This is a genomic window from Streptomyces sp. NPDC006326 (assembly GCF_040612915.1).
In the GTDB taxonomy this organism is placed as follows: Bacteria; Actinomycetota; Actinomycetes; order Streptomycetales; family Streptomycetaceae; genus Streptomyces.
Genome location: NZ_JBEXRC010000051.1, coordinates 1 through 50,503 on the forward strand (window position 1 = coordinate 1; position 50,503 = coordinate 50,503).

Genomic DNA, 50,503 nt, shown 5'->3' on the forward strand with positions numbered 1-50,503 from the left:
CCCCCACTCTTTCCCTCCCCGACGCTCTTCCGATCTGCCGGGCCGGTGCGGACGGCGCCGCCCGCGGAGCGCGGGCGGGTGGAGGCGGCCTGGTTCGCCGCCGACGACCTGGTGCCCTTCCTCGCGATGCTCGCGGCGTTCCTGGGGCGGGGCGCGGACAAGGGCAAGCGCGCCCTGCGCGGTGTCCCGGCGCACGGCCGGCGCACGGCGCGGATGGTGGTCCGCGCCCCGCGCCAGCGTGCCCGCGATCACGCCCCTCCGGGGCCCCCGGCGGCGGCGGAACCGGCAGAGCCGGACGAGTTGGTGAGCCGGTGACCGCGGGCGGGACCAGGGCACGGGCCGGCTGACGGCGTCCGGGCCGGCGGTGTCCCGGGCGCCGGCCCGACCCGGGGCGGCACCCGAGGCAACGTGCATGTGACGACCCGGCGACCGGGCCGAGGGGGATCCAGGAGACGGAAGGGACAGCGGTGACGCGGATGGACGATCTCGTCGTGGTCGGCGCCGGGCCGTACGGCCTCTCGATCGCCGCGCACGCGGCGGCGGCCGGGCTCGGTGTACGGGTGCTCGGGCGGCCCATGGCCTCGTGGCGGGACCACATGCCCGAGGGCATGTACCTGAAGTCGGAGCCCTGGTCCTCCAACCTGTCCGCACCGGACGGCCGGCACACCCTCGCCGAGTACTGCGCCACCCGCGGGCTGGCCGCCGAACACGGCCGTCCGCTGCCGATCGGCGCCTTCAGCGCGTACGGCATGTGGTTCGCCCGCCATGCCGTGCCCGAGGTGGAGGAGGTGACCGTCACCGAGGTCACCCCGCAGGGCGACGGCTTCCGGATCCTCACCGCCGAAGGGCCGCCGCTGCTCACCCGCACGGTGGCGCTCGCGGTCGGGGTGATGCCCTTCGTCCACCACCCGCGGGCCCTGCGCGACCTGCCTCCCGGGCACGCCTCGCACAGCAGCGGTCACCGCGACCTCGCCCGTTTCGCGGGCCGCGAGGTCGCGGTGATCGGCGCCGGGCAGGCGGCCCTGGAGACCGCCGCCCTGCTGGCCGAGAACGGGGCCCGGCCCTGCCTGGTGGCCCGGCGCTCCCGGCTGAACTGGAACACCGCGCCCCAGCCGCTGCACCGTCCGGCCCTGCGGGCCCTGCGCGATCCGCACAGCGGGCTCGGCACCGGCTGGCGCAGCTGGGCCTGGTCGGAGCTGCCCTGGGCGGTGCGGAGGCTGCCGGCCCCGACCCGGGAGCGGATCGCGGCCACCGCGCTGGGGCCCGCGGGGGCCTGGTGGCTGCGGGACCGCTTCGAGCGGAAGGTGCCCGTGCTGCTGGGGCACCGGCTGCACCGGGCGGTGGCGGTGGGCGAGCGGACCCGGCTCGGGCTGACGACCACGGCCGGGGAGTCCGTCGTACTGGACGTCGCGCACGTCATCGCGGCCACCGGGTTCACTCCGGACCTGGCACGCCTGGAGCTGCTCGACGCGGGGCTGCGGGCCGCCCTGGAGACGGTGGGCGACAGCGGCAGCCCGGAGCTGAGCTCCGGCTTCGAGTCGTCGTGGCCCGGGCTGTTCTTCGCGGGGCTGCTCACGGCTCCCTCATTCGGCCCTTCCATGCGATTCGTGCACGGTGCGGGGTTCACGGCGGGGAGACTGGTGAAAGGAGTCCGACAACGCCTCGGCGACCGGGGCCGGCGGCGGGGCTCCACCGGGACCGCCCGGTTCGACCGGGCTGCCTCCGGAGTCCGTCCGGGGGTGCCCCCGGGGCATCCGAAGACGTCTCTGCGGTGAGAGGGGTCCGCGATGAGTGCGGAGCAGCGAGCACAGGGCCGTGGCTGGGTACGCATCCCGGCCAGCCGCACGGAACAGCCCGGCCCCCCGGTCTGGGGAGCCGGCGCGCGGGGCGGCCCGTACGGCGGCCCGTCCGGGTACGCGGCGCCGGACCAGTCGACGATCTACCTCTCCCTCGTCAAGCGCTGGCGGGAGGCCGGGCGCACCCTCCCGGGGCATCCTGACGAGGAGTGGGAGCGGCTGATCTCCCAGCCGTGCTGGCCCGGCCGTTAGGTGGTGTGACTCGTGGCAGCGGCGGAGCACGACAGACCGGGCCAGGACCCCCGGGAACCGGGCCGGGACCCGCAGGAACCGGTGACCGCGGCCGGGGAGCGGCTCGCCCTGAACCGCATGGGCAGCTTCGAGTGGGACCTGGACGCAGGGACGCTGATGGTGGACGAGGCCGGTCTCGTGGTCTTCGATCTGGAGCCTGAGGAGTTCGACTGCACTCCCGAGGGCCTGGGGCTGCGGATCCCGGTCGAGGACGGCGCCCGGCTGGAGGATTCGGTGCAGGCCGCGCTGGAGAGCGGCGAGGAGACGTACGGCTCGTACTTCACGGTGCAGCGGCGTGACGGCGTCGGCCAGTGGACCCACACGCAGGGCCGGATCCTGCGCGATCCCGACGGGCGGGCGCGGCGGATCGTCGGGATCGTCCGGGACGCGACGGCCGAACTGGCCCACGCCATGGTGCTGCGGAAGCTGGAGGCGGCGCGGGCGGCGCAGGCCACGATCGTGCAGCGGACCACGGAGGCCCTGTCGCGGGCGGTGACGGTGGACGACGTGACGGCCACCCTGACCGGGGCGGGGGCCCTGGAGCGGCTCGGCGCGGACGGGCTGGCGCTGGGGCTGGTAGAGAACGGTGCCATCAAGATCATCGCGCTGAGCGGGGAGTCGCTGGAGATCCTCAGCGAGCGGAAGTTCACCCGGCTGGACGGCTCCCTGCCGCTGTCGCAGGCGGTGCTGACCCGCAAGGCGCGGTTCGTCACCTCGCTGACCGAGCTGGCGGGCGAGTTCCCGCTGCTGTCCGACTACCTGAACCGGATCCGTTTCGACGCGGCCGCCTACCTGCCGCTGATCGCGCAGGCCAAGGCCATCGGCGGGCTCGTGCTGTTCTACCGGCGGCGCAGCGAGTTCAGCCCTGAGGAGCGCAACCTGTGCCTCGGCCTGGCCGGCATCGTGGCGCAGTCGCTCCAGCGGGCCCTGCTGTTCGACCAGGAGCGCGAGTTCGCCACCGGGCTGCAGGCATCGATGCTGCCACGGCGGATCCCGGAGATCACCGGCGGGGAGATCGCGGTGCGCTACCACTCCGCGTGGAGCGGGCGGGAGGTCGGCGGGGACTGGTACGACGTGATCGCACTGCCCCGCGACCGGGTCGGTCTCGTCGTCGGCGACGTCCAGGGCCACGACACGCACGCGGCGGCGATCATGGGGCAGCTGCGGATCGCGCTGCGGGCGTACGCCGGCGAGGGCCATCCCCCCTCCACCGTGCTGGCGCGGGCTTCGCGCTTCCTCGCCGAACTGGACACCGAACGCTTCGCGACCTGCATGTACGCGCAGGTGGACCTGGAGACCGGAGGCGTACGGGCGGTCCGCGCGGGCCATCTCGGGCCGCTGATCCGCCACACCGACGGGCGCACGGGCTGGCCCAACGTGCGCGGCGGGCTTCCGCTCGGGCTGGCTTCGGTCTTCGAGCAGGAGGAGTTCCCCGAGACCCGGCTCGACCTGGTGCCCGGGGAGACGCTCGTGCTGTGCACGGACGGCCTGGTGGAGGAGCCGGGGACCGCCATCACCCAGGGCATGGAGGCCCTCTCCCACGCGGTGAGGACCGGCCCCCAGGACGCCGGCGCCCTCGCCGACCACCTCTCGGACCGGCTGTGGGAGCGCTGGGGCTCCGGCGACGACGTGGCCCTGCTGGTGCTGCGCCGGGCCCCGGACCCGGGCACCCACCGCGCCCCGCGGATCCACCAGTACATCCACCAGGCCGACCCGGAGGGCCTCTCGGAGGCCCGCTACGCGCTGCGGCAGGCCCTGCGCGACTGGGGCATGCCGGAGCTCGCCGACGACGTGGAGCTCGCGGCCGGTGAGCTGCTGGTCAACGCCCTGCTGCACACGGACGGCGGGGCGGTGCTGACCATGGAGGTGCTGCCGGAGCCGGTGCGCCGGATCCGGCTGTGGGTCAAGGACCGGTCCAGCGTGTGGCCGCGCCGGCGGACCCCGGGGGAGTCGGCGACCACGGGCCGGGGGCTGCTGCTGGTGGACGCGCTGGCCACGCACTGGGGGGTGGAGTCCCGGGGCGACGGCAAGGCGGTGTGGTGCGAGTTCAGTGCGGCGGGCAGCGTACGGGGCTTCGGGTGAGCGTCCCGTCACGCCGAGTTGTGGGGCGGGGGGACCGGGGCGATGATGCGGTCCATGGAACGGACCACTGAGGGTAGGTCGGGCAGGCGGCCGGGCAAGGGCGCCGTTGCGGCCGTCGCGGCGGTGCTCCTGCTGGTGGCCGGGGTGCCGACGGCCGTGGAATGGACGACGGGGCGCCCGCACCGGGACCCGGGCTGCGAGCGGGTCGCGTTCATGTCGATGACCGGAGCGGCGCCCGCCTGCCGGTAGCGGCGGCTACCGGCACGGCCGGGTCCGCGAGCCCTGAGGTCAGCCGGTGATCTGGATGTCCTGCTGGTCCTCGGCGAGCGTGTGGAGCGACTTCGGCATCAGCCCGGAGAGCTTGACCTCCTGCAGCCTGACCTCGGCCCGGGCCGGGCCCGGGTGGATGTCCGGGGTGTAGCGGAGGGAGGCGCGGCTCTCCCACTCGTGCTCGGCGCCGTCGCACACGGCCCCGCCGGCGCCGGTCGTCAGGCGGGTGTGGTCCTGGATGACGGAGGCCGCGATCTGAATCCCTCCGACGGGTGATGCGTCGGTGCAGCGGTAGGTCCCGGAAAGGGTGATCGTGCCGTCCTCGCCGATCTGGGCGTACGGCTGTACGGAAATGGCCGAATCGAAAGAGGTGGCGGTGGCCGGGGCGGTGAACGCCGCGGCGGCGGCCAGTGCGGAAAGCGCTGCCAGGGCCATTCGGCGGCCGGGCATACCCATCGTTCCTCCAGGTGAATACAGGTGGCGGGAATCCGTCGGAACGAATTGTGCTGGCAGTTGGGCGGCAACTCGCTCCGGACACCCGTGTCGGTGTGTGCAATTGCCCGCTCGGGCGCGTGAAACTGACCGGAATACAGTCCCGAAGGTCCCCGAAGGGATCCCGCATGCGCCAGTCCGCTTCCGTCCTCGCCGCCGCCCTGCTGCTGTCCCTGCTCTCCGGTGCCACGGCGTGCTCCCGCGCGCCCGAGGGCGCCGCGCTCGCCCCCGCCGCGGCGCCCGCCGTCCCGGTGGACGACGGGGTGCCGGGAGCCGAGGAGGATCCCGCGATGGGCGCGGGCGCTGCTCAGGGCGCCGTCAAGGACGCCCACGTGGGCGAGCCCGTACGGGTGGACGGCAAGCAGGTGGGCAAGCACCTTCAGGCCGTGCTCGGTGCGTACGTGGACCCGGCGGTCAGCGTGGAGGCCAACTACGCCCCGCCCGCCGGGAAGCGCTGGGTGGCCGCCTCGATGTCGTTCGTCAACGTCGGCGGGGCCTCGTACGGGGCGCTCGGCCGCATGTGGGCGTACGACAGCGCGGGGCAGCGCCACCCGGTGGTTCCGACCGGCGAACTGACCACCGGAAAACCCCTCGTCTTCGATTCCCTCGCGGTCGGGGAGCAGGCCGAGGGATGGGTGGTGTTCGAAATCCCGGAAAACGCGCGCATCGTACGGCTCCAGTACCAGGACGCGAACACGCAGCCGAATTCCGGAGGAGGGTTCTGGGCGGTCTGACCGGGCCTTTACCGAGGCCGGCCGGGGCGCGTAGCCCGCGCGGGTGAAAGGCCGTGAAGGGCTCGGGGGAGAGAGCACTAGGGTGCGCGCATGACTTCAACTCAAGCCGAAATCGACCGGTCCCAGCTCGGCACCCTTTCGGTGCTCGCCTGGATCGGCGACCCCTCCGACGGACACGACATCCCGTACCTCCTCGCCTACAGCCTCGGCGACGGCCCGCAGGGCCGGGAGGCCGGCGAGGCGGCCGCCCGGGGACTCCTGGAGGAGATCGGCCTGCCCATCGGTGACGTGGTCATGGACGGCACCCGCAACCCGTCGGCCTTCCCGGTGCAGATCGTGCTGGCGAACAACCAGATCGGGCTGACCATGCCCGGACTGAACGCCACCTGCACCGCGCCCGACGAGTGGGTCGCGGCGGCGAACGAGAGCGGGCAGGCCTACTTCCTGTTCGCCACCCGCGCCTGGCCCGAGGCGGTCCCGGGCCGGCCGGTCGACGCGAAGACCCTGCAGGCGTTCGCCGGTGACGAGGCGGTGCTCACGGGCAGCGCCCACTGCGTGCTCTCGGTGCGACGCCTGCAGCAGTAGCCTCCACCCCCCGGCCGCCGGGCCCCCGGCCCGCCCGGCGGCCGGTTCCCCCGCTACGGGCGTTCGAAGGCGAAGCGCAGCGAGCGGACCCGGTTGTCGAAGTTCGACCCCGCCAGGTCCGGCAGTCCCACGGCCCGCAGCCCGACGGGGCGGGTCAGCAGCTCCCGGAACAGGGCCTTCATCTCCACCCGGGCCAGGTGCGCACCCAGGCAGAAGTGCGGGCCCCCACCGCCGAAGCCCAGGTGCGGATTGGGCGAGCGGGTGATGTCGAAGGCGTCGGGGTCGGCGAACACCGCCTCGTCGCGGTTGGCGGAGGCGTAGTACAGCACCACCTTGTCGCCGGGCTGGAAGGGGTGTCCGCCCAGGGTGTGTTCGGCGGCCACCGTGCGGCGGAACTGGATGATCGGCGTGGAGTGCCGGATCATCTCGTCGACCGCGCCGTCGGCGTACTTCTCGAAGTCCGAGAGCAGCAGGTCCCGCTGGTCGGGGTGGTCGGTCAGCAGGGTCAGCCCGTGCGTGATCGCGTTACGCGTGGTTTCCACGCCCGCGACCATCAGCAGCGAGAAGAAGGCCCCGAGTTGCCGGGCGCCCAGGGCCTGGCCGTCCACATTCGCGCAGACCAGCGCCGAGATCAGGTCGTGGGTCGGGTTCTTGCGCCGCTCCCGGCCGATGCCCGCGACCATCCGCTGCATCCGGGCGAGCGCCCGCAGTCCGCGTCCGGGCATCCGCAGCCGCGAGGCCAGGCCCCGTTCGACGCCGATGTTCTCGGAGGCGTGGTTGACGCGGTCGGCGATCTCGGCCCGGTGGCGCTCCGGGATGCCCATCATGTTGCAGATGACCTCCAGGGGCAGCCGGGAGGCGACGGCCGAGACGAACTCGTCGGGCTGTTCGGCCAGTACGTCGTCCACGATCCGGGCGGCCACCGCGTGGATGTCCGCCTCGGCCGCGGCGAGCAGCCGGGGCGTGAAGGCCCGCTGGACGATCTTGCGCAGCTGGGCGTGGTCGGCGCCGTCCAGATTGACCATGGAATCACCGAACAGCGCCCGCACCCACCGCGCCGGCTCGGGCGTGGTCACCCCGGGCGCGCTGGCGAACACCTTGGGCAGTCGGCTCGCCTCCTGTACGTCCGCGTGCCGCACGAGGGCCCAGTGCCCGCGGCCCTTCGCCTCCGGCACGTGGACCGGGGAGTCCAGGGCGCGCAGCCGGGCGAAGGCCGCGAGGCGCGCGGCCGGGGCCTGCTGCCAGAAGGCCGGGTCGGCGAGCTGCGCGCCCGCCTCAGTGTTCTCGTACCGCTGTGCCGGGACCGTCATCGTTTCTTCTTCCGTTCGCCGGGCCGCAGCCCTCCGTCCTCACGCACCAGAACGCTCGCGGTGGGCCAAGGTCACGCCCACCGCGACGGTGGCGGCTGCCGCCAGCCCGGCCCACAGGACCGCCTGCGCACCGGTCCAGGCGCAGGCGAGCAGGACCAGGGCCGAGACGGGCAGGGTCAGTTGCGCGGTGCGGCCGCGCTTGAAGTGGCGGGAGTGCAGCAGCCAGACGAAGGCGAAGAAGAGCGCCGCGGGAACGGTGACCGCGAGGTTCGCGGCCAGCGCGGAGATGTGCGCCTTGCCGACGGCGTGCTCGACCGCCACCTCGATCCCGGCTCCGATGGCCGCGGCCGACGCGAAGATCACGATGTGTCCGTACCCCCAGGGAATGGCCTCGCGGTTGCTCCGCAGCCGGTCGTGGACGGGGGCCGCGAAGTAGATCCACCAGGCCGCGAAGACCAGCAGCAGGCCGCCTGCGGCGATCGGCAGGAGCCGGCCCGGCGCCTGGTGCTCGTCGATCGCCGACTGGACCGCGACCGTGCTGGCGGCGATCGTCTCACCGAGCACGATGATGGTGAACAGGCCGTACCGCTCGGCGATGTGGTGCGGGTGCCACTGGGTCTGGCTGCTGCGCTCGGCAAAGACCGGCACCGACAACTCCGCCGCCACCAGCACCAGGAACAGCCACCTGCGGCTCGTCTCGGGGGCCGCCAGCATCGCCGTCCAGCCCGCCTGGCACACCACCAGCCCGAACGCGTACACGAGCGCGCAGCGCCGGGCCGGGCCGCGCTCCCCGGCGGCGGCGCGCAGCCACTGCACGGTCAGCGCGAGGCGCATCACCAGATAGCCGACGACGGCGACGGTCCAGTCGTTGTCGTTGAAGGCCCTGGGGATACCGGCGGAGTAGACGAGCACGCCGGAGATCTGCACGAGCGTCGCGATCCGGTACGGCACGTCGTCGACGTCGTAGGCGGAGGCGAACCAGGTGAAGTTCATCCAGGCCCACCACACGCCGAAGAAGACGAAGAGGTAGCCGGTGATTCCGGCGCCCGTGTGCCCCTCGGCGAGGGCGTGGACCAGCTGTCGGCCCGCCTGGGCCACGGCGACGACGAAGCACAGGTCGAAGAACAGCTCCAGCGGGGTCGAGGTGCGGTGGGCCTCCTCCCGGCTGCGGGAGGTCATCGGTACGTACGTCATACCGCCCAGGACAGCAGCCGTACGCGGGCGGAGGAGGCCTTCGGGGAGCCGGGCCGGACGCTTGCCCGGGAGGTTCACCCACTAGACGGACACAACAGGTCAGAGAGGTGCATACCGCCTAGCGTGGGGACGTGTCCGAGCCCTCAGAAGTCCTCGCCGCCCGCCGTCTCCGCCCGGCCGGTGCCGAACCACGGCTGAACCGGCCCGTACGGGAGCGCTCCTCGAAGGCCACCGCCCGTCTGGTCGTCGTGCCGGGACCGGGGCTCCTCGACCCGAAGGGCCGATGACCATGGCCGGCCCCGCCCCCACCCCGGTCCCCACCGCGACCGCCACCCCGCAGCGGCTGCGCCCGCACCCCGCGGAGTCCTACGGGCCCGGAACCTCCATCGGTGACTGGCGGCCCGAGGACCCGGTCTTCTGGCAGGCCACCGGCCGCAGGGTCGCCCGGCGCAACCTGTGGGTCTCCGTCCCCGCGCTGATGCTCGGCTTCGTGGTCTGGCAGGTCTGGTCGGTCACCGCGGTCCGGCTGAACGACATCGGCTTCGGCTTCTCGAAGTCCCAGCTGTTCTGGCTGACCGCGATCCCCGGGATCACGGGCGGCACCTTCCGGATCCTCTACACCTTCATCGGACCCATCGTGGGCCAGCGCAAGTTCACCGCGCTCAGCACGATCGTGCTGGTGGTCCCGATGCTGTGGCTCGGCTTCGCCCTCCAGGACACGGGGACCCCGTACTGGGAACTGGCCCTCATCGCGGCCGTGTGCGGCGTCGGCGGGGCGAACTTCGCCTCCTCGATGGCGAACATCGGCTTCTTCTTCCCCCAGCGGGAGAAGGGCACGGCCGGCGGCCTCAACGGCGGGCTCGGCAATCTGGGCGTGAGCGTCGTCCAGTTGGCCGCCCCGCTGGTGGTGACGGCGGCCGTACTGGGTCCACCGGCGGGCGGCCCGCAGCGCGACGCGCAGCAGGACGCCGACATCTGGCTCCAGAACGGCGCCTTCCTCTGGGTGCTGCCCCTGGTGGCCATGGCGCTGCTCGCGTGGTTCCTGATGAACGACCTCACGGTGGCCGCGGCCCCCTTCAGCGAGCAGAAGGTCATCTTCCGGCGCAAGCACACCTGGCTGATGACCTGGCTCTACGTCGGCACCTTCGGGTCCTTCATCGGGTTTGCCGCCGGGCTGCCCCTGCTGATCAAGAACGACTTCGAGGCGCAGGGCCACCAGGCGACCACCTATGCCTGGATCGGCCCTTTCACCGGGGCGCTGATGCGCTGGGCGGGCGGCCGGCTCGCCGACCGGTTCGGCGGCGCGCGCGTCACGATGCTGTCCTTCACCGGGATGGCGGCGGCCCTGGTCGTGGTGATCCTCGCCCTGCCGTCCGGCGGCGACCGGGGCAGCTTCTGGGCCTTCCTCGGGGGCTTTCTCGCGGCCTTCGCCTTCTCCGGGCTGGGCAACGGGTCGACCTTCCGCCAGATCCCGGTGATCTTCCGGGCCCGGCACATGCAGCAGGCCGAGGGCCTCGGCGCCGAGGCACGGGCCGCGGCCCTCAAGCAGTCGGAGATGGAGGCGGGCGCCGTCACCGGCTTCTCCTCCGCCATCGCCGCCTACGGCTTCTTCTTCATCCCCGCGATGTTCGCCGCCATGGCGGTCACGCACGCGCTGTGGATGTTCATCGGCTTCTACGCCACCTGCTTGGCCCTGTGCTGGTGGTTCTACGCCCGCAAGGGCGCCGAAGCCCCCAGCTGAGCGGGGGCCGGGGCGGGGGCGGCCGTACCCTGGAGGCATGAGCACCGCCCCCGACGCCGGCCCGCAGTCCCCGAAGCCCGACGCCTCCCGGCCGCCGTCCGCGCCCGCTGCCAGGCCGAAGCCGAGGATCGACTTCGACGACCCGCTGGACCAGCAGTCCGCGGACGACACCGACCGCGGCTGGGGCGAGCGGCCGGCCGCCGGCGGAAGCGCCGCCGACCTGGCCCGCTTCCTCGACGAGAAGCCGCCCCACCACCTCTGACCCCGAGCGGCTAGAACCGGCTGCCGGGGACGCCCGCGCCACCGGCCTGGCCACGCTGGGCGACCAGCTCGTCGCGGATCTCCTTGAGCACCTCCAGCTCGGTGATCTCGATGGTCTCCTGCACGCCCTCCCGGGCGCGGCGGCGCTGCTCCACCCTGGCGAGGTACTTCGCCATGGGCAGCACCATCAGGAAGTAGACGACGGCTGCCGTGATCAGGAAGGTCAGGGTGGCATTGAGCACCGAGCCCCAGAGGATGTTCACACCCGTCGGCTCGCCCTTCGCGTCGACGCCGCAAGGGGCCTTCAGACAAGAGGAGTAGACGTCCAGGCTCTTGGTGCCGACGGCGCCGACCACCGGGCTGATGATCCCCTTCACCACGGAGTTCACGATGTTCGTGAACGCGGCGCCGATGACCACGGCGACCGCCAGGTCCACCACATTGCCGCGCATCAGGAAGGCCTTGAAGCCCGCCAGGACGCTCTCCTTCTTCTTCTCGCTCACCACTGAGCCTCTCTTCGTCACTGCCACACACGGAGCCAACGGTTCCGAAAACTACGGCAGTACGGGCCCCGTGTGTCCAGTCGGCCCTGAATTCACGGTGACGTGACGGTACGGCAGTCCGATTCAGCACAACGTCACCGCCAGCCGTGCCACGGCGCCCGCTCCCACGAGAGCCCGCGCCGTCTCCCGGGGCACGGACAGGACCACCAGCGCCCCGCCGTCCCCCTCGGCCTTCTCCGGATCCGGCACCTCGGCCACCCGCGCCCCCGCGGCCACCACCCTGGGCGGCCCGGCGCGCTCCGCCGCCACCACGTCCACCCGGTCCCCGGGCCGCAGCAGCCGCACGGTCGCCGCGTCCGCGATGCGCACCGGCGCCGACACCGTCCGCACCGCCTCCGGCGGCGGTTTCACCTCGGGCGGCGCTCCGCCCCGCGAGGCCTGTGCCTGCGCCGCGCCGACCGCCGCCAGGGCGACGGCCACGGCGGCGAGTCCGGCCGACGCGGCCCGCCTCCGGCGCCGCACGGCCCGGCGCAGCCGGTCCCCGCCCCCGCCAACGCGGAGCGGGGGAAAGGAGGGGACCGGTCGCGCCGGAGGGCACGAAGGGAGCGGAGCGGGGCGGACCTGCGAGGTCCTGGACATGACGACCACCACCAGACGACGTGAGCTGCGCTGCCCGGACCCGACGCCCGGACACCCCTCACGATCCGCCCACCCGCAGAATCCCGCTCCGCCCTGTGGACAATCCCCAGCCTGTGGACAACCCCGTCACCCGCAGGGGGTCAGCGGTCGGCCGGGACCGTGCACGCCTGCGCGAAGCCCTGGCTGGTCAGGCCGAAGGCCCTGTTGGCGCGCGAGCGCATGTTCTCCAGGGCCACCATCGCGGTCAGCTCGACGAACGCCGCCTCGCCCAGCCGCCCGATGAGCTCCGCCGCCAGTTCGTCGGTGACCGCCGGCTCGGTCTCCGTCATCGCCTCGGCGTACTCCATGACCAGCAGCTCCACCTCGGTGAAGACCTCGCGGGCCTCCCGCCACTGCGGCACCCGCTCGATCTTGTGGGCGGCCAGGCCCAGCTCCCGGCCCTCCCAGTAGCCGAAGTCCAGGCACCAGGAACAGTTGATCCGGGCCGCCGCCGCCATCACCGCGAGGTGCTTCAGCCCGGCGTCGAGCGCGTTCCACTTCGCCGCCCGCTGCTCCAGGCGGACGTATGCGAACAGCACGCGAGCGTTGTGCCCGTACGCCTGCCCGGGGTCGAGCACCTTGCCGTACTTGCGGCGCGAGTACCAGGCACCGAGGCGCATGAGGGGCGTACGGGGCGGAGTGAGGGAGATGCGCGGCATGGCGGTCGCCTCCTGTGCGATGCGGCCCCGCGGTTCGGGGCCTCCACCCGCTGAGACAGGACAGCGCCGGGAAATGTGACAGCAGCCGCTTACGGCAGTTCGATGCCGAGGTCCCAGCCGTCGTGGGCGTGCGTGCACAGGCAGGCGCGGGACTCCGTCGGCGGGAGGGCCGCCACCGCGTCGAAGAGGACCTCGCGCAGCCGGCCGACGTTCTCGCCGAAGACCTTCAGGACCTCCGTGTGGGACACGCCCTCGCCCGTCTCCGCGCCCGCGTCCAGGTCGGTCACCAGCGCCATCGAGGTGTAGCAGAGTCCCAGCTCGCGGGCGAGGACTGCCTCCGGGTGGCCCGTCATGCCCACGACCGCCCAGCCCGCCGCCGCGTGCCACTGCGACTCGGCGCGGGTGGAGAACCGGGGCCCCTCGACCACGACCATCGTGCCGCCGTCCACCGCCTCCCACTGCCGCCCGCGCGCCGCGGCCAGGGCCACCGAGCGGCCCACCGGGCAGTACGGGTCGGCGAAGGTGGTGTGCACGACGTTCGGCACCGAGCCGTCGGGCAGCGGCTCCCCGTCGAAGAAGGTCTGCACCCGGGACTTCGTACGGTCGACCAGCTGGTCGGGAACGAGCAGCGTGCCCGGGCCGTACTCGGCGCGCAGGCCGCCCACCGCGCACGGGCCGAGCACCTGGCGCACGCCCAACGAGCGCAGCGCCCACAGGTTGGCCCGGTAGTTGATCTTGTGGGGCGGCACCTTGTGGCTGCGGCCGTGGCGCGGCAGGAAGGCCACCGGCCGCCCGGCCAGCTCGCCGAGGAAGAGGGAGTCGCTCGGGGGCCCGTAGGGGGTCTCCACCTGTATCTCGGAGACGTCCTCCAGGAAGGAGTAGAAGCCCGAACCGCCGATGACACCGATCTCTGCGTTAGCCATGAGCTCACCCTAACCGGGCATGCGCAAGGCCCTGCCGCCCGAAAGGGAGGCAGGGCCTTGCGCGGAAGTGACGAGGTCAGGCAGCCGAGGTCGAGCTGGAGCTCGTGCTGCTGCTCGCGGTCGACGCGGCGGGCGCGGGGGCCGACGGCGTCGAGGCCGAAGCGGACGACGCGGGCTTCGAGGCAGGGGTGCTGCTCGACGAGGCGCCGCGGCTGTCGTTCCGGTAGAAACCGGAACCCTTGAAGACGATGCCGACGGCGGAGAACACCTTCTTCAGGCGTCCGTTGCAGCTCGGGCACTCGGTCAGTGCGTCATCGGTGAACTTCTGCACGGCCTCAAGGCCCTCACCGCACTCGGTGCACTGGTACTGGTAGGTCGGCACGAATTTCCTCCTGGCACTCTGACTCGATGAGTGCTAACGACGATCCATGGTGACGTATTCCGGCGGATCAGTCCACCGTCACCGGCACGCGGTGACCCAGACCACGCTGGTTCACCCGTGCCGACGAGTCCGCCGGGGCCGGCTGGGCGGCCTTCGCGGACGAGTTGATGATCCGGCTCGGGGCCTTCGGGGCCAGCTTCGCCCGCAGCGCCAGCAGGGTGACCAGCGCCAGCGCGGTGCCCGCCATGGGCACGAGGAAGCCGTACGAGGACCCGTGGGCGTCCGTCAGGCGCCCGGCCAGCGTCACGGCCGTGGCCTGGCCGAAGGCGACCGCGCCGGTCAGCCAGGTGAAGGCCTCGGTCCTGGCGTTCGCCGGGATCAGCGACTCGATCATGGTGTAGCCGGTGATCAGCGCCGGGGCGATGCACAGGCCGACGAGCAGGCCGAGCGCGCCCAGCAGGACCACGGAGTGCGCGGTCCACAGGACCGAGGCGGCCACGGTCAGGCCGGCGTAGCCCAGCAGCAGCCGGCGCCGCGGGCCGATCTTCCAGGCGATGGCACCGCAGGCGATGCCCGCGATCATGTTGCCGGCCGCGAAGACGCCGTAGAGCAGGCCGTTCGCGCCCGGGTTGCCGATCTCGTTGGAGAAGGCGGCCAGCGACACCTGCATGCCGCCGAAGACGGCGCCGATGCCGAGGAAGGCCACGATCAGGACGCGCAGACCCGCGAAGGACAGCGCGGAGGCGTGCTTCTCCTCGCCCGCGGCGCGGGCGTGCGCCTTCGGCTGGGTGGCGCGCTGGGCGGCGAAGACCAGGCCGCCGGCCAGCGTCAGCGCGGCCTCGGTGACCAGGCCCGCGGCCGGGTGGATGCCGGTGCACAGCGCGGTCGCGAGGACCGGGCCGACGACGAAGGTGAACTCGTCGGTGACGGACTCGAACGCGGCGGCCGTCGGCAGCAGCGGCGAGCCCTCCAGGCGGGCGGCCCAGCGGGCCCGCACCATCGGGCCGACCTGCGGCACCGAGGCACCGGCCGGGACGGCGGCCAGCGCCAGGGCCCACACGGGGGCGCCGAGCAGGGCGAGCGCCACCAGGGTGCTGACGGCGGCGGAGTGCATCAGGACGACCGGCGTGAGCACGGCGCTCTGGCCGAAGCGGTCGGTGAGGTTGCCCATCACCGGGGCGCTCAGGGCCATGGAGATGCCGGTGACGGCGGCGACGATGCCGGCGCTGCCGTAGGAGCCGGTGGTGTGCTGGACGAGCAGCAGGATGCTGATCGTCAGCATGCCGAAGGGGAGGCGGGCGGCGAAGCCCGGGAGAACGAAGCTCAGGGCGCGGGGCGTGCGCAGGAGCTGCCCGTAACCCGGTCGGGCGGACGTGTCGGTCGTGACCGCGGATGTCACGGCCTGGCCTTTCCGCTGCCTGGTAGAGCGTCCCCGTCTGCGGACGGTGTGCCGCCTCGTGAGCGACCGCACCCGTACATGTGGGAGCCCCGAGAGCTGTCCTCTTGCGCAGAACCGAGTGATACCTGGGCGCCCACTGCGGGGGGTGCCACGGCCGCTTTGCGGTCGCGCCAGCTCTGCGTCAGGCAGAGTTGGTTCGATGTGGTGTGCCTTTATCGTACAGGGAGGCCGGTCCTTACGCCCTGTGATTCCGGCGACAAGGTATGTCTTCACCTGCGATTAACCGGAATTTCGCATTCCACCCCTGGCATGGCAGGGCAAAGACGCCCACGCGCCCCCTAAAACAGTGAATGAGAACGACGCTCTGACTCTCTGTCGACGTCGTTCGGGGCTCAGGAACCGTTGGACCCGGTCCCCAGCCATCCGGCCAGCTTTCCGCCCCGCGCCACCGCCCGCAGCCGTGCCTCCGCCGCGTCCCGTACCGGATCGGTGGCCACCACCAGCAGCTCGTCCCCGCGCCGCAGCACGGTCGAGGGCAGCGGTACGAAGCTCTTGCCCTCGCGGACCACCAGCGTCACCGAGGCTCCGGGCGGCAGCCGCAGCTCGCTCACCTCGACGCCGTGCATCCGCGAGTCCCGGGGGATGGCGAAGGACAGCAGGTGGCCGCGCAGCTTCTCCAGCGGTGCCGACTCGATCCCCAGGTCGGCGGCGGCCTCGTCGGTGTCGCCGAGCCGGAGCGTGCGGGCCACCCAGGGCAGGGTCGGTCCCTGGACCAGGGTGTAGACGACGACCAGCACGAAGACGATGTTGAAGACCCGGTCGCTGCCCTCGATCCCGGTCACCATCGGGATGGTGGCGAGGATGATGGGCACGGCGCCGCGCAGGCCGGCCCACGACATCAGGGTCTTCTCCCGCCAGGGCACCCGGAAGGGCAGCAGACTGACGAAGACCTCCAGCGGCCGGGCCACCATCGTCAGCACCAGGCCGATGACCACGGCGGGCCAGAAGTCCCCCGCCAGCTCGTGCGGGGTGACCAGCAGGCCGAGCAGGACGAACATGCCGATCTGGGCGATCCAGCCGAGCCCGTCCGCGAAGCCCCGGGTGGCCGGCCAGTGGGGCAGCTTCGCGTTCCCGAGCACCATGGCCGCCAGGTAGACGGCGAGGAAGCCGGAGCCGTGCGCCAGCGCGCCGGCCGCGTACGCGACGACGGCGATCGCCATCACGGCGATCGGGTAGAGGCCCGAGGCGGGCAGGGCCACGTGCCGCAGGCCGTACGCCCCCAGGAAGCCCACGGTCAGGCCGATCGCGGCGCCGATCGCCAGCTCCAGCGCGATCTTGCCGACGAGTACGTACCAGGCGTCCACCGGGCCGACCGTGGCGAAGGCGACGACCAGGATGACCACGGGGGCGTCGTTGAAGCCCGACTCCGCCTCCAGCACGCCCGTGATCCGAGCGGGCAGCGGCACCTTGCGCAGCACCGAGAACACGGCCGCCGCGTCGGTCGAGGAGACGACCGCGCCGATCAGCAGGGACTGCCGCCAGTCCAGGCCCACCACGTAGTACGCGCCCGCCGCCGTGACGCCCACGCTGATCGCGACGCCCACCAGCGACAGGGATATCGCGGCGGGCAGGGCGGGCCTGATCTGCTTCCACTTCGTGCCCAGACCACCCTCGGCGAGGATGACGACGAGCGCCGCGTAACCGATGACCTGGGTCAGTTCGGCGTTGTCGAAGACGACGTTGCCGATGCCGTCCTGGCCGATCGCGATGCCTATGCCGAGGTAGATGAGCAGGCTGGGGAGGCCGCTGCGCGAGGAGACGCGCACCGCCGCGACGGCGATGAGCAGCACGAGCGAGCAGACCAGCAGGAGCTCATTGAGCGTGTGGACAGTCAGCGGGCGGCCCTTTCCCTCAAGGCGCCCGGTGAATCGATCCTGCGGGCGACCGGTTCGGCAAGATCGGCAGGTAGTTCGTTACCTTACCTAATATTTGACGCACCCTTTACGCGATAACCACATTGTGAAACGGCCGTTCGGCCTTGTCCTTCGCACCTTGACCCCTGGCGGATCAACGAACACGGTCGTGCGCCTATGGTTGCTCCCAGCACTCCCAGGACCGCCCTGCCCCTCTAAGGACAGCGATGCCCGCCAACGAAACCGCCCCTTCCGTCAAGAAGAAGGGACGACGCGCCCGCCTGATCGTGCTCGTCCTGGTCCTGGCGCTCCTCGCGGGCTTCGGGTACGGGACGTACTGGGGCCTGGACACCGTCCGCGCCTCCTTCCCGCAGGCGACCGGCTCCCTCCAGGTGCCCGGCCTCACCTCGGCCGTGGAGGTCAAGCGCGACGCGCACGGCATTCCGCAGCTCTACGCCGACAAGGACGAGGACCTCTTCCGCGCGCAGGGCTTCGTGCACGCGCAGGACCGCTTCTGGGAGATGGACGTACGCCGCCACCTGACCTCCGGGCGGCTCTCGGAGATGTTCGGCTCCGGCCAGGTCGAGACCGACGCCTTCCTGCGCACGCTCGGCTGGCGCCAGGTCGCCCAGGCCGAGTACGACACGAAGCTCTCGCCGGAGACCAAGAAGAACCTCCAGGCCTACGCCGACGGGGTCAACGCGTACCTGAAGGGGAAGTCGGGCAAGGACCTCTCCGTCGAGCACGCCGCCCTCAAGCTCAGCGCCGACTACCAGCCCGAGCAGTGGACGCCCGTGGACTCGGTGGCCTGGCTCAAGGCCATGGCCTGGGACCTGCGCGGCAACATGCAGGACGAGATCGACCGCGCGCTGATGGCGAACAAGCTCACGCCCGCGCAGATAGACGAGCTGTACCCGCCCTACCCGTTCGACCGGAACCGGCCGATCGTCGAGGGCGGCAAGATCGACGGCGGCAAGTACACGCCCCAGGGCGGTTCGGCCCCGGCCGGCCCCGGCTCCGGCAAGGGCTCCGCCACCGGCGCCGCCACCGGATCCCCGGCCTCCACCACGCCCACCGGCCTCGCCGACGACGCCACCGCCCAGGGGGCGACGGTGGGCCTGCGCACCTCGCTGACCTCCCTCGCCAAGACCCTGGACCAGATCCCCGCGATCCTCGGCCCCAACGGCAGCGGCATCGGCTCGAACTCCTGGGTCGTCTCCGGCAAGTACACGACCACCGGCAAGCCGCTGCTCGCCAACGACCCGCACCTGTCCCCGCAGCTGCCCTCGGTCTGGTACCAGATGGGCCTGCACTGCCGCGCGGTCTCCGCGCAGTGCCAGTACGACGTGGCCGGCTACACCTTCTCCGGCATGCCCGGCGTGGTGATCGGCCACAACACCGACATCGCCTGGGGCATGACGAACCTGGGCGCCGACGTCACCGACCTCTACCTGGAGCAGGTCAAGCCCGAGGGCTACGTCTACGACAACAAGGTGGTCCCCTTCTCGATCCGCGAGGAGGAGATCAAGATCGCGGGCGAGAAGAAGAGCAAGAAGATCACCGTCCGCACCACCAACAACGGTCCGCTGATCTCCGACCGGAGCGAGGAGCTGGCCACGGTCGGCAGCCGCGCCCCCGTCGCCGGCTCGGCCCCCGACCGCGGCAACGGCTACGCCGTCGCCCTGCGCTGGACCGCCCTGGACCCGGGCAAGTCGATGGACGCCGTCTTCAAGCTCGACCGGGCCAAGGACTTCACGGCCTTCCGCGAGGCCGCCCGCGACTTCGAGGTCCCCTCGCAGAACCTGATCTACGCCGACAACAAGGGCCCGCTGGGCAACATCGGGTACCAGGCCCCCGGCCGGATCCCGGTCCGCGGCGCCGGCGACGGCCGCATGCCGGCCCCGGGCTGGGACTCCAAGTACGCCTGGAAGGGCGGCAAGGACGGCAACGCGGGCTACATCCCGCAGGACGAGATGCCCTACGACCTCAACCCGGGCCGCGGCTACATCGTCACGGCGAACCAGGCCGTCGTCGAGAGCGGCACCGGCCAGGGCAAGTACCCGTACCTGCTGACCGCGGACTGGGGCTACGGCGCCCGCAGCCAGCGGATCAACGACCTCATCGAGGCGAAGATCAAGGACAGCGGGAAGATCTCCACCGACGACATGCGCACCATGCAGATGGACAACAGCAGCGAGATCGCCGCGCTGCTGACCCCGATGCTGGCCAAGATCGAGGTCTCGGACCCGGACGTGCGCTCCGCGCAGAAGCTGCTGGAGGGCTGGAACTACACCCAGGAGCCCGACTCGGCGGCCGCCGCCTACTTCAACGCGGTCTGGCGCAACATCCTCAAGCTGTCCTTCGGCGACAAGATGCCCAAGGAACTGCGCATCGAGGACAGCTGCATGAACGTCACCGGCGACGGCACCGGCATCGTCGACGACCTCGCGAAGACCGTCCGCGAGTGCGGTGAGCGCGGCTCCGACTCGGCGCAGCCGGACGGCGGCGACCGCTGGTTCGAGGTGGTCCGCCGCCTGGTCAAGGACGAGAAGTCCGCGTGGTGGCAGTCGCCCAAGCGGGGCCTGAGGGAGCCGGCGACCACCACCCGCGACGAGCTGTTCGCCCGGGCCATGAAGGACGCGCGCTGGGAGCTGACCGCCAAGCTCGGCAAGGACCAGTCCACCTGGAGCTGGGGCCGCCTGCACCAGCTGACGCTGAAGAACCAGACCATCGGCACCGAGGGCCCCGGCTTCCTGCAGTGGCTCCTCAACCGCGGCCCGTGGAACCTGGGCGGCGGCGAGGCCACGGTGAACGCGACCGGCTGGAACGCCTCCGGCGGCTACGGGGTCACCTGGGTGCCGTCGATGCGGATGGTCGTGAACCTCAACGACCTGGACAAGTCCCGCTGGATCAACCTGACCGGCGCCTCGGGCCACGCCTACCACGACAACTACTACGACCAGACCGACATGTGGGCCAAGGGCGAGCTGCTGGAGTGGCCCTTCGGCAAGGAGGCCGTGGACAAGGCCACGGTCGAGACGCTCACGCTGAAGCCGGGCTCATGAGCCGTCGGCCGCAGAAGTGAAGCGGACCACCCCCGACGGGGTGGCCACCGCCTGAACGGGGTGGTCGTGCGGTTCCTCCGGGACCCGCGCGACCACCTCTTCGTCGTAGAGGAGCACGACCAGCGCAGGATGCGCCCCGGCGCGCTCCAAGCGCGCGAGCACCCGGTCGTACGAGCCCCCGCCTCGGCCCAGCCGCATCCCGCGCCGGTCCACCGCCAGCCCCGGCAGCAGGACGGCGTCGGCGCCGGTGACGGCCTCCGGTCCGAGCCGGGGCCCGGCGGGCTCCAGCAGCCGCATCTTCCCCGGGTGCGCGGCCTCCGCGAGGCTGCCGGGGCCCTCGTACACCGCCCAGTCGAGGTCGTTGTCGGGCAGCAGGACGGGCAGCAGCACCCGCTTCCCGGCCGAGCGCAGGGCGTCGAGCAGCTCGCGGGTCCCGGGCTCGCTCCCGACGGAGACGTACGCCGCCACCGTGTGCGCCCCGGCCAGCTCGGGCAGTGCGAGGGCGGAGCGGGAGAGGGCGCGGGCCGCCGTCCGCAGGGAGCCGGGGGACAGGGCGCGGCGGGCGGCCAGGAGGTCCCGGCGCAGCTGCGCCTTTGCGGACGGATCGGGTGAGTTCACTGCCACGGCTGACTCGTATTTCCTTTCAAAAGCGGGCAACCAGGGATCTATTGCCGGAATCCATGGGTGAGGGCGTGACCCACTATGGTTCTGCCCATGACTCAGTTGCACCCCGTGATCAAAAAGGCCGTCATCCCTGCCGCAGGCCTTGGCACCCGTTTCCTCCCGGCGACGAAGGCGACGCCCAAGGAAATGCTCCCGGTCGTGGACAAGCCGGCCATCCAGTACGTCGTCGAGGAGGCCGTCTCGGCCGGACTGGACGACGTCCTGATGATCACGGGGCGTAACAAGCGTGCGCTTGAGGACCACTTCGACCGCAACTACGAACTGGAGTCCGCCCTCATCGCCAAGGGCGACGACGACCGGCTCAAGAAGGTCCAGGAGTCCAGCGACCTGGCCACCATGCACTACGTCCGCCAGGGCGACCCGCGCGGCCTCGGCCACGCCGTCCTGTGCGCCGCGCCGCACGTCGGCGACGAGCCCTTCGCCGTCCTGCTGGGCGACGACCTGATCGACCCGCGCGACCCCCTGCTGCGCCAGATGACCGACGTCCACGCCCGCACCGGCGGCACCGTTATCGCCCTCATGGAGGTCGACCCGGCCAGCGTGCACCTCTACGGCTGCGCCGCCGTCGAGCCCACCGACGAGGCGGACGTCGTCCGGATCACGGGCCTCGTCGAGAAGCCCGACGCCGCCGACGCCCCCAGCAACTACGCGGTCATCGGACGCTATGTCCTCAACCCCGCGATCTTCGACATACTGCGGGAGACCGAGCCGGGCCGCGGCGGGGAGATCCAGCTCACCGACGGCCTGCAGAAGCTGGCCGCCGACGAGAGCGTGGGCGGCCCGGTGCACGGCGTGGTCTTCCGGGGCCGCCGTTACGACACCGGGGACCGCGGGGACTACCTGCGGGCCATCGTCCGCCTCGCGTGCGAGCGTGAGGACCTGGGCCCGGAGTTCCGCACCTGGCTTCACCGTTACGTCACGGAGGAGATGTAGCACCTTGAGCAGCCCCGCCGCCGCACCGCAGGACACCGGCCAGCAGCGTCTGTGGTCGGTGGACGAGCACCTCGCGGACGTCCTCGCCGCCGTCCGGCCGCTGGAGCCCATCGAGCTCCAGCTGCTCGACGCCCAGGGCTGTGTCCTGGTCGAGGACGTCACCGTGCCCGTCGCCCTCCCGCCCTTCGACAACAGCTCGATGGACGGGTACGCCGTCCGCACGGCCGACGTCCAGGGCGCGAGCGAGGAGTTCCCCGCGGTGCTGACGGTCATCGGGGACGTCGCCGCGGGCAGCGGCGAACTGCCCGCCGTCGGCCCGGGCCAGGCCGCCCGCATCATGACCGGCGCCCCGCTGCCGCCCGGCGCGGAGGCCGTCGTACCGGTCGAGTGGACCGACGGCGGCGCCGGCGCGGGCGCGGCCACCGGCATGACCCCGGCCAGTGCGGCGCCCGAGGGCGCGGGCGGTGAGGTGCGGGTGCACCGCGCCGCCGAGGCGCGGGCCCACGTACGGGCACGGGGCAGCGACGTCCAGGCCGGGGACCTCGCGCTGGCCGCGGGTACGGTGCTGGGCCCGCCGCAGATCGCCCTGCTGGCCGCCATCGGGCGGGGCACCGTCCGGGTCCGGCCGCGGCCGCGCGTGGTGGTGCTCTCCACCGGCAGCGAGCTGGTCCAGCCGGGCGAGGCGCTGGCCCCCGGGACGATCTACGACTCGAACAGCTTCGCGCTGGCCGCGGCCGCGCGGGACGCGGGGGCCATCGCCTACCGCGTCGGGGCGGTCGCGGACAACGCCGACACCCTGCGCGCCACCATCGAGGACCAGCTGATCCGGGCCGATCTGCTGGTGACCACGGGAGGCGTCAGCGTCGGGGCGTACGACGTGGTCAAGGAGGCGCTGTCCTCGGTCGGCGCCGATCCCGAGGCCGGGGTCGACGCCGGGCGGATGGAGTTCCGCAAGCTCGCGATGCAGCCCGGCAAGCCGCAGGGCTTCGGCACCATCGGCCCGGACCACACCCCGCTGCTGGCCCTGCCCGGCAACCCGGTGTCCTCGTACGTCTCCTTCGAGCTGTTCGTGCGGCCCGCGATCCGCGCGCTCATGGGGCTGCCCGCCTCCGAGGTCAGCCGGCCGAGCGTCCGGGCCGTGCTCAAGGCGGACCAGCCGCTGCGCTCCCCGGCCGGCCGCCGGCAGTTCCTGCGCGGGGCGTACGACGGGGAGAGCGGCACGGTCAGCCCGGTGGGCGGGTCCGGCTCGCACCTGATCGCGGCGCTGGCGCACGCCGACTCGCTGATGGTCGTACCGGAGGACGTGACCTCGGTGCAGCCGGGGGACGAGCTGGAAGTGGTCCTGCTCGGCTGAAGTCCCGCCGGTGCGGGTAGCGTGTTGCACCACACAGGCCCTTGCGGGGCCCGGAGCGGGAGCGGCGCGCAGATATGAGTACGCAGAGCAGGCTGACGCACATCGACGAGGCCGGTGCGGCCCGGATGGTCGACGTCTCGGAGAAGGACGTCACGACGCGGACGGCGCGGGCCAGCGGGCGCGTGCTCGTCTCCCCCCGGGTGATCGAACTGCTGCGCGGCGAGGGCGTGCCCAAGGGAGACGCCCTCGCCACCGCGCGGATCGCCGGGATCATGGGGGCGAAGAAGACCCCCGACCTGATCCCGCTCTGCCACCCCCTGGCCGTCTCCGGCGTGAAGGTGGACCTCTCGGTCGCCGACGACGCCGTGGAGATCCTCGCCACGGTCAAGACCACCGACCGCACGGGCGTCGAGATGGAGGCGCTGACGGCCGTCGCCGTCGCCGGGCTCACCGTCATCGACATGGTGAAGGCCGTCGACAAGGGCGCCGTCATCACCGACGTCCGGGTGGAGGAGAAGACCGGCGGCAAGTCCGGCGACTGGAGCCGGGCGTGAACGCCCCGCGCGGCGGCGAGGTCCACAGCCACAGCCACGGGCCCGCGGCGGCCGGTGCGGACGCCGCCGGCGCGTCCGCGGCCCCCGGCGGCGCGGCGGCACCCGACGCGGGCGGGGCACCGCAGGCGGCCCCCGGCGGGCAGCCCGACCGCCCCCTTCGCGCCCTCGTGGTCACCGCCTCCAACCGGGCCTCGGCCGGCGTCTACGCCGACCGGGGCGGTCCCCTGCTCGCCGAGGGACTCCAAGGCCTCGGGTTCACCGTGGACGGGCCGCGGGTCGTCCCCGACGGGGACCCGGTCGAACAGGCGCTGCGCGAGGGCGTGGCCGCCGGGTACGACGTCATCCTCACCACCGGCGGCACCGGCATCTCGCCGACCGACCGCACCCCCGAGGCCACCGCCCGGGTGCTGGACCACGAGATCCCGGGCATCCCGCAGGCCATCCGGGCCGAGAGCCTCGCGAAGGTGCCGACGGCGGCCCTGTCCCGAGGCCTGGCGGGCGTGGCCGGCCGCACCCTGATCGTGAACCTGCCCGGCTCCACGGGCGGCGTCCGCGACGGCCTCGCGGTCCTGACCCGCGTCCTGACGCACGCCGTGGACCAGATCCGGGGCGGCGACCATCCCAGACCTGCGGGGAGCCCCAGCTGAACGGGCCCTCCTGGCCGGTGGTGCTGAGCGACGGCGACGTCACGCTCCGGCCGATAAAGCTGCGCGACCAGAGCGCCTGGCGGGAGGTCAACCGGCGCAACCGCGACTGGCTGCGGCCCTGGGAGGCCACGATCCCGCCGCCCGCGCCCTGGGGGCCGGTGATCCACCGGCCGACGTACCGCCAGATGGTCCGGCACCTGCGGGCCGAGGCGAACGCGGGGCGGATGCTTCCCTTCGTCATCGAGTACCGGGGCCGCCTGGTCGGCCAGCTGACGGTCGCCGGGATCACCTGGGGCTCGATGTGCGCGGGCCACGTCGGCTACTGGGTCGACCGGGAGGTGGCGGGCCGCGGGGTCATGCCGACGGCGGTCGCGCTCGCCGTGGACCACTGTTTCGGGAAGGTCGGGCTGCACCGGATAGAGGTGTGCATCCGCCCGGAGAACGGCCCGAGCCGGCGCGTGGTCGAGAAGCTGGGCTTCCGCGAGGAGGGGCTGCGTCCGCGCTACCTGCACATCGACGGCGCCTGGCGCGACCACCTCGTGTACGCGCTGACCGCGGAGGAGGTCCCGGAGGGGCTGCTGCGCCGGTGGCACCGGGCACGCAGCCAGGGGGCCTCGCCCTCCTAGGAAACGAATATCCGTTCGAATTCCTGGGTGCGGGAAACCGATTCGTCCATAACCTGATCCGAAGAATCACAAAAAAAGTCCGTGATATCAGCCAGTTCGTGCGACACACCGGCCCAATTGGCGGATCCGCTCGGCCGCGCCCCTCTACGGTGTGGGGTGTGAGCAGCAGCGGCCTCATCTACGCAGTCATTGTCGGGGCCTGGGCCGCCTACTTGGTGCCCATGTGGCTCCGGAGGCAGGACGAGCTGAACGAGGCCCGTCCGACGGAACGCTTCTCCACTGCCATTCGGCTGCTTTCGGGCCGGGCGGGAATGGAGCGCCGTTACGCCAAGGGGCTGCGTGAGCGGGCCGAGCAGGAGGCGCAGACCCAGTACCACGCGGACCCGGACGCCGCGACGGAAACGGTGAATTCCGTGGACGCCGACGCCCGGGCCGTTGCCGTACCCCCGACCAGGGCGGAGCCGCGGTCGGCGGTGGCGGAGCGGCACCGGCGCGAGCAGCGCCTGCAGGTGCTCGCCCGCCGCCGGCGCACCACCGCGCTGCTCTTCCTGATCTTCACGCTGGGCGCGGTCGTCGCCGCGGTCGGCGGTCTGGCGTACCTGTGGGCGCCCGCCGTACCGGCCCTCCTGCTGAGCGCGTACATCATGCATCTGCGCGTCCAGGAGCGCAGGCGCTACGAGTTCACCATGGACCGCAGGCGCGCCGAGGCCGCCGCCCGGCAGCTGCGCGAGACCCGGCAGCGCCGCCGCCACCCCGACGACACGACGACCGCCGCGGCCGAACCCGACCCCGCTCCGCCGGTCTCCCCCCAGGAGGCCGGCCGGCGCGCGCTGGTCGAGCAGACCGACCACGCCGAGTGGGTGGACCAGCAGCGCGAGCGCGAACGCGGCCCCGCCCGGGGCGACAGCTGGGAGCCGGTCCCGGTCCCGCTGCCGACGTACGTGACGGCCCCGGTGGCTCCGCGCGCCACGGGCCCGGCGGCCCCGGACGCCTGGAGCGCGGCCCGCTCCAGCGCGGCCGAACCGACGGACCCCCGCCTGCGCGCCCAGCCCGCCCCGGCCTCCGCGCCGGAGGTGAAGCCGCAGCACCCGGTCCGCGGCCGCGACCGGGGCCGCACCCCGCTGTTCGACCAGTACGAGAGCGACGAGCGCCCCCGCGCCGCGAACGAATGACGGGACCTGCGCGGATGCTCCCCGATAGCGGTTTTGGAGCACCGCCGCGGGGATGCTAATGTTTCACACGTCGCAAGGGCCTGTGGCGCAGTCTGGTAGCGCACCTCGTTCGCATCGAGGGGGTCTGGGGTTCAAATCCCCACAGGTCCACAGACGACAGTTTCCGAGTAGCTCTCGGGAATCGTCACGAGATCCCGTCCGGTCGCAAGACCGGGCGGGATCTCGGCGTTTGCGGGTGCGAGGGTGCCGGTCAACCCGCCCCGCCCGACGGCCCCTTCGGGCCGCTCCGACGGAACTCCGCCGCAGGTGCTTTCGCCCCGACTGCCCGACCTCCGGGGTGCCGGCCCCGGGACGGGGCCGCGCAGAATGGGACCGTGACGGATCTTGACGGTGCGACGGTGCAGGCCTGGGACGCGGTCGGCGGGGCTCCCGGGGTGGCAGGGCGGGTGACCTACCGCGGTGGCAGCGACCTGGGGGAGGGGCCGCTGCCCGTAAGGGAGTTGGCGCGGGCCACCGTCGGGGCCGCCGCGCTGGCCGCCGCGGAGCTCGGCGCCGTACGGGCGGGCGGCGGGGCGCAGGACGTGCCCGGGGTGGTGATCGACGAGGGGGCCGTGGCGACGGCGTTCGTCAGCGAGCGGCACCTGCGGGTGGAGGGGCGCGAGCCGGTGAACTTCGCGCCGCTGTCCGGCTTCTGGCGGGCGGCGGACGGATGGGTGCGCACCCACGCCAACTACCCGCACCACGAGGCCGCCCTGGTGCGGGTGCTGGGCGCCCGCACTCCCGGGCGACTGGCGGCGGCGATCGCGGGGCGGGCCGCCGAAGAGGTGCAGGAGGCCGTGTACGCGGAGGGCGGGCTCGCCGTCGCGGTACGGGAGAGCGGCTACGGGGAGCCGCAGCCGCTGGTGGAGGCGCGCAAGACCGGCGGCCGGGGCCGGGAGCTGGGCCCCGCGCCCCTTTCGGCCCCGGCGGCCGGGGTGCGGGTGCTGGACCTGACCCGGGTCATCGCCGGCCCGGTCGCCACGCGGACCCTGGGATGGCTGGGCGCGGACGTGCTCCGGATCGATCCGCCGAAGCTGCCCGAGGCGGACGACGCGTACGCGGACACCGGCTTCGGCAAGCGCTCGGCGCTGCTGGACCTGGCGGACGCGCGGGACCGGGCGGTCTTCGAGGGGCTGCTGGCCGGGGCCGACGTGGTGGTGACGGGCTACCGGCCGGGCGCGCTGGAGCGCCACGGGCTGGGTGCGCGGCAGCTGCACGAGCGGTGGCCGGGGCTGGTGGTGGCCGAGCTGTGCGCCTGGGGGTGGCGCGGGCCGTGGGCGGGGCGCCGGGGCTTCGACTCGCTGGTGCAGGCGGGGTACGGGCCGGCCGCCGCATGCGGGGACGGGGAGCGGCCGGGAGTGCTGCCCGCGCAGGCACTGGACCACGGGACGGGGTACCTGATGGCGGCGGCGGTGCTGCGGGCACTGGCCGAGGGTGGCGGGCGGTCGCTGCGGTTCTCCCTGGCCGGGACGGCCTCGTGGCTGGTCCGGGAGGTGCCGTCCGCAGCCGCCGCCGCGCAGGAGTACGCGGCGGAGCCGTGGCTGCGCGAGACCGCCTCCGGATACGGGACCGTACGGTACGCCGTGTCACCGCTGCCGGCCGGGGGGTGGGAGCGGGGGCCGTCCCGGTGGGGGACGGACGCCGCGCGGTGGAGCACGACCTGAGCGCACCCCGTTCCGGCGCGGCGCCGCCCCGCCGCGGCCGTCACGGGGCCAGGGGCTTGGCCATGCAGCGGCTGGAGTCGTAGAAGCGGTAGTGGCCGAACTTGGGGGAGGGGGCGTAGCCCGAGGAGAGGTAGAGGGCTATCGCCTCCGGCTGCTGGTCGCCCGTCTCCAGGACCATGCGGACGCGGCCCGCCGCGCGGGCGTCGGCTTCGAGTTCCGCGAGGATGCGCCGGGCCAGGCCGAGACCGCGGGCCTCGGGGACGACGTACATGCGCTTGAGCTCGGCGTCGCCGTCGGAGTAGCCCTCGTCGTTCTCGTCCTGGGTGCGCCAGCCGCCGCTGGCTATCGGGCTCTGCGCGGCGTCGTACGCCAGCAGGTACAGGCCCTGCGGAGGGGTGAACATCGCCGGGTCGAGGGGTGTGACATCGCCCTCGCCGTCGTAGCGCGCCTGGTACTCAAGTTGCACCTGGTCGTTGAGTTTCACCGCGTCCGGGTGGTCGTACGGTACGGAGCGGAGCTGGATCCCGTGAGACATCGGAACATCGTACGGAACCCTCCCGCTATGGTGCTGGGATGCTCACCGTGACCTCCGTGAATGTGAATGGGATCCGCGCCGCCGCCAAGAAGGGCTTCTCCCCGTGGCTGGCCGGGTCGGATGCCGACGTGGTGTGCCTGCAGGAGGTGCGGGCCGAGGAGGCGCAGATCCCGGCCGAGGTGCGGGAGCCCGAGGGCTGGCACACGGTCTTCGCCCCGGCCGCCGTCAAGGGCCGGGCCGGTGTGGCCCTCTACACGCGGCGGGCGCCCGAGCGGGTGCAGGTGGGCTTCGGGAGCGAGGAGTTCGACGGTTCCGGGCGGTACCTGGAGGTAGACCTGCCCGGTGTGACCGTGGCGAGCCTGTACCTGCCCTCCGGCGAGGCGGGCACCGCGAAGCAGGACGAGAAGTACCGGTTCATGGCGGAGTTCCTGCCCCACCTCGCCGCGCTCAAGGTGCGCGCGGCCGCGGAGGGGCGGGAGGTCGTGGTCTGCGGCGACTGGAACATCTGCCACCGGGAGGCCGACCTGAAGAACTGGAAGACCAACCGCAAGAGCGCCGGGTTCCTGCCCGAGGAGCGCGAGTGGCTCGGCAAGGTGTACGAGGAGGCGGGGTACGTCGACGTCGTACGCGCCCTGCACCCGGACACCGAGGGGCCGTACTCCTGGTGGTCCTACCGCGGGCGGGCCTTCGACAACGACGCCGGCTGGCGCATCGACCTCCAGGTCGCGACCCCCGGGCTCGCGGCCCGGGCCGTGAAGGCCTTCGTCGAGCGGGCCGAGACCCACCCGGAGCGGTGGTCCGACCACGCGCCGGTGACCGTGGTCTACGAGCTCGGCGTCTGAGACCCCGCGGGCCGGGACCCCGGCGGCCGGGACTGCGGCGCCCGCGCGCCCGGCGGCTGCGAGCGGGAGGCCTGGAGGCGGTCCATCGCCATCGCGAGTTCCGCCTCGACCACGCTCTTGGCCAGCGGGCGCAGGCGCGGTACGGCCTTCGGGGAGAGGTGCTCCTCGATGAGCTCCGTGAACAGGGCCGCCAGGGCGTCCGCGTGCGCGCGGACCCGGCGCCCGGTCTCCAGGACCGCCGCGAGCGGGACCCCTTCGCGGACCAGCGCGGAGGAGACGTCCAGCAGGCGCCGGCTGACGTGCACGATTTCGTCGCCGTCGGTGGCGACGTAGCCGAGGTCGAGGGAGGCCGCCAGGTTCTCCGGGGTGACCTCGCCCTCGAAGTAGTCGGCCAGGGCTTCGGGCGTCAGGCGGACCGGGGTCTCCTCGGACCAGCCCATGCCGAGCAGCTCGCCCAGCTGGCTGACGTCGCGGCCGTTCTCGAAGGCGGCGGTCAGTTCGGCGATGCCGCCGAGGGTGTGGCCGCGTTCGAGCAGGGCGGCGATGGTGCGCAGCCGGGCCAGGTGGTGGTCGTCGTACCAGGCGATGCGGCCCTCGCGGCGGGGCGGCGGGAGGAGCTTGCGCTCGCGGTAGAAGCGCAGGGTGCGCACGGGTATGCCGGCCGCCTCCGCCAGTTCCGCCGTACGGTATTCGCGCACTGTCCTCGCCGCTTCGGTCTCTGCCACGGACGAAGCCTATGGCGTACCGGCAGTAACTTTCCGGGTGCGACCCCTACCCAGGAGTACGGGGCTGCTCTACTCTCCCGATTGTGCCAGTGATTGCTGGCAGTGTGGCGCTGTGGTGATGACGGGTCTGGGCTGGACTGCGCGAGCGGATGCGGAAGGCGGCGGCATGGCGGGCAAGGGTGGCACGAAGCGGCGTGAGCACGTACGGGTGGCGGTGATCGGCTCCGGCTTCGGCGGGCTGGGCGCGGCCGTCCGGCTGCGGCGGGAGGGGATCACGGACTTCGTCGTCCTGGAACGGGCGGACTCCGTCGGCGGGACGTGGCGCGACAACAGCTATCCGGGGTGCGCGTGCGACGTTCCCTCGCACCTGTACTCGTTCTCGTTCGCACCCAACCCGGACTGGCCGAGGACCTTCTCGGGGCAGCCGCACATCCGCGCCTACCTGGAGCACGTCGCCGACACCTTCGGGCTGCGCCCGCACATCCGGCTGAACGCCGAGGTCACGATGATGCGCTGGGACGCCGACCGGCTCCGGTGGCGCATCGAGACCTCCTCGGGCGAGCTCACCGCGGACGTCGTGGTGTCGGCGACCGGCCCGCTGTCGGACCCGAAGGTGCCGCAGGTGCCGGGGCTCGCCGGTTTCCCCGGCAAGGTCTTCCACTCCGCGCGCTGGGACCACGACTACGACCTGCGCGGCAAGCGCGTCGCCATGATCGGGACCGGCGCCTCGGCCATCCAGATCGTTCCCGCCATCGCCCCCGACGTGGAGCGGCTCACGCTCTTCCAGCGGACCCCGCCGTGGGTGATGCCGCGCACCGACCGGGCCATCGGCGCCGCGGAGCGCTGGCTGCACCGCCGGCTGCCCTTCACCCGGGCCGCGCGCCGCGGGCTGCTGTGGGGCATCCGGGAGCTCCAGGTGAGCGCCTTCACCAAGCATCCCCGGCAGCTCGGGCTGATCGAGTCGCTGGCCAAGGCGAACATGGCCCGCTCGATCAAGGACCCGGCGCTGCGGGCCAAGCTGACGCCCTCGTACCGGATCGGCTGCAAGCGGATCCTGCTGTCGAGCGAGTACTACCCGGCGCTCGCCCGGCCCAACGTGGACCTGGTCGCCTCCGGGCTGAAGGAGGTCCGGGGCTCGGTGCTGGTCGCCGCCGACGGCACGGAGACCGAGGTGGACGCGATCGTCTTCGGCACCGGCTTCCACGTCACGGACATGCCGATCGCCGACCGGGTGGTGGGTGCGGAGGGCATGACCCTCGCCGAGCACTGGAAGGACGGGATGCAGTCGCTGCGCGGGGCGACGGCCGCCGGCTTCCCCAACTGGATGACGATCATCGGGCCGAACACCGGCCTCGGCAACAGCTCGATGATCCTGATGATCGAGTCGCAGCTGAACTACATGGCGGACTACCTGCGCCAGCTCGACGTGCTCGGCGGACGGGTCGCGCTCGCCGCCCGGCCGTCGGCCGTGAACGCGTGGAACCGGCGCGTGCAGACCCGGATGGAGCGCACGGTGTGGAACACCGGCGGCTGCACCAGCTGGTACCTCGATGCGCAGGGCCGCAACACCACCGTCTGGCCGGGCACCACCGGCGAGTTCCGCAAGGAGACGCGGACCGTGGACCTGGCCGAGTACGAGGTCGTACGGGTGCGGGAGCCACGGCATGAACAGGACCGGACACCCGGACGGGTCCCCGCCCAGGCCGCCGCCGCGCAGCCCGGCGCCGTGGAGCCCGCCGTCGTCCGGCCCGCGGCTGCCCCGGCCGCCGCCGAGGAGGGCGCCGCGTGAGCCGCCCGCCGCACGTCACCACGGGGCCGTACGCCCCGCCCGTCCCCCGCCGCGAGCTGACCGCGGTCTCCGCCGACGGGGCGCGGCTGCACGTGGAGGTGCACGGGGAGGAGGGCGCGCCGGCCGTGGTGCTGGCGCACGGCTGGACCTGCTCCACCGCCTTCTGGGCCGCGCAGGTCCGCGCCCTGGCCACGGCCGGCCACCGGGTGGTCGCCTACGACCAGCGCGGCCACGGCCGCAGCCCCGCCGGGCGCTGGTACAGCACCTCCGCTCTCGCCGACGACCTGGTCGCCGTCCTGGGCGCCACCCTCGCCCCCGGCGAACGGGCGGTGGTCGCCGGGCACTCCATGGGCGGGATGACGATCATGGCCGCGGCCGGGCGCCCGGAGTTCGAGGAGCACGCCGCCGCCGCGCTGCTGTGCAGTACCGGCAGCTCGCAGCTGGTCGCCCGGTCGCTGGTGCTGCCCTGGCGGGCCGGCCGCGTGAGAACGCGCCTCACCGGGGCGGTCCTGGGCTCCCGCGCCCCGCTCGGGCCCGTCACACCGGTGGCCGCCAAGGTGCTGAAGTACGCCACCATGGGCCCCGGGGCGACGCCCGAGCAGGTCGAGGCCTGCGCCCGGATCGTGCACGCCTGCGCCATTGGCCCCCGGCACGCCTGGTCCCAGGTGCTGGCCGGGCTGGACCTCGACGCCGGCCTGGCCGCGCTCACCGTGCCCACCGCGGTGATCGGCGGTACGCACGACCGGCTGACGCCGATCGTGCACGCCCGCCGGATCGCCGCGGCCCTGCCGCACTGCGTGGGGCTGACGGAGCTGACCGGCATGGGCCACATGACCCCGATCGAGGCCCCCCGGGCCGTCACCGGAGCCCTGCGGGAGCTGGCCGCCCGCCACCTGCCCGGCACCGCACGCACGACCGGCCACCCGACCGACCCCCCGACCGACCGCCTGACCGACCAGGAGAAGGAGAAGACGCCGTGAGCGCTCGCAGGAGTCTGGAGGGACAGGTCGCCGTCGTCACCGGCGCGGCCCGCGGCGTGGGCGAACTGCTCGCCCGCAAGCTGTCCGCGCGCGGCGCGAAGGTGGCCCTGGTGGGCCTGGAGCCGGAGGCGCTCAAGGAGGTCTCCGAGCGGCTGCACTCCGACAGCGACCACTGGTACGCCGACGTCACCGACCACGAGGCCATGGCGCGGGTGGCCCAGGAGGTCAAGCAGCGCTTCGGCAAGGTGGACATCGTCGTCGCCAACGCGGGCGTCGCCGCGGGAGGCCCGTTCGCCGACTCCGATCCCGACGCCTGGCGCCGGGTGATCGAGGTCAACCTGATCGGCGGGGCCGTCACCGCCCGCGCCTTCCTCCCCGTGCTCACGGAGAGCCGCGGCTACTTCCTGCAGATCGCCTCGCTCGCCGCGATCACGCCGGCGCCGATGATGACGGCGTACTGCGCTTCCAAGTCCGGTGTGGAGGCCTTCGCGCACTGCCTGCGCGCCGAAGTCGGCTACAAGGGCGTCAAGGTGGGCGTCGGCTACCTCTCCTGGACCGACACCGACATGGTGCGCGGCGCCGACCAGGACGAGGTGATGCGGGAGCTGCGCCAGAGGCTGCTCTGGCCGGCGAACCGCACGTACCCGCTGGGCCCGGCCGTGGACCGGATCGTGGCCGGCATCGAGCGGCGCTCGCCGCACGTCTACGCGCAGGGCTGGCTGCGCGGGATGCAGGGGGTGCGCGGCTACCTGCCCGGGATCATCGCCACCGTCGGGCAGCGGGAGATGAAGCGTTTCGGACCGAGGCTCGCCGGCGTCTCCAAGGGCCTCGTGGGGGCGGGGGGCGCCGCGGACGAGCAGGAGCGTACGCAGCGGCATTGACCGGAATGCGCGCCGGCTCGACGAGTCCGACGAGACCCCGGCAGCCCTGGCCGCAGCAGTGCCGAGGGGCGCGACCCGCAGCCGCGGACGCGCCCCTCGGGCATGTCCCGGCGCCCTCGGGCGTGCCCTGCCTACTCGCGCGGCGGCAGCTTCGGACGCCGCAGGTCCGGTACGTCCGCGTAGCCGGGCGGCACCGCGGCCGGCTCCTGCTCCAGCAACTCCACCGCCAGGAACACCGCGTCGTCCAGCTGGGCGTGCCGACCCTCCGCCCAGTCGAGCGGGGTGCGCATGATCGCGAGGTCCGGCTCCACGCCGTGGTTCTCCACCGACCAGCCGTACTCGGGGAACCAGGCCGCGTTCATCGGCACCGTGATCACCGTGCCGTCGCCCAGGGTGTGCCGGCCGGTCATGCCGACCACCCCGCCCCAGGTGCGCTGGCCCACGACCGGGCCGAGCCCCAGCAGTTTGAACGCCGCGGTGATCATGTCGCCGTCCGAGGAGGTCGCCTCGTCGGCGAGCGCCACGATCGGACCGCGCGGCGCGTTCGAGGCGTAACTGACCGGCTGGGCATTGCGCGTGAGGTCCCAGCCGAGGATCGAGCGGCTCAGCTTCTCCACCACCAGCTCGCTGATATGCCCGCCGGCGTTGCCGCGCACGTCCACGATCAGGGCGGGCCGGGACATCTCCATGCGCAGGTCCCGGTTGAACTGGGCCCAGCCCGAGCCGCCCATGTCGGGGATGTGCAGGTAGCCGCACTTGCCGCCGCTGAGCTCGCGGACCACCGCGCGCCGCTTGGACACCCAGTCCTGGTAGCGCAGCGGCCGCTCGTCGATCAGCGGGACCACCGCGACCCGCCGCGGCCGGCCCTCGCCGTCGGCGGGCCGGAAGGTCAGCTCGACCGTGGTGCCGCCCGCCGCCGACAGCAGCGGGTAGGGCCCGGTGACGGGGTCCACGGGCCGCCCGTCCACGTGCGTGAGGACCGCGCCTTCCCGGATCCCGCTGCCGGCCAGCGGGGAGCGGGCCTTGGAGTCGGAGGACTCGCCGGGCAGGATCCGCTTGACCATCCACCCTTCCTCCCGGTGCACCAGGTTGGCGCCGAGCAGGCCGATCGGACGCTGGTAGTGCGGCGGGCCCTCGTTGCGGCGCGGGGGCGAGACGTAGGCGTGGGAGGTGCCGAGTTCACCGAGCACCTCGCGCATCAGGTCGGCGAACTCGTCGGGCGAGGCGACCCGTTCGACCAGGGGGCGGTACTGGCTCAGCACCCCGTCCCAGTCGATGCCGCACATCTTCGGCTCCCAGAAGTACGCGCGGATCAGCCGGCCGGCCTCCGCGAAGGCCTGGCGCCACTCGGCCGCCGGGTCCACCTCGTGGTGGATGCGCCGCAGGTCCAGGTAGACGGTGGAGTCGCTGTCGCCCGACTCGGTCGCCGGGACCGCGCGCAGGTCGCCGTCGTCGTTGATCACCAGCCGGGTGCCGTCGCCGCTGACCGCGAACCAGTCCAGCCCGGAGGCCAGTTCGCTCTTGCGGGCCTTGGTGATGTCGAAGTGCTCCAGGGTCGGCTTGCCGCTGGTGTCGGCCGGGTTGGCGAAGGTCTCGCCGAGCGCGCCCGAGATCGGCCAGCGCAGCCACACCAGACCGCCGCCGTGCACCGGGTACAGGGCCGAGTACTTCGACGCCGTGACCGGGAACGGCGTGACCCGGCTCTCCAGCCCCTCGACCTCCACCGTCACCGAGCCGTCGCCCTCGCTCGACTCGCCCTCCACCGGGTCGAGTCCGCCCGCGGCCGGCCGGCCGTGGGGCGTGTACGCGAAGGGCGAGGGGGTCGCCGAGGACAGCGGCACCAGGTACGGGCGGCAGCCCAGCGGGAAGGACAGGTCGCCGGTGTGCACGTCGTACACCGGGTCGAAACCGCGCCAGGACAGGAACGCGAGATAGCGTCCGTCCCGGGTGAAGACCGGATGGTCGTCCTCGAACCGGCCGTTGGTGACGTCCACGACGGTGCTGGGACCGGGACCGGAGATCCTGGCCATCTTGATCTGCCGCAGCGAGCGCCCGATCCCCGGGTGCGACCAGGTCAGCCAGGCCCCGTCGGGGGAGAAGGCCAGGTCCGTGACGGGCCCGTTGACGGACCGGATCAGCTCCGTCACCTCGCCGTCGGACTCCTCCGTCGCGTCGATGAGCAGCAGGCGCCCGTCGTTGGAGGCGATGGCGAGCCGCTCCCCGTCCGGATCGGACAGCAGTTCCAGTACGCGGCCCAGCTTGCCCGAGGCCAGCCGCCGCGGCTCCCGCTCCCCCGAGGCCCGCGGCAGGTAGGCGATCTCGATGGCGTCCTCGCCCTCCGCGTCCGTCACGTAGGCGACCTGCCCGCCGCTGCCGAGCATCTCGGGCAGCCGCACCCGTACGCCCGGGGTGTCGGCGATGGTCCGGGCGGGTCCGTCGCGGTGGGTGAGCCAGTACAGGCTGCCCCGCACGACGACCGCGCTGGCGCGCCCGGTGGCGTCGACGGAGAGCGAGTCGACGTGGTGGGCGGCCGGGACCTGGTAGGTGCGCCGGCCCGGTCGGGGGCCGGCGAGCCGGACGTCGAGTCTGCGCGGCACGGCCTCGGGGGCCAGGGAGTCGACGAGCCAGAGGTCGCCGGCGCACTGGTAGACGACCCGCGAGCCGTCGCTGGAGGCGTGCCGGGCGTAGAACTCCTCGTGGTCGGTGTGCCGGCGCAGGTCGCTGCCGTCCGGCAGGACGGAGTAGAGGTTGCCGATGCCCTCGTGGTCGGAGAGGAAGGCGATCCTGCCGCCGACGAACATCGGCGCGTCGAGGTGGCCCTCCAGGTGTTCCAGCAGCTGCGTGCCGTGCAGCCAGAGCCGGCCGGTGGCGCCGCCGCGGTAGCGCTTCCAGGCGGCGGGCTCGTGCGGGGGTTTGCCGGTCAGCAGCAGGGTGCGGCGTTCGCCGCCGGGTTCCTCGTGGACGGCGATGTCGGAGACCGGCCCCCAGGGCAGCTGGCCGCCGGGCGAGCCGTCGGTCGGCACGCTGTAGGCCCACGCGTAGTAGGAGAAGGGCTGCCCGTGCGAGGACACCGCGAGGATGTCGCTGCGGCCGTCCTTGTCGGGCGGGGTCCAGCCGCAGACGCGGGTGTCGGTGGAACCCCAGTAGGTGAGCTGTCGTGCCGGTCCGCCGTCGACCGGGGCCAGGTGGATCTCCGGATCGAGGCTGCGCCACGTGGTGTACGCGATGTGCCGCCCGTCGGGCGAGAAGCGCGGATGGCCGGCTCTGGTCCGGTCGACCGTGATCCGCCAGGCGCGGCCGACCGGTTCTCCAGGCGGAACCAAGGGCGCTACCCAAAGATCGTCCTCGGTGACGAAGCACAGCAGATCGCCGTGCAGGTGCGGGAAACGGAGGTACGCGGCGTCGTGACTCACCCCACAATGCTTTCCGCGCTGCAGGGGCCTGGCAACTCGTACACGTGATCCATGCCACGCCATTCAGCGAAACGGAACGGTTTCGTTTCGCTAGGCCGGGGGAGTATCATCGAGGCGTACGAAACGGTTTCGTTCGGATGGTCGACAAGGAGGTGCCGCAGATGATCGACGAGGTTCCCTCGCGGCGCAGCCGGATCACCCCCGAGCGGGAAGCCGAGCTGCACGGGGCGGTCCTCGACCTCCTGCGCGAGGTCGGCTACGAGGCGTTGACCATGGACGCGGTCGCCGCCCGTACGAAGTCCAGCAAGGCCACCCTCTACCGCCAGTGGGGGAGCAAGCCGGAACTGGTCGCCAAGGCCCTGCGGTGCACCCAGCCGATGTCCCTGCGGGAGATCGACACGGGCAGCCTGCGCGGGGATTTCCGCCTCATGGTCGAGCACTCCGACGACGCGCAGATGGCCAAGGACACTGCGCTGATGCGGGGTCTGGCCCATGCGGTCCACGAGAGCCCGGAGCTTCACAAGGCGCTGCGGGACCTGCTGGTCGACCCGGAGATCACCGGTCTCCAGCTGATGCTCCAGCGGGCCGTGGACCGGGGCGAGGTCGCCCCGGACTGTCCGGCCCTCTGTTTCGTCCCGCACATGCTTGTCGGCGCGTTCATCGCGCTTCCGCTGATCGAGGACCGGTCCGTCGACCGGGCCTTCCTCGGGGACTTCATCGACGCCGTGGTCTTCCCCGCCCTCGGCGTCTGAGTCTTCGCGCACGTCCCTCTGCTGCTCCTGACACGCCGCTCTCGTCGTCGGGCCGGCTTTCCACGCCCTGATCCATCCCGGATCCATCCCACGACCTGAACGGGAGAACCACCTCCGTGGCCACCTTCCTCTACCGACTCGGCAGGGGCGCCTTCCGGCGCCGCGGTCTCGTCGCCCTCGCCTGGGTGGCGCTGCTGTTCGCCGCCGGCTTCGGCGCCGCGACGGCGTCCGCCCCCACGTCGGGCTCCTTCTCCATACCCGGCACGGAGGCCCAGAAGGCCTTCGACCTGCTGGACAAGAAGTTCCCGGGCATGGCCGCCGACGGCGCCACCGCCCGCATCGTGATCAAGGCCCCCGCGGGCGCGACGGTCAACGACCCGAAGAACAAGGCCGAGGTCGAGAAGATCGTCTCCGGCCTGAAGTCGGGCCCCGGCGCGGCCCAGGTCGCCTCGGTCACCGACCCCTACCAGGCCCAGGCCGTGAGCCAGGACGCCTCCACCGCCTATGTCAGCGTCAAGTACGACGTCAGCGGCATGGAGCTCAAGGACGAGACGCGCGACGCGCTCAAGGACTCCGGCACGCAGGCCAAGGCGGCCGGACTCACCGTCGAGATCGGCGGCGACGCGCTGATGACGGCCCCCGAGACGGGCTCGGGCGAGATCGTCGGCATCCTGATCGCCGGGATCGTCCTCGTCATCACCTTCGGCTCGCTGGTCGCGGCCGGACTGCCGCTGCTGACCGCGCTGATCGGCGTGGGCATCGGCGTCTCCTCGATCGCCGCGCTCGCCAACGTGCTGGACCTCGGCTCCACCACCTCCACGCTCGCGATGATGATCGGTCTCGCGGTCGGCATCGACTACGCGCTCTTCATCGTCTCCCGCTACCGGGTGGAACTCGCCGAGGGCCGCGCGCGGGACGAAGCAGCGGGCCGGGCCGTCGGAACCGCCGGTTCCGCGGTCGTCTTCGCCGGTCTGACCGTGGTCATCGCCCTGGTGGGCCTGGCCGTCGTCAACATCCCGATGCTGACCAAGATGGGCTGGGCCGCCGCGGCCACCGTGGTGATCGCCGTCCTGGTCGCCCTGACGCTGGTCCCGGCCATCCTCGGCTTCGCGGGCAAGAAGGTGCTGCCGGCCGGCACGAAGAGCCGGCTGTTCGGCAAGGGCCGCCCGGCCGGCGCCGCGCCCAAGCCCAACGGCGGCACCCGCTGGGCCCGCTTCGTGCTGCGCCGCCCGGTCATGGTCCTGCTCGTCGGCGTGCTCGGCCTCGGCGCGATCGCCATCCCGGCGAGCAAGCTGGAGATGGGCTTGCCGGACGACGGCGCCCAGCCGGTCTCCACCACCCAGCGCAAGGCGTACGACCTGCTGTCGGAGGGCTTCGGCCCGGGCTTCAACGGCCCGCTGCTGGTGGTCGTCGACGGCGACAAGAAGCTCGCCGACGAGACCCAGGGCCGGATCAAGGGCCTGGAGGGCGTCGCCGCGGTCACGCCGCCGGCTCCCAACGAGGCCGGTGACGCCTCGGTGATCACGGTCATCCCGAAGGACCGCCCGTCCTCGGCGCAGACCGAGAACCTGGTCCACACGATCCGCGACGGCAGCGGGGACGACGTCCTCGTCACCGGCGCGACCGCGATGAACATCGACTTCTCGCAGAAGATGAACGACGCGCTGCTGCCCTACCTGGCGCTCGTGGTCGGCCTGGCGTTCCTGCTGCTGATGGTGGTCTTCCGCTCGGTCCTGGTCCCGCTCAAGGCGGCCCTCGGCTTCCTGTTGTCGGTCGTCGCGGCCCTCGGCGCGGTCGTCGCGGTCTTCCAGTGGGGCTGGCTCGGCTCGCTCTTCGGGGTGGAGCAGACCGGTCCGATCATGAGCATGATGCCGATCTTCATGGTGGGCGTGGTCTTCGGCCTGGCCATGGACTACGAGGTCTTCCTGGTCACCCGGATGCGCGAGGCCTACGTCCACGGCGAGCGCCCGGGACAGGCGGTCGTCACCGGCTTCCAGTACAGCGCCCGGGTGGTCGTGGCCGCCGCCGTCATCATGATCGCGGTGTTCTCCGGCTTCATCGGCGCCAGCGAGCAGATGATCAAGATGATCGGCTTCGGCCTGGCCGTCGCGGTCTTCTTCGATGCCTTCGTCGTCCGCATGGCGATCGTGCCGGCGGTGCTGGCGCTTCTCGGCCACAAGGCCTGGTGGCTGCCGCGCTGGCTGGACCGGCTGCTGCCGAACGTGGACGTGGAGGGCGAGAGCCTGCGCAAGCACCTCGGCGAGGCGGCGCAGGACACCGAGGGCCCGGACAAGGACCGCGAGCTGGTCAACGCCTGACGCTCGCGCACCCCGTGGCCAACGGCCCGGCCCCGCACCCGGTGAACGGGTGCGGGGCCGGGCCCTTTTGGCTGCGGGCCTTGTGCCTGCGGCCCTTTTTGTCTGCGGGCCGTTGCGCCTAGCGGGTGACGGCCGGGGTGGCGGGGGCGGCCGGGGCGGTCGCCGCGTACGTACGGCGCAGGAAGCGGCGCAGGGCGGCGATGTCGAACTGGATCACGGCGACGCCCTCGGGGGAATGGAACTCGACCACCGCCTGGACGCGGCCGCAGGGCCAGACGCGTACGTCTCCGGTCCCCGTCGGGAGCTGGAGGCCGGACTCCAGGAGGGCCCGGGGGAAGACCCACTCGTTGTCGGTGCCCTCGGGGGTGAGGCCCGCGGGGAAGACGATCCGGACGGCCAGGGGCTCCGCGGGGGTGAAGCGCAGGGCGACCGGGATCTTCCGGTAGAGCGGGTCGTCGCTGATCACGCGGGCGACGACGCGCTCCTCGACGCCGGTGGCGGTGGCGGTGGCGGTCGCGGTGGCGTCGGCTCCGGCGGCGGCCGCGGGGGCGGCGGCCCGGGAGGTCGCGGTCGCCGTGGTCGCAGTGGCTGCGGTCGCGGGGGGATTCTCGGCGGTGGCTGACACGACAAGACTCCTCAGATCGGAACGTATCCGTCCGTATTGCCCCCAGCCTCGCACATTCCCACCATTCCGCGCGCCGGTCTTTGTGAGGTGCACGCTCTTGCCAACGGTTTGCAATAGGGCACTATTCTTGAGCGGCTAAAGGTTTTTCAGGTCAAGGCCCGGACAGCCCCGGGGTACCTCCCGGAGGAGTCCGGGGGAGAAGCGGAGCCCATCCATGCACGTGCCCGACGGATTCATCGACGCCCCCGTCTCACTGGCCGCAGGTGTCGCCGCCGCGGGAGCCGTGGCCGTGAGCCTGCGGGGCGCCCGCCGCGAGCTCGACGAGCGCGCCGCCCCGCTGGCCGGGCTGGTCGCCGCCTTCATCTTCGCCGTCCAGATGCTGAACTTCCCGGTCGCGGCCGGGACCAGCGGACACCTCCTGGGCGGCGCGCTCGCCGCGATCCTCGTCGGGCCCTACACCGGCGTGCTGTGCGTATCGGTGGTCCTGCTCATGCAGGGCGTCCTGTTCGCCGACGGCGGCCTGACCGCCCTGGGCGTGAACGTCGTGAACATGGCCGTGGTGACCGTGGTCGTCGCCTACGCGGTCTTCCGCGCCCTGCTGAAGCTCCTGCCGGACACCCGCCGCTCGGTCACCGTCGCCTCCTTCGCCGGAGCGCTGCTCTCGGTTCCCGGCGCGGCCGTCATGTTCACCCTCCTCTACGCCCTCGGCGGCACCACCGACGTGCCCGTCGGCAAGGTGTTCACCGCGATGGTCGGCGTGCACGGCCTCATCGGCATCGGAGAGGCCGTGATCACCGCCGCGACCGTGGGCGCCGTGCTCGCCGTACGGTCCGACCTGGTGCACGGGGCCCGCAGGCTCGCCTCGCCGCTGAAGCTGCGCATCGGCGGCGAGCTGGTCGACGCCCCGGCCGCCGCCCCCGCGGCCGCCGCGGCCCGCTCCGGCGGATCGACCCGGAAGGTGTGGGCCACCGGTCTGGTCACCGCGCTCGTGCTGGCCGGTTTCGTCTCCTTCTACGCCTCCGCCAGCCCCGACGGCCTGGAGAAGGTCGCCGCCGACCAGGGCATCGACCAGAAGGTGCAGGAGCACGCCGCCGCCGACTCCCCGCTCGCCGACTACAGCGTCAAGGACGTCGACGACGCCCGCCTCTCCGGCGGCCTCGCCGGGGTCATCGGCGTCGGCGCGACCGTCGCCGTCGGCACCGGGATCTTCTGGACCGTGCGCCGGCGCCGTGCGGGCGACGCGGCCGTCCTGCCCACGAGCCCCTCCGCGGCGGGCTGACATGGGCGCCGGCCACGCCCACAAGCTCTACCGGCACGGCCACTCGCCGGTGCACGCCCTGCCGCCCCACTGCAAGATCGCCGCAGCGCTCGGCTTCGTCGTGGTCGTCGTGTCCACACCGCGCGAGGCGGTGTGGGCCTTCGGCCTGTACGCCCTCCTCATCGCCGCGGTCACGGCGACCGCCCGGATTCCCGCGGGCTTCCTGCTGCGCCGGCTGCTGATCGAGGTCCCGTTCGTCGCCTTCGCCGTGCTGATGCCCTTCGTGGCCCAGGGCGAGCGGGTGGACGTACTCGGCCTCTCGCTCAGCGTCTCCGGCCTGTGGGGCGCCTGGAACGTCCTGGCCAAGGGCACCCTGGGAGTCGCCGCCTCCGTCCTGCTGGCCTCCACCACCGAGCTCCGGTCCCTGCTGCTCGGGCTGCAGCGCCTCAAGCTGCCGCCGCTGCTCGTCCAGATCGCCTCGTTCATGATCCGGTACGGCGACGTGATCACCGACGAGCTGCGCAGGATGTCGATCGCCCGGCGCTCGCGCGGGTTCGAAGCCTCCGGCATCCGCCACTGGGGGGTCCTCGCCAAGACGGCCGGAGCCCTCTTCATCCGCTCCTACGAGCGCGGCGAGCGGGTCTACCTCGCCATGGTCAGCCGCGGCTACACCGGTTCCATGCCGGTGATCGACGACGTCGCGGCCACGCGCGCCCAGTGGGCGTACGCGGCCGCCCTCCCCGTGACGGCCCTCGCCGTCTGTCTGATGGGATGGACGCTGTGACTCCTTCCGCCTCCCTTCCCCCGTCCCCTCCTCCGTCCCTGGAGGTCAGCGGCCTCGCCTTCGCCTACCCCGACGGCCACCAGGCCCTCTTCGGGGTGGACCTCACCGTCGGGCAGGGGGAGCGGGTGGCGCTGCTCGGCCCCAACGGCGCCGGCAAGACCACCCTGGTGCTGCACCTCAACGGCATCCTCGACGGCGGGGTCGGCACGGTCGCGGTGGCCGGGCTCCCGGTGGAGAAGCGCAACCTCGCCGAGATCCGGCGCCGGGTCGGGATCGTCTTCCAGGACCCCGACGACCAGCTGTTCATGCCGACCGTCCGGGAGGACGTGGCCTTCGGCCCGGCGGCCGCCGGGCTGCGCGGCGCCGAACTGGAGGCGCGGGTGCGCGGGGCCCTCGACCAGGTCGGGATGGCGGCCTTCGCCGACCGGCCGCCGCACCACCTGTCCTTCGGCCAGCGCCGCCGGGTCGCGGTGGCGACCGTCCTCGCCATGCAGCCGGAGATCCTCGTCCTCGACGAGCCCTCCTCCAACCTGGACCCGGCCTCGCGGCGCGAGCTGGCCGACATCCTGCGCTCCCTGGACGTGACCGTGCTGATGGTCACGCACGACCTGCCGTACGCGCTGGAGCTGTGCCCGCGCTCGGTGATCCTCAGCGAGGGGGTCATCGCCGCCGACGGGCGCACACAGGACCTGCTGTGCGACGAGGAGCTGATGCGGGCGCACCGGCTGGAGCTCCCGTTCGGCTTCGACCCGCGTTCGGTTTCGGTGGCATAAGTCGGACCAGGCGATTGTTGGACCGCTCGTGAACATCCAGGGTGAGGTGGCGGAGGGCTTCGAGGCCGTCCGGGACGCTTTCGTACGCAATGTCGAGGTGCTCGGGGACCGGGGCGCGGCGGTGGCCGTGTACCGGGACGGCCGGAAGGTCGTGGACCTGTGGGCGGGCCCCAAGGACGTCGACGGCGGCGAGGACGGCGAGCCCTGGGCAGCGGGCACCGCGCAGGTGGTGCGCTCGGCCACCAAGGGGGTCGCCGCCGTCGTACCGCTGCTGCTGCACCAGCGCGGGCTGCTGGACCTGGACGCGCCCGTGGGGGCGTACTGGCCCGAGTTCAAGGCGGGCGGCAAGGAGCGGGTGCTGGTCCGCGACCTGCTCGCGCACCGGGCCGGGGTGCCCGCGCTGGACGTGCCGCTGACCCCGGCCGAGGCCGTGGACGGGACCTCCGGGGCGCGTGCGGTCGCCGAGCAGCAGGCCTTCTGGGAGCCGGGGACGGCCCACGGCTACCACGCGCAGACCTACAGCTGGCTGCTGTCGGAGCTGGTGCTGCGGGCGACCGGGGCCTGTCTGGGCCAGTGGCTGGCGCAGGAGGTGACGGGCCCGCGCGGGCTGGAGTTCTGGATCGGCCTGCCGCAGGCGGAGACGGCCCGGGTGGGCCGGGTGGGTCCGGTCGAGCCGCCGCAGACGGCGGGGGGCCTGCGGACGCGGCCCCGGCGCAACGTGTCGGAGGCGTACGCGGACCCCTCCTCGCTGACCCGCCGCGCCTTCGCCGCGATCACCCCGTTGGCGGACGAGAACGCCCCGGAGTTCCGGGCCGCCGAACTCCCCGCCTCGGCGGGCATCGGCACCGCCCGCGGCCTGGCCGGCCTGTACGCGGCCCTGCTCGGCGACACGGAGGACGGCACGCGGCTGTTCACCCCGGAGACGCTCCGCCTGGCGGGTACGGAGCTCTCCTCCGGGCCGGACCGGGTCCTGGTCGTCAACACCCGCTTCGGCCCGGGCTACATGCTGCACAGCCCGGCCTCGCCGCTGCTCTCCCCGGCCTCCTTCGGACATCCGGGCCGGGGCGGCTCGCTCGGCTTCGCGGACCCGGAGGCGGGCATCGGCTTCGGCTACGTCACCAACGCCCACGCCCCCTCGGTCACCGCCGACCCCCGCGCCCAGGCACTCGTCCGGGCGCTGCGCGCCGGCCTCTGACACGGCCTGGGACCCCGCGCCCCGCTCGCCGCGGGGCGCAGTTCCCGTCCCCGGTTCAGGAGTTGAGCACCGCCGCGACGATCGGGCCGGCCGCGTCACCGCCGTGGCCGCCGCCCTCGACCATCGCGGCGGCCGCGACGTCACCGCTGTAGCCGGTGAACCAGCTGTCGGGGCTGCCCGCGCCGTCGACCTCCGCCGAGCCGGTCTTCGCGCCCTTGTCCGAGCCGCCGACCGACCGCATCACCTGTGCCGCGGTCCCGCTCGTCGCCGTCAGCCGCATCATCTGCACCAGCTGCTGCTGCACGGACGGCTTCATGCGCCGCTCCGCGGTGGCGACCGTACGGCCGTCCAGGTCCGCCGCGACCAGCAGCGGCTGGTGGAACTGTCCGCTGCGCGCGGTCGCCGTGACGGAGGCGATGTTCAGCGGGTTCATGGTGATCTGGCCCTGCCCGATGTAGGCGGCGGCCGCTTCGGCGCCACTGGACACCGGGACCTTGCCGTCGGTGGACTTGATGCCCGTCTTCCAGTCCAGGCCGATGCCGAAGACCTCCCGGGCCTCCTTCGACAGCGCCGCGTCGTCCTTGACGTCGTCGATCTGCTTGATGAAGGCGGTGTTGCAGGACTTGGCGAAGCTGGTCGCGAAAGTGGCGCCGGGCAGCTCGAAGTTGTCCAGGTTGTGGAAGGTACGGCCGCCCCAGGAGGCTTCCTTGGTGCATTCGGCCGGCTTGTCGGCCGCCGCCTTGCCGCGGTCGAGCAGCATCGCCGAGGTCACGATCTTCATCGTCGAGCCGGGTGCCCGCGTGCCCTGCATGGCCGCGTTGAAGCCGTCCTTGCGGTTGTTGGCCACGGCCAGGATGTGCCCGTTGCTCGGCTTGACGGCGACCACCGAGGACTCCGGGTACCGGGCGACGGCCTTCTCCGCCGCCGCCTGCACCGCCGCGTCCAGCGTCGTCTTCAGCGTGCTCGGCTCGCCCTCCACCAGGGTCAGCAGCGTCCGCTTCGGCGCGTCCTGCGCGGCCGGCTCGATCCACAGCTCGGCCCCCGCCTTCCCGCCCACCTTGCCGCCGTAGGTCTGGCGCAGCTGGTCGAGGACCGGCCGGAGCGAGGGGTACTTCTCGGCGGTCAGCTCCTCGCCGGAGCGGTCGACGGCCTTGACGGGCGGCGCCGCGGGGGCGCCCGCGCGCAGCTTCTCGTCCTTGCCGAGCTGCGGGTGGATCACCGCGGGCTGCCAGTCGACCAGCGGCTTGCCGCTGGTGAGCCCGCGGACGACGGTCAGCTTGGACTCGTACGCGAGCGGCTTGGTCACCCCCTCGTACGTGACCTCCGCGGCGACGGCGAACGGGATGGTCGTGCCCGTCTGCGTCCCCGGGGTGATCACGGCCTTGGACACGTACGCCTTGGCCTGGTAGTCCGCCACCGCCGTCTGCGCGGCCTGCACGTTGTTCGTCAGGTCGCCGGCCGCCCGCGCGTCCCCGGCCGCCCAGGCCGCGAGGAAGGCCTTCGCGGTCTGCGCGGCCTCCTTCTCGCTGACCGGCCCGCTCCCCTTCTCGGCCCGGACGGTGGTCCCGCCGTCCTCGCCGCGCCCCTGGCCGCTGTCCCCGACCAGGGCGTACACCCCGTACCCGGCCCCGCCGACCATCGCGAGGAGCACCCCGCCGACGATGGCACCCTTCGCCGCCCCGTTCACTGCGTCCCCTCCCGGATCCCCCGTTCTCTGAACGCGTTCAAAGAACCTCAGGTGCAGACCTTACGCGCTGCGAGCGAACGGTGTCACTCTTGTTACCGGACCGGGACATCCCCGCCTTGCACCCCGACCGCCCCGGATGCTCCTCACGCCCCGGAGGTGCAACGCCCGAGCGGGGCGCACCAGATGGAGGTGAGGACATGTGGTGCACCCCCTGCCGACAGCCGCAGGATGCGGAGATGACGGACGGTCAACCCGCATGGACCCCGAGTTGCCCGGCCCGAACCACCGGCGGCCGGGGCGGCGCTCAGCTCGTGGTGATGGATTGGCCGTCGTACTTGCCGCCTATGCAGGTCCACAGGCCAGTACCGGAGTCGTACTCCACACTTCCCTTGCCCTTCACGCACGTCGGTCCGGTGACAGCCGGTACGACGGCGTGCGCAACAGGAACCGCGGCGCCGAGAACGGCCAGCATGAGGGCAGCGGTGAACCCGACAAGTCGTGTACGCATGGGAACTCCCGTGAGGACGAGCGACACCAACATGTCGTCACCAGCCTCCCCCCGCACGGCGTGGAACGCACCCTGGCGAGGAGTGCTCGCGGCGCGCGCGCCCAGAGGCGCCCGCCGCGGACAAGAGGCAGGCTGGAGTTATGGCGAACACGCCCGAGGTGACCGTGGGGGCGCCTGACGACCTCGGCTTTCGGAAAGTCCTGATCAACGGAAAGTGCGTGGGCAAGGCCCGGTCCCCCCGACAACTCCGGAAAATCCTGTCTCGCGCTGACCCCACAGTCGGGCACCACGTCGATTGGCGCGGCGCGGACAGCACCGTCTGGCCGGATCAACCGGGATGGCGGCGCACCCAATGCGCCTTCATGGTCTTCGGCCTCCTCGCGACTGCATGGCCGCTCTTCCAGATCGGCATAGCGGACAGCGGTGATGCCCTCACGTACGGCGGACGCATCGCGGGATTCACCTTCCTCGTTGCGGGCCTGCTGGAAGTCATTGCCGCCGCGGCCGCCGTCGACTACTGGCATGAGCGGCGATGGCGTTACTCGGGAGTGACCGTCCTGGTCGGAGTCGTGATTGCACTCCTCTGCAGCATTTCCCTTCTCCTGCTGCAGATCGGTGAGCGTTTCACCCGCTACACCCTGATCGGCATGAGTCTCGCTCTCTGGTCTGGGGTGGCCCTGCTCGAACTGATCGAGTGCAGGGCGTGGAAGGGCCTTCGCATTCCCAGGAAAATCGCCATCGGAGCGCTCGTCTCTACCCTTCTTGCCGGTGCCAACCTGGCGTATTCACAGATCTACGTGCCCTATGTGAAAACCCCGCTGATACAGAGCGGGGCGGACTTCAAGGAGTCGAGTTGGAGGAGGGGAGGGGCGCAGATGTACGTGACGGTCCATCTGTACGTGAAGAACGCCGGCCAGGTCCCCGTGTACATCCTCGACAGCATCTACTGGATCCATGGCGCGCCCGCGAGCGACATGTCGGATAAAAAGCGCCCTCCGGACAAGTTGATCTACTACGGCGACTTCGTCTCGCCGGTGGGCCGTGTGCTGGATCCCGGAGACGTAATCGCCCAGGATGTGGTCGTCGAGATCAAGAATCCGGAGAGGCTCAATTACGAAGCCGTCAAGGCCCAGACCGAGGTCTACGTGATCAGAAAAGACAGGATGAAGCTGGGTGCTGATTACGGGCGTTCCGCGGTGAAAGGTCCGGAGCTCCAAAAGGAGTTGGAGGAAGGTGATCCCGTCGGCGCGCAGGTCAGATATCGATCGGAGATGTCCAACAGCAGCGAGATTCTGAACATGGTCCGCGGACGGCAGCGGATCACCGTGTGGAGGGTGGCCAGCGGTCCGCGGCCGACCATCATCGTGGACGTGCTGCCTCCGGGTGAGCGGATCACGTTCCATCGCGACGAGCCCTACGCGAACGAAAAAGCCAGCAAGCGGTACGGCCTCACCCAGGTGCGCGGTTCCACGGCTCAGACGCCCTACCCGGAACTCCTGGAGAAGGCCCGATAGGCCCCCTCCAGGGAGAAGGACTGCCGGCCGCTAGACCCAGGTGTCCAGCCACATGCGGCTGCGCCAGGAGTCCATCGGGATGGTCTGGCCCGTGTAGATCGGCCAGAAGTAGATGAAGTTCCAGATGATCAGCAGCACCAGTACGCCCGCCGCGATCGCGCCCAGGGCGCGGCGGCGTTCCGTCGAGCCCGCGGGGCCCAGGAGGGCGCCGGTCATCATCGCCACCGCCAGGCACAGGTACGGGACGAACACCACCGCGTAGAAGAAGAAGATGGTCCGCTCCTGGTAGTTGAACCAGGGCAGCAGGCCCGCGCCCAGCGCGCACGCGATCGCGCCCGCACGCCAGTCGCGGCGGAAGAACCACCGCCACAGCACGTACAGCAGGGCGAAGCAGCCCGCCCACCACAGCAGCGGCGTCCCCAGGGCCAGCACCTCGCGGGCGCACTTGCCCGCCTCCGTCGCCGGGCAGCCGTCCGTGCCGGGCTCGGGGGACTCGTAGAAGTACGAGACCGGACGCCCCAGGACCAGCCAGCTCCACGGGTTCGAGTCGTACGTGTGGCCCGAGGTCAGACCGACGTGGAATTTGTAGACCTCGGTCTCGTAGTGCCACAGGCTGCGCAGCCACTCCGGCAGGAACGACAGGGCACTGTGCTGGTCCTGCTTGGCGGCCCAGTCGCGGAAGTAGCCGCCCTTGCCGTTGTCCGGGCTCAGGATCCAGCCCGTCCACGACGCCAGGTACACCGCGAGCGCCACCGGCACCGTCGACAGGAAGCCCGGCAGTGCGTCCCGGCGCAGCATCGCCGCGTACGGGGCGCCCGCGCCCGCGGTGCGCCGCGCCGCCGCGTCCCACAGCACCGTCAGCACCCCGAAGAAGGCCAGGACGATCAGCCCGTTCCACTTCGTGCCGAAGGCGAGCCCCAGGCACACCCCCGCCAGGATCCGGTACGGGCGCAGGCCCAGCCGCAGCGTCTCCGCGATCCGTACGTCCGGGCGGGTACGGCCCTCCTCGTCCACCGGCAGCGCGGCGGCGAGCCTGGCCCGCGCCCGGTCCCGGTCGATCAGCAGCGCCCCGAAGGCCGCCAGCACGAAGAACATCAGCACCAGGTCGAGCAGGGCGGTCCGGCTCATCACCAGGTGCAGGCCGTCCACCGCCAGCAGCGCCCCCGCGAGGCAGCCCAGGAAGGTGGAGCGGAACAGGCGCCGCCCGATCCGGCACAGCATCAGCACCGACAGCGTGCCGAGCACGGCCGTCATGAAGCGCCACCCGAACGGCGTGAACCCGAACATCCACTCGCCGAGCCCGATGACCCACTTGCCGACCGGCGGGTGCACGACGTAGCCGGGGTCGACGGGAAGCGCCACCCCGTCCGGGTTGGCGAGGATCGACTTGTCGATGTCCTTGGGCCAACTCGCCTCGTAGCCCTGCTGGATGGTGGCCCAGGCGTCCTTGGCGTAGTACGTCTCGTCGAATATCACCGCCTTCGGGCTGCCCAGGTGCACGAAGCGCAGCACCCCCGCCACCAGCGCCACCAGCAGCGGCCCGGCCCACGCCGTGAAGCGCTGCCACCCGTCCGCCGCCGACTCGTGGATGCCGAGCGCCGTCCACAACTGGCGTGAGGGCCGGGCGTACGGGGGCACCAGGCGGGAGCGGACGTCCCCGCGCCCGGTCGTCCGGGCGGGCGGCACGTAGCCGAAGGCGCGCAGGCGGCGCAGCCAGGTGGACGGCTGGTCTTCGCGCCCCGCCACGGGGGCGGGCGGGGCCCCCGCGGGGCTGGGCGGCGGCGTCGCGGTACTGGTCACCGGGTCATCGTAGGGAACGCGCCTGTGCGAACCCCAGCGCCGGGGCGGTCGGGTTGTGCCGGGCGGGGCGGGCGGGCCGCCGCTCCGTACGGGTCGGTGTCGTTCCGTCAGGCCCGGCCCGTCAGGCCCCGGCCGGTAAAGGCCGGCCCGTCAGGCCCGGCGCTCGCAGATCG

Annotated in this window: 46 protein-coding genes, 1 tRNA gene and 1 pseudogene; 30 read left to right on the top strand and 18 right to left on the bottom strand. The window is 72.5% G+C overall.

Features of this window, described 5'->3' with window-relative positions; all coding sequences use genetic code 11:
• From ABZ128_RS29810 to ABZ128_RS29830, 5 genes and pseudogenes are all read left to right on the top strand, one after another.
• A pseudogene (locus ABZ128_RS29810) lies at positions 1–315 on the top strand (hypothetical protein); the annotation flags it as partial.
• A 161-nt stretch (positions 316–476) separates the two neighbouring features.
• Positions 477–1,775, top strand: a complete 1,299-nt coding sequence (locus ABZ128_RS29815) for an NAD(P)-binding domain-containing protein (RefSeq protein ID WP_356852282.1) — start codon at positions 477–479, stop codon at positions 1,773–1,775.
• Positions 1,776–1,787: 12 nt separating this feature from the next.
• Positions 1,788–2,048 (top strand): hypothetical protein, encoded by a 261-nt coding sequence (locus tag ABZ128_RS29820; protein ID WP_356852283.1) that lies wholly within the window; start codon positions 1,788–1,790, stop codon positions 2,046–2,048.
• Positions 2,049–2,129: 81 nt separating this feature from the next.
• Complete coding sequence (locus tag ABZ128_RS29825; RefSeq protein ID WP_356852346.1) at positions 2,130–4,169, top strand: SpoIIE family protein phosphatase; 2,040 nt, start codon at positions 2,130–2,132, stop codon at positions 4,167–4,169.
• A gap of 54 nt (positions 4,170–4,223) precedes the next feature.
• Positions 4,224–4,418, top strand: coding sequence for a hypothetical protein (locus ABZ128_RS29830; protein WP_356852285.1), 195 nt, complete (start codon positions 4,224–4,226; stop codon positions 4,416–4,418).
• Positions 4,419–4,457: 39 nt separating this feature from the next.
• Here ABZ128_RS29830 and ABZ128_RS29835 read toward each other — a convergent pair whose 3' ends face one another.
• A complete protein-coding gene (locus tag ABZ128_RS29835; protein WP_356852287.1) occupies positions 4,458–4,889 on the bottom strand; it encodes a DUF6299 family protein in 432 nt (143 codons plus the stop codon).
• A 170-nt stretch (positions 4,890–5,059) separates the two neighbouring features.
• Between ABZ128_RS29835 and ABZ128_RS29840 the strand changes: the two genes are divergently transcribed.
• Together ABZ128_RS29840 and ABZ128_RS29845 are read left to right on the top strand one after the other, a co-directional pair.
• Entirely contained in the window at positions 5,060–5,665 is a 606-nt protein-coding gene (locus ABZ128_RS29840; RefSeq protein ID WP_356852289.1) for a hypothetical protein, read from the top strand.
• Positions 5,666–5,755: 90 nt separating this feature from the next.
• The gene (locus ABZ128_RS29845; protein ID WP_356852290.1) at positions 5,756–6,250 is read left to right on the top strand and encodes a DUF5949 family protein; all 495 of its coding nucleotides are present in this window, start codon (positions 5,756–5,758) and stop codon (positions 6,248–6,250) included.
• A gap of 53 nt (positions 6,251–6,303) precedes the next feature.
• Here ABZ128_RS29845 and ABZ128_RS29850 read toward each other — a convergent pair whose 3' ends face one another.
• Complete coding sequence (locus tag ABZ128_RS29850; protein WP_356852291.1) at positions 6,304–7,560, bottom strand: cytochrome P450; 1,257 nt, start codon at positions 7,558–7,560, stop codon at positions 6,304–6,306.
• Between the two features lie 39 nt (positions 7,561–7,599).
• Complete coding sequence (locus ABZ128_RS29855; RefSeq protein ID WP_356852293.1) at positions 7,600–8,754, bottom strand: low temperature requirement protein A; 1,155 nt, start codon at positions 8,752–8,754, stop codon at positions 7,600–7,602.
• Positions 8,755–8,885: 131 nt separating this feature from the next.
• Here ABZ128_RS29855 and ABZ128_RS29860 point away from each other — a divergent pair, with 131 nt between their 5' ends.
• Genes ABZ128_RS29860 through ABZ128_RS29870 form a run of 3 tightly spaced genes read left to right on the top strand, consistent with a single transcriptional unit; the run spans position 8,886 to position 10,757 of the window.
• On the top strand, positions 8,886–9,041 hold the full coding sequence (locus ABZ128_RS29860) for a hypothetical protein (RefSeq protein ID WP_356852295.1): 156 nt from the start codon (positions 8,886–8,888) through the stop codon (positions 9,039–9,041).
• Positions 9,042–9,043: 2 nt separating this feature from the next.
• On the top strand, positions 9,044–10,495 hold the full coding sequence (locus ABZ128_RS29865) for a NarK family nitrate/nitrite MFS transporter (protein WP_356852296.1): 1,452 nt from the start codon (positions 9,044–9,046) through the stop codon (positions 10,493–10,495).
• Between the two features lie 37 nt (positions 10,496–10,532).
• Complete coding sequence (locus ABZ128_RS29870; protein ID WP_356852297.1) at positions 10,533–10,757, top strand: hypothetical protein; 225 nt, start codon at positions 10,533–10,535, stop codon at positions 10,755–10,757.
• A gap of 10 nt (positions 10,758–10,767) precedes the next feature.
• Here the strand turns inward: ABZ128_RS29870 and mscL are convergent, their stop codons facing one another.
• The 7 genes from mscL to ABZ128_RS29905 form a co-directional block, all read right to left on the bottom strand.
• On the bottom strand, positions 10,768–11,259 hold the full coding sequence (gene mscL, locus ABZ128_RS29875) for a large conductance mechanosensitive channel protein MscL (RefSeq protein ID WP_356852299.1): 492 nt from the start codon (positions 11,257–11,259) through the stop codon (positions 10,768–10,770).
• A 123-nt stretch (positions 11,260–11,382) separates the two neighbouring features.
• Positions 11,383–11,739 carry a hypothetical protein gene (locus ABZ128_RS29880; RefSeq protein WP_356852300.1) on the bottom strand — a complete coding sequence of 119 codons (357 nt, stop codon included), beginning with the start codon at positions 11,737–11,739 and terminating at the stop codon, positions 11,383–11,385.
• A 299-nt stretch (positions 11,740–12,038) separates the two neighbouring features.
• Positions 12,039–12,596, bottom strand: coding sequence for a carboxymuconolactone decarboxylase family protein (locus ABZ128_RS29885; RefSeq protein ID WP_356852302.1), 558 nt, complete (start codon positions 12,594–12,596; stop codon positions 12,039–12,041).
• Between the two features lie 89 nt (positions 12,597–12,685).
• Positions 12,686–13,519: an S-methyl-5'-thioadenosine phosphorylase gene (locus ABZ128_RS29890; RefSeq protein WP_356852304.1), complete on the bottom strand. Its 834-nt coding sequence runs from the start codon at positions 13,517–13,519 to the stop codon at positions 12,686–12,688.
• 76 nt (positions 13,520–13,595) lie between these two features.
• Complete coding sequence (locus tag ABZ128_RS29895; RefSeq protein ID WP_356852305.1) at positions 13,596–13,901, bottom strand: FmdB family zinc ribbon protein; 306 nt, start codon at positions 13,899–13,901, stop codon at positions 13,596–13,598.
• A gap of 67 nt (positions 13,902–13,968) precedes the next feature.
• Entirely contained in the window at positions 13,969–15,300 is a 1,332-nt protein-coding gene (locus tag ABZ128_RS29900; RefSeq protein WP_356852306.1) for an MFS transporter, read from the bottom strand.
• Positions 15,301–15,692: 392 nt separating this feature from the next.
• Positions 15,693–17,195, bottom strand: coding sequence for a potassium/proton antiporter (locus tag ABZ128_RS29905; protein ID WP_356852348.1), 1,503 nt, complete (start codon positions 17,193–17,195; stop codon positions 15,693–15,695).
• A gap of 245 nt (positions 17,196–17,440) precedes the next feature.
• On the opposite strand from ABZ128_RS29905, the gene ABZ128_RS29910 reads away from it, so the two are divergent.
• A complete protein-coding gene (locus ABZ128_RS29910; RefSeq protein WP_356852307.1) occupies positions 17,441–20,278 on the top strand; it encodes a penicillin acylase family protein in 2,838 nt (945 codons plus the stop codon).
• On the opposite strand, the gene ABZ128_RS29915 is transcribed toward ABZ128_RS29910, so the two are convergent.
• A complete protein-coding gene (locus ABZ128_RS29915) occupies positions 20,273–20,902 on the bottom strand; it encodes a 5-formyltetrahydrofolate cyclo-ligase (RefSeq protein ID WP_356852308.1) in 630 nt (209 codons plus the stop codon). The two genes, ABZ128_RS29910 and ABZ128_RS29915, sit on opposite strands and share 6 nt — an antisense overlap.
• Before the next feature lie 90 nt (positions 20,903–20,992).
• Here ABZ128_RS29915 and galU point away from each other — a divergent pair, with 90 nt between their 5' ends.
• From galU to ABZ128_RS29955, 8 genes are all read left to right on the top strand, one after another.
• The gene (gene galU / locus ABZ128_RS29920; RefSeq protein WP_356852310.1) at positions 20,993–21,895 is read left to right on the top strand and encodes a UTP--glucose-1-phosphate uridylyltransferase GalU; all 903 of its coding nucleotides are present in this window, start codon (positions 20,993–20,995) and stop codon (positions 21,893–21,895) included.
• Between the two features lie 4 nt (positions 21,896–21,899).
• Complete coding sequence (glp, locus tag ABZ128_RS29925; RefSeq protein ID WP_356852312.1) at positions 21,900–23,249, top strand: gephyrin-like molybdotransferase Glp; 1,350 nt, start codon at positions 21,900–21,902, stop codon at positions 23,247–23,249.
• 74 nt (positions 23,250–23,323) lie between these two features.
• The gene (gene moaC / locus ABZ128_RS29930; protein WP_356852313.1) at positions 23,324–23,803 is read left to right on the top strand and encodes a cyclic pyranopterin monophosphate synthase MoaC; all 480 of its coding nucleotides are present in this window, start codon (positions 23,324–23,326) and stop codon (positions 23,801–23,803) included.
• Between the two features lie 167 nt (positions 23,804–23,970).
• Complete coding sequence (locus ABZ128_RS29935) at positions 23,971–24,450, top strand: MogA/MoaB family molybdenum cofactor biosynthesis protein (RefSeq protein WP_356852350.1); 480 nt, start codon at positions 23,971–23,973, stop codon at positions 24,448–24,450.
• A gap of 17 nt (positions 24,451–24,467) precedes the next feature.
• The gene (locus tag ABZ128_RS29940) at positions 24,468–25,076 is read left to right on the top strand and encodes a GNAT family protein (RefSeq protein WP_356852314.1); all 609 of its coding nucleotides are present in this window, start codon (positions 24,468–24,470) and stop codon (positions 25,074–25,076) included.
• Between the two features lie 158 nt (positions 25,077–25,234).
• A complete protein-coding gene (locus tag ABZ128_RS29945; protein WP_356852315.1) occupies positions 25,235–26,248 on the top strand; it encodes a hypothetical protein in 1,014 nt (337 codons plus the stop codon).
• A 76-nt stretch (positions 26,249–26,324) separates the two neighbouring features.
• A tRNA-Ala gene (locus tag ABZ128_RS29950) sits at positions 26,325–26,398 on the top strand.
• Positions 26,399–26,622: 224 nt separating this feature from the next.
• Complete coding sequence (locus tag ABZ128_RS29955; protein ID WP_356852316.1) at positions 26,623–27,951, top strand: CoA transferase; 1,329 nt, start codon at positions 26,623–26,625, stop codon at positions 27,949–27,951.
• 40 nt (positions 27,952–27,991) lie between these two features.
• On the opposite strand, the gene ABZ128_RS29960 is transcribed toward ABZ128_RS29955, so the two are convergent.
• Positions 27,992–28,486: a GNAT family N-acetyltransferase gene (locus ABZ128_RS29960; protein WP_356852318.1), complete on the bottom strand. Its 495-nt coding sequence runs from the start codon at positions 28,484–28,486 to the stop codon at positions 27,992–27,994.
• A 38-nt stretch (positions 28,487–28,524) separates the two neighbouring features.
• On the opposite strand from ABZ128_RS29960, the gene ABZ128_RS29965 reads away from it, so the two are divergent.
• Entirely contained in the window at positions 28,525–29,328 is an 804-nt protein-coding gene (locus tag ABZ128_RS29965; protein WP_356852320.1) for an exodeoxyribonuclease III, read from the top strand.
• Here ABZ128_RS29965 and ABZ128_RS29970 read toward each other — a convergent pair.
• Positions 29,310–30,053, bottom strand: coding sequence for a MerR family transcriptional regulator (locus ABZ128_RS29970; protein ID WP_356852322.1), 744 nt, complete (start codon positions 30,051–30,053; stop codon positions 29,310–29,312). The genes ABZ128_RS29965 and ABZ128_RS29970 overlap by 19 nt on opposite strands.
• A 166-nt stretch (positions 30,054–30,219) precedes the next feature.
• Between ABZ128_RS29970 and ABZ128_RS29975 the strand changes: the two genes are divergently transcribed.
• From ABZ128_RS29975 to ABZ128_RS29985, 3 genes are read left to right on the top strand one after another with little or no spacing between them, the layout of a single operon-like run.
• Entirely contained in the window at positions 30,220–31,842 is a 1,623-nt protein-coding gene (locus ABZ128_RS29975) for an NAD(P)/FAD-dependent oxidoreductase (RefSeq protein ID WP_356852324.1), read from the top strand.
• On the top strand, positions 31,839–32,822 hold the full coding sequence (locus tag ABZ128_RS29980) for an alpha/beta hydrolase (protein ID WP_356852325.1): 984 nt from the start codon (positions 31,839–31,841) through the stop codon (positions 32,820–32,822). Before ABZ128_RS29975 ends, ABZ128_RS29980 begins: the two co-directional genes overlap by 4 nt.
• The gene (locus tag ABZ128_RS29985; RefSeq protein ID WP_356852326.1) at positions 32,819–33,703 is read left to right on the top strand and encodes an SDR family oxidoreductase; all 885 of its coding nucleotides are present in this window, start codon (positions 32,819–32,821) and stop codon (positions 33,701–33,703) included. Before ABZ128_RS29980 ends, ABZ128_RS29985 begins: the two co-directional genes overlap by 4 nt.
• Before the next feature lie 131 nt (positions 33,704–33,834).
• On the opposite strand, the gene ABZ128_RS29990 is transcribed toward ABZ128_RS29985, so the two are convergent.
• Positions 33,835–37,116 carry a S41 family peptidase gene (locus tag ABZ128_RS29990; protein ID WP_356852328.1) on the bottom strand — a complete coding sequence of 1,094 codons (3,282 nt, stop codon included), beginning with the start codon at positions 37,114–37,116 and terminating at the stop codon, positions 33,835–33,837.
• Between the two features lie 137 nt (positions 37,117–37,253).
• Here ABZ128_RS29990 and ABZ128_RS29995 point away from each other — a divergent pair, with 137 nt between their 5' ends.
• On the top strand, positions 37,254–37,868 hold the full coding sequence (locus tag ABZ128_RS29995; protein ID WP_356852329.1) for a TetR/AcrR family transcriptional regulator: 615 nt from the start codon (positions 37,254–37,256) through the stop codon (positions 37,866–37,868).
• Positions 37,869–37,984: 116 nt separating this feature from the next.
• Positions 37,985–40,186 carry an MMPL family transporter gene (locus ABZ128_RS30000; protein ID WP_356852331.1) on the top strand — a complete coding sequence of 734 codons (2,202 nt, stop codon included), beginning with the start codon at positions 37,985–37,987 and terminating at the stop codon, positions 40,184–40,186.
• A gap of 118 nt (positions 40,187–40,304) precedes the next feature.
• Here ABZ128_RS30000 and ABZ128_RS30005 read toward each other — a convergent pair whose 3' ends face one another.
• Positions 40,305–40,811, bottom strand: a complete 507-nt coding sequence (locus ABZ128_RS30005; protein ID WP_356852332.1) for an SsgA family sporulation/cell division regulator — start codon at positions 40,809–40,811, stop codon at positions 40,305–40,307.
• Between the two features lie 214 nt (positions 40,812–41,025).
• On the opposite strand from ABZ128_RS30005, the gene ABZ128_RS30010 reads away from it, so the two are divergent.
• From ABZ128_RS30010 to ABZ128_RS30025, 4 genes are read left to right on the top strand one after another with little or no spacing between them, the layout of a single operon-like run.
• A complete protein-coding gene (locus tag ABZ128_RS30010; RefSeq protein WP_356852334.1) occupies positions 41,026–42,090 on the top strand; it encodes an energy-coupling factor ABC transporter permease in 1,065 nt (354 codons plus the stop codon).
• 1 nt (position 42,091) lies between these two features.
• Entirely contained in the window at positions 42,092–42,853 is a 762-nt protein-coding gene (gene cbiQ / locus ABZ128_RS30015) for a cobalt ECF transporter T component CbiQ (protein ID WP_356852336.1), read from the top strand.
• Positions 42,841–43,626 carry an ABC transporter ATP-binding protein gene (locus ABZ128_RS30020; protein ID WP_356852338.1) on the top strand — a complete coding sequence of 262 codons (786 nt, stop codon included), beginning with the start codon at positions 42,841–42,843 and terminating at the stop codon, positions 43,624–43,626. Before cbiQ ends, ABZ128_RS30020 begins: the two co-directional genes overlap by 13 nt.
• 28 nt (positions 43,627–43,654) lie before the next feature.
• The gene (locus ABZ128_RS30025; RefSeq protein WP_356852339.1) at positions 43,655–44,821 is read left to right on the top strand and encodes a serine hydrolase domain-containing protein; all 1,167 of its coding nucleotides are present in this window, start codon (positions 43,655–43,657) and stop codon (positions 44,819–44,821) included.
• A 55-nt stretch (positions 44,822–44,876) separates the two neighbouring features.
• Here ABZ128_RS30025 and ABZ128_RS30030 read toward each other — a convergent pair whose 3' ends face one another.
• Together ABZ128_RS30030 and ABZ128_RS30035 are read right to left on the bottom strand one after the other, a co-directional pair.
• The gene (locus tag ABZ128_RS30030; protein WP_356852341.1) at positions 44,877–46,508 is read right to left on the bottom strand and encodes a penicillin-binding transpeptidase domain-containing protein; all 1,632 of its coding nucleotides are present in this window, start codon (positions 46,506–46,508) and stop codon (positions 44,877–44,879) included.
• Positions 46,509–46,812: 304 nt separating this feature from the next.
• Positions 46,813–47,016, bottom strand: a complete 204-nt coding sequence (locus ABZ128_RS30035; RefSeq protein WP_356852343.1) for a hypothetical protein — start codon at positions 47,014–47,016, stop codon at positions 46,813–46,815.
• Positions 47,017–47,156: 140 nt separating this feature from the next.
• Here ABZ128_RS30035 and ABZ128_RS30040 point away from each other — a divergent pair, with 140 nt between their 5' ends.
• The gene (locus tag ABZ128_RS30040; protein ID WP_356852344.1) at positions 47,157–48,530 is read left to right on the top strand and encodes a DUF308 domain-containing protein; all 1,374 of its coding nucleotides are present in this window, start codon (positions 47,157–47,159) and stop codon (positions 48,528–48,530) included.
• A 30-nt stretch (positions 48,531–48,560) separates the two neighbouring features.
• Here ABZ128_RS30040 and ABZ128_RS30045 read toward each other — a convergent pair whose 3' ends face one another.
• A complete protein-coding gene (locus ABZ128_RS30045) occupies positions 48,561–50,276 on the bottom strand; it encodes a phospholipid carrier-dependent glycosyltransferase (protein ID WP_356852352.1) in 1,716 nt (571 codons plus the stop codon).
• Positions 50,277–50,503 lie beyond the last annotated feature (227 nt).

Coding starts and splice junctions, on each gene's coding strand:
- ABZ128_RS29865 (WP_356852296.1), top strand. CDS start 9,044: ATGGCCGGCCCCGCCCCCACCCCGGTCCCCACCGCGACCGCCACCCCG.
- galU (WP_356852310.1), top strand. CDS start 20,993: ATGACTCAGTTGCACCCCGTGATCAAAAAGGCCGTCATCCCTGCCGCA.
- ABZ128_RS29965 (WP_356852320.1), top strand. CDS start 28,525: ATGCTCACCGTGACCTCCGTGAATGTGAATGGGATCCGCGCCGCCGCC.
- ABZ128_RS29830 (WP_356852285.1), top strand. CDS start 4,224: ATGGAACGGACCACTGAGGGTAGGTCGGGCAGGCGGCCGGGCAAGGGC.
- ABZ128_RS30040 (WP_356852344.1), top strand. CDS start 47,157: ATGGCGAACACGCCCGAGGTGACCGTGGGGGCGCCTGACGACCTCGGC.
- ABZ128_RS30035 (WP_356852343.1), bottom strand. CDS start 47,016: ATGCGTACACGACTTGTCGGGTTCACCGCTGCCCTCATGCTGGCCGTT.
- ABZ128_RS29960 (WP_356852318.1), bottom strand. CDS start 28,486: ATGTCTCACGGGATCCAGCTCCGCTCCGTACCGTACGACCACCCGGAC.
- moaC (WP_356852313.1), top strand. CDS start 23,324: ATGAGTACGCAGAGCAGGCTGACGCACATCGACGAGGCCGGTGCGGCC.
- ABZ128_RS29840 (WP_356852289.1), top strand. CDS start 5,060: ATGCGCCAGTCCGCTTCCGTCCTCGCCGCCGCCCTGCTGCTGTCCCTG.
- ABZ128_RS29850 (WP_356852291.1), bottom strand. CDS start 7,560: ATGACGGTCCCGGCACAGCGGTACGAGAACACTGAGGCGGGCGCGCAG.
- ABZ128_RS29885 (WP_356852302.1), bottom strand. CDS start 12,596: ATGCCGCGCATCTCCCTCACTCCGCCCCGTACGCCCCTCATGCGCCTC.
- ABZ128_RS29910 (WP_356852307.1), top strand. CDS start 17,441: ATGCCCGCCAACGAAACCGCCCCTTCCGTCAAGAAGAAGGGACGACGC.
- ABZ128_RS29845 (WP_356852290.1), top strand. CDS start 5,756: ATGACTTCAACTCAAGCCGAAATCGACCGGTCCCAGCTCGGCACCCTT.
- ABZ128_RS29815 (WP_356852282.1), top strand. CDS start 477: ATGGACGATCTCGTCGTGGTCGGCGCCGGGCCGTACGGCCTCTCGATC.
- ABZ128_RS29835 (WP_356852287.1), bottom strand. CDS start 4,889: ATGCCCGGCCGCCGAATGGCCCTGGCAGCGCTTTCCGCACTGGCCGCC.
- ABZ128_RS29890 (WP_356852304.1), bottom strand. CDS start 13,519: ATGGCTAACGCAGAGATCGGTGTCATCGGCGGTTCGGGCTTCTACTCC.
- ABZ128_RS30020 (WP_356852338.1), top strand. CDS start 42,841: ATGGACGCTGTGACTCCTTCCGCCTCCCTTCCCCCGTCCCCTCCTCCG.
- ABZ128_RS29995 (WP_356852329.1), top strand. CDS start 37,254: ATGGTCGACAAGGAGGTGCCGCAGATGATCGACGAGGTTCCCTCGCGG.
- ABZ128_RS29870 (WP_356852297.1), top strand. CDS start 10,533: ATGAGCACCGCCCCCGACGCCGGCCCGCAGTCCCCGAAGCCCGACGCC.
- ABZ128_RS30010 (WP_356852334.1), top strand. CDS start 41,026: ATGCACGTGCCCGACGGATTCATCGACGCCCCCGTCTCACTGGCCGCA.
- ABZ128_RS29975 (WP_356852324.1), top strand. CDS start 30,220: ATGGCGGGCAAGGGTGGCACGAAGCGGCGTGAGCACGTACGGGTGGCG.
- ABZ128_RS29820 (WP_356852283.1), top strand. CDS start 1,788: ATGAGTGCGGAGCAGCGAGCACAGGGCCGTGGCTGGGTACGCATCCCG.
- ABZ128_RS29855 (WP_356852293.1), bottom strand. CDS start 8,754: ATGACGTACGTACCGATGACCTCCCGCAGCCGGGAGGAGGCCCACCGC.
- cbiQ (WP_356852336.1), top strand. CDS start 42,092: ATGGGCGCCGGCCACGCCCACAAGCTCTACCGGCACGGCCACTCGCCG.